General features: G+C 64.2%; 58 protein-coding genes (1 of these 58 only partly in view). 39 read left to right on the top strand and 19 right to left on the bottom strand.

Translation table 11 applies throughout. The annotated features are described in order from the left end of the window. Together AC6H0R_RS13450 and AC6H0R_RS13445 are read right to left on the bottom strand one after the other, a co-directional pair. Positions 1–291, bottom strand: partial view of a flagellar brake protein gene (locus tag AC6H0R_RS13450; RefSeq protein WP_497581871.1) — the 5' portion only. It extends 339 nt beyond the left edge of the window; 291 of the gene's 630 nt are visible here — the first part of the coding sequence; it begins with the start codon at positions 289–291; its stop codon lies beyond the left edge, outside the window. Between the two features lie 152 nt (positions 292–443). Next, complete coding sequence (locus AC6H0R_RS13445; RefSeq protein ID WP_497581870.1) at positions 444–626, bottom strand: PLDc N-terminal domain-containing protein; 183 nt, start codon at positions 624–626, stop codon at positions 444–446. Positions 627–749: 123 nt separating this feature from the next. Between AC6H0R_RS13445 and AC6H0R_RS13440 the strand changes: the two genes are divergently transcribed. The 19 genes from AC6H0R_RS13440 (at position 750) to AC6H0R_RS13350 (ending at position 15,416) form a co-directional block, all read left to right on the top strand. Next, positions 750–1,085, top strand: coding sequence for a hypothetical protein (locus AC6H0R_RS13440; RefSeq protein ID WP_497581869.1), 336 nt, complete (start codon positions 750–752; stop codon positions 1,083–1,085). Beyond that, entirely contained in the window at positions 1,078–2,586 is a 1,509-nt protein-coding gene (locus AC6H0R_RS13435) for a DUF1538 domain-containing protein (protein WP_497581868.1), read from the top strand. Before AC6H0R_RS13440 ends, AC6H0R_RS13435 begins: the two co-directional genes overlap by 8 nt. Continuing rightward, entirely contained in the window at positions 2,583–2,930 is a 348-nt protein-coding gene (locus tag AC6H0R_RS13430) for a P-II family nitrogen regulator (protein WP_497581867.1), read from the top strand. Before AC6H0R_RS13435 ends, AC6H0R_RS13430 begins: the two co-directional genes overlap by 4 nt. Before the next feature lie 26 nt (positions 2,931–2,956). Next, the gene (locus AC6H0R_RS13425; RefSeq protein WP_497581866.1) at positions 2,957–3,352 is read left to right on the top strand and encodes a CBS domain-containing protein; all 396 of its coding nucleotides are present in this window, start codon (positions 2,957–2,959) and stop codon (positions 3,350–3,352) included. A gap of 175 nt (positions 3,353–3,527) precedes the next feature. Then, the gene (gene napF, locus AC6H0R_RS13420) at positions 3,528–4,013 is read left to right on the top strand and encodes a ferredoxin-type protein NapF (RefSeq protein ID WP_497581865.1); all 486 of its coding nucleotides are present in this window, start codon (positions 3,528–3,530) and stop codon (positions 4,011–4,013) included. Then, complete coding sequence (locus tag AC6H0R_RS13415) at positions 4,010–4,276, top strand: chaperone NapD (RefSeq protein WP_497581864.1); 267 nt, start codon at positions 4,010–4,012, stop codon at positions 4,274–4,276. Before napF ends, AC6H0R_RS13415 begins: the two co-directional genes overlap by 4 nt. Then, complete coding sequence (gene napA, locus AC6H0R_RS13410) at positions 4,273–6,819, top strand: nitrate reductase catalytic subunit NapA (RefSeq protein WP_497581863.1); 2,547 nt, start codon at positions 4,273–4,275, stop codon at positions 6,817–6,819. The genes AC6H0R_RS13415 and napA overlap by 4 nt, the downstream gene beginning before the upstream one ends. Positions 6,820–6,853: 34 nt before the next feature. Next, complete coding sequence (locus AC6H0R_RS13405; protein ID WP_497581862.1) at positions 6,854–7,306, top strand: nitrate reductase cytochrome c-type subunit; 453 nt, start codon at positions 6,854–6,856, stop codon at positions 7,304–7,306. A 25-nt stretch (positions 7,307–7,331) separates the two neighbouring features. Next, on the top strand, positions 7,332–7,955 hold the full coding sequence (locus tag AC6H0R_RS13400; RefSeq protein ID WP_497581861.1) for a NapC/NirT family cytochrome c: 624 nt from the start codon (positions 7,332–7,334) through the stop codon (positions 7,953–7,955). 95 nt (positions 7,956–8,050) lie between these two features. Then, entirely contained in the window at positions 8,051–8,677 is a 627-nt protein-coding gene (gene ccmA / locus AC6H0R_RS13395) for a cytochrome c biogenesis heme-transporting ATPase CcmA (protein WP_497581860.1), read from the top strand. Next, positions 8,671–9,351, top strand: coding sequence for a heme exporter protein CcmB (gene ccmB, locus AC6H0R_RS13390; protein WP_497575004.1), 681 nt, complete (start codon positions 8,671–8,673; stop codon positions 9,349–9,351). Before ccmA ends, ccmB begins: the two co-directional genes overlap by 7 nt. Positions 9,352–9,361: 10 nt before the next feature. Then, on the top strand, positions 9,362–10,135 hold the full coding sequence (ccmC, locus tag AC6H0R_RS13385; protein WP_497581859.1) for a heme ABC transporter permease CcmC: 774 nt from the start codon (positions 9,362–9,364) through the stop codon (positions 10,133–10,135). Next, a complete protein-coding gene (gene ccmD / locus AC6H0R_RS13380) occupies positions 10,135–10,347 on the top strand; it encodes a heme exporter protein CcmD (RefSeq protein ID WP_497575006.1) in 213 nt (70 codons plus the stop codon). The genes ccmC and ccmD overlap by 1 nt, the downstream gene beginning before the upstream one ends. Then, the gene (ccmE, locus tag AC6H0R_RS13375) at positions 10,344–10,796 is read left to right on the top strand and encodes a cytochrome c maturation protein CcmE (protein WP_497575007.1); all 453 of its coding nucleotides are present in this window, start codon (positions 10,344–10,346) and stop codon (positions 10,794–10,796) included. The genes ccmD and ccmE overlap by 4 nt, the downstream gene beginning before the upstream one ends. Continuing rightward, the gene (locus AC6H0R_RS13370; RefSeq protein WP_497581858.1) at positions 10,793–12,775 is read left to right on the top strand and encodes a heme lyase CcmF/NrfE family subunit; all 1,983 of its coding nucleotides are present in this window, start codon (positions 10,793–10,795) and stop codon (positions 12,773–12,775) included. Before ccmE ends, AC6H0R_RS13370 begins: the two co-directional genes overlap by 4 nt. A gap of 8 nt (positions 12,776–12,783) precedes the next feature. Then, positions 12,784–13,317: a DsbE family thiol:disulfide interchange protein gene (locus AC6H0R_RS13365; protein ID WP_497581856.1), complete on the top strand. Its 534-nt coding sequence runs from the start codon at positions 12,784–12,786 to the stop codon at positions 13,315–13,317. Further along, on the top strand, positions 13,307–13,807 hold the full coding sequence (locus AC6H0R_RS13360) for a cytochrome c-type biogenesis protein (protein WP_497581855.1): 501 nt from the start codon (positions 13,307–13,309) through the stop codon (positions 13,805–13,807). Before AC6H0R_RS13365 ends, AC6H0R_RS13360 begins: the two co-directional genes overlap by 11 nt. After that, positions 13,804–15,021 (top strand): c-type cytochrome biogenesis protein CcmI, encoded by a 1,218-nt coding sequence (ccmI, locus tag AC6H0R_RS13355; RefSeq protein WP_497581854.1) that lies wholly within the window; start codon positions 13,804–13,806, stop codon positions 15,019–15,021. Before AC6H0R_RS13360 ends, ccmI begins: the two co-directional genes overlap by 4 nt. Positions 15,022–15,026: 5 nt before the next feature. After that, positions 15,027–15,416, top strand: a complete 390-nt coding sequence (locus tag AC6H0R_RS13350; protein WP_497581853.1) for a hypothetical protein — start codon at positions 15,027–15,029, stop codon at positions 15,414–15,416. A 6-nt stretch (positions 15,417–15,422) separates the two neighbouring features. Here AC6H0R_RS13350 and alr read toward each other — a convergent pair whose 3' ends face one another. From alr to AC6H0R_RS13330, 4 genes are all read right to left on the bottom strand, one after another. Beyond that, complete coding sequence (gene alr, locus AC6H0R_RS13345; RefSeq protein WP_497581950.1) at positions 15,423–16,481, bottom strand: alanine racemase; 1,059 nt, start codon at positions 16,479–16,481, stop codon at positions 15,423–15,425. Between the two features lie 42 nt (positions 16,482–16,523). Further along, a complete protein-coding gene (locus AC6H0R_RS13340) occupies positions 16,524–18,029 on the bottom strand; it encodes a methyl-accepting chemotaxis protein (protein WP_497581852.1) in 1,506 nt (501 codons plus the stop codon). A 26-nt stretch (positions 18,030–18,055) separates the two neighbouring features. After that, complete coding sequence (locus AC6H0R_RS13335; protein WP_497581851.1) at positions 18,056–18,184, bottom strand: hypothetical protein; 129 nt, start codon at positions 18,182–18,184, stop codon at positions 18,056–18,058. A 136-nt stretch (positions 18,185–18,320) separates the two neighbouring features. Then, positions 18,321–19,130 carry an alpha/beta fold hydrolase gene (locus tag AC6H0R_RS13330; RefSeq protein WP_497581850.1) on the bottom strand — a complete coding sequence of 270 codons (810 nt, stop codon included), beginning with the start codon at positions 19,128–19,130 and terminating at the stop codon, positions 18,321–18,323. Between the two features lie 345 nt (positions 19,131–19,475). On the opposite strand from AC6H0R_RS13330, the gene AC6H0R_RS13325 reads away from it, so the two are divergent. Next, positions 19,476–19,754, top strand: a complete 279-nt coding sequence (locus AC6H0R_RS13325; RefSeq protein WP_497575017.1) for an HU family DNA-binding protein — start codon at positions 19,476–19,478, stop codon at positions 19,752–19,754. Positions 19,755–19,830: 76 nt separating this feature from the next. Here the strand turns inward: AC6H0R_RS13325 and nusB are convergent, their stop codons facing one another. Genes nusB through AC6H0R_RS13305 form a run of 4 tightly spaced genes read right to left on the bottom strand, consistent with a single transcriptional unit; the run spans position 19,831 to position 22,460 of the window. Further along, complete coding sequence (gene nusB, locus AC6H0R_RS13320; RefSeq protein ID WP_497581849.1) at positions 19,831–20,280, bottom strand: transcription antitermination factor NusB; 450 nt, start codon at positions 20,278–20,280, stop codon at positions 19,831–19,833. Further along, positions 20,277–20,747 carry a 6,7-dimethyl-8-ribityllumazine synthase gene (gene ribH, locus AC6H0R_RS13315; protein WP_497581848.1) on the bottom strand — a complete coding sequence of 157 codons (471 nt, stop codon included), beginning with the start codon at positions 20,745–20,747 and terminating at the stop codon, positions 20,277–20,279. Before ribH ends, nusB begins: the two co-directional genes overlap by 4 nt. Positions 20,748–20,769: 22 nt before the next feature. Further along, on the bottom strand, positions 20,770–21,858 hold the full coding sequence (ribBA, locus tag AC6H0R_RS13310; protein WP_497581847.1) for a bifunctional 3,4-dihydroxy-2-butanone-4-phosphate synthase/GTP cyclohydrolase II: 1,089 nt from the start codon (positions 21,856–21,858) through the stop codon (positions 20,770–20,772). Further along, on the bottom strand, positions 21,855–22,460 hold the full coding sequence (locus AC6H0R_RS13305; RefSeq protein WP_497581846.1) for a riboflavin synthase: 606 nt from the start codon (positions 22,458–22,460) through the stop codon (positions 21,855–21,857). The genes ribBA and AC6H0R_RS13305 overlap by 4 nt, the downstream gene beginning before the upstream one ends. Positions 22,461–22,783: 323 nt before the next feature. Between AC6H0R_RS13305 and AC6H0R_RS13300 the strand changes: the two genes are divergently transcribed. The 10 genes from AC6H0R_RS13300 (at position 22,784) to AC6H0R_RS13255 (ending at position 37,994) form a co-directional block, all read left to right on the top strand. Further along, positions 22,784–24,496, top strand: coding sequence for a ShlB/FhaC/HecB family hemolysin secretion/activation protein (locus AC6H0R_RS13300; RefSeq protein ID WP_497581845.1), 1,713 nt, complete (start codon positions 22,784–22,786; stop codon positions 24,494–24,496). Between the two features lie 39 nt (positions 24,497–24,535). Next, positions 24,536–31,408, top strand: coding sequence for a two-partner secretion domain-containing protein (locus AC6H0R_RS13295; protein WP_497581844.1), 6,873 nt, complete (start codon positions 24,536–24,538; stop codon positions 31,406–31,408). Then, positions 31,405–31,971, top strand: a complete 567-nt coding sequence (locus tag AC6H0R_RS13290; protein ID WP_497581843.1) for a hypothetical protein — start codon at positions 31,405–31,407, stop codon at positions 31,969–31,971. The genes AC6H0R_RS13295 and AC6H0R_RS13290 overlap by 4 nt, the downstream gene beginning before the upstream one ends. A 123-nt stretch (positions 31,972–32,094) precedes the next feature. Further along, complete coding sequence (locus tag AC6H0R_RS13285; protein ID WP_497581842.1) at positions 32,095–32,808, top strand: transposase; 714 nt, start codon at positions 32,095–32,097, stop codon at positions 32,806–32,808. Continuing rightward, the gene (locus AC6H0R_RS13280) at positions 32,805–33,035 is read left to right on the top strand and encodes a hypothetical protein (protein ID WP_497581841.1); all 231 of its coding nucleotides are present in this window, start codon (positions 32,805–32,807) and stop codon (positions 33,033–33,035) included. Before AC6H0R_RS13285 ends, AC6H0R_RS13280 begins: the two co-directional genes overlap by 4 nt. Then, positions 33,032–33,979 carry a PoNe immunity protein domain-containing protein gene (locus tag AC6H0R_RS13275; RefSeq protein WP_497581840.1) on the top strand — a complete coding sequence of 316 codons (948 nt, stop codon included), beginning with the start codon at positions 33,032–33,034 and terminating at the stop codon, positions 33,977–33,979. The genes AC6H0R_RS13280 and AC6H0R_RS13275 overlap by 4 nt, the downstream gene beginning before the upstream one ends. Then, entirely contained in the window at positions 33,955–35,961 is a 2,007-nt protein-coding gene (locus AC6H0R_RS13270; RefSeq protein ID WP_497581949.1) for a hemagglutinin repeat-containing protein, read from the top strand. The genes AC6H0R_RS13275 and AC6H0R_RS13270 overlap by 25 nt, the downstream gene beginning before the upstream one ends. A 483-nt stretch (positions 35,962–36,444) precedes the next feature. After that, complete coding sequence (locus AC6H0R_RS13265) at positions 36,445–37,155, top strand: transposase (RefSeq protein ID WP_497581839.1); 711 nt, start codon at positions 36,445–36,447, stop codon at positions 37,153–37,155. A 75-nt stretch (positions 37,156–37,230) separates the two neighbouring features. Beyond that, positions 37,231–37,575 carry a hypothetical protein gene (locus AC6H0R_RS13260; RefSeq protein WP_497581838.1) on the top strand — a complete coding sequence of 115 codons (345 nt, stop codon included), beginning with the start codon at positions 37,231–37,233 and terminating at the stop codon, positions 37,573–37,575. Beyond that, complete coding sequence (locus AC6H0R_RS13255) at positions 37,545–37,994, top strand: hypothetical protein (RefSeq protein ID WP_497581837.1); 450 nt, start codon at positions 37,545–37,547, stop codon at positions 37,992–37,994. The genes AC6H0R_RS13260 and AC6H0R_RS13255 overlap by 31 nt, the downstream gene beginning before the upstream one ends. A gap of 115 nt (positions 37,995–38,109) precedes the next feature. Here AC6H0R_RS13255 and AC6H0R_RS13250 read toward each other — a convergent pair whose 3' ends face one another. The 9 genes from AC6H0R_RS13250 to AC6H0R_RS13210 form a co-directional block, all read right to left on the bottom strand. Beyond that, a complete protein-coding gene (locus AC6H0R_RS13250; RefSeq protein WP_497581836.1) occupies positions 38,110–38,688 on the bottom strand; it encodes a HupE/UreJ family protein in 579 nt (192 codons plus the stop codon). A gap of 26 nt (positions 38,689–38,714) precedes the next feature. Beyond that, positions 38,715–39,344: an urease accessory protein UreG gene (ureG, locus tag AC6H0R_RS13245; RefSeq protein ID WP_497581835.1), complete on the bottom strand. Its 630-nt coding sequence runs from the start codon at positions 39,342–39,344 to the stop codon at positions 38,715–38,717. Next, entirely contained in the window at positions 39,341–40,021 is a 681-nt protein-coding gene (locus AC6H0R_RS13240) for an urease accessory protein UreF (RefSeq protein ID WP_497581834.1), read from the bottom strand. Before AC6H0R_RS13240 ends, ureG begins: the two co-directional genes overlap by 4 nt. A 640-nt stretch (positions 40,022–40,661) precedes the next feature. Continuing rightward, positions 40,662–41,138, bottom strand: a complete 477-nt coding sequence (gene ureE, locus AC6H0R_RS13235) for an urease accessory protein UreE (protein ID WP_497581833.1) — start codon at positions 41,136–41,138, stop codon at positions 40,662–40,664. Positions 41,139–41,153: 15 nt separating this feature from the next. Continuing rightward, positions 41,154–43,199 (bottom strand): urease subunit alpha, encoded by a 2,046-nt coding sequence (gene ureC / locus AC6H0R_RS13230; RefSeq protein WP_497581832.1) that lies wholly within the window; start codon positions 43,197–43,199, stop codon positions 41,154–41,156. Between the two features lie 12 nt (positions 43,200–43,211). Then, positions 43,212–43,514, bottom strand: a complete 303-nt coding sequence (locus AC6H0R_RS13225; protein WP_497581831.1) for an urease subunit gamma — start codon at positions 43,512–43,514, stop codon at positions 43,212–43,214. A 30-nt stretch (positions 43,515–43,544) separates the two neighbouring features. After that, positions 43,545–44,396, bottom strand: a complete 852-nt coding sequence (locus AC6H0R_RS13220) for an urease accessory protein UreD (RefSeq protein ID WP_497581830.1) — start codon at positions 44,394–44,396, stop codon at positions 43,545–43,547. 90 nt (positions 44,397–44,486) lie between these two features. Then, positions 44,487–45,206, bottom strand: a complete 720-nt coding sequence (locus AC6H0R_RS13215) for a polyamine aminopropyltransferase (protein WP_497581829.1) — start codon at positions 45,204–45,206, stop codon at positions 44,487–44,489. A 126-nt stretch (positions 45,207–45,332) separates the two neighbouring features. Further along, complete coding sequence (locus AC6H0R_RS13210) at positions 45,333–45,596, bottom strand: hypothetical protein (RefSeq protein WP_497581828.1); 264 nt, start codon at positions 45,594–45,596, stop codon at positions 45,333–45,335. Between the two features lie 274 nt (positions 45,597–45,870). Here AC6H0R_RS13210 and AC6H0R_RS13205 point away from each other — a divergent pair, with 274 nt between their 5' ends. The 9 genes from AC6H0R_RS13205 (at position 45,871) to AC6H0R_RS13165 (ending at position 55,792) form a co-directional block, all read left to right on the top strand. Beyond that, complete coding sequence (locus AC6H0R_RS13205) at positions 45,871–47,355, top strand: SulP family inorganic anion transporter (RefSeq protein ID WP_497581827.1); 1,485 nt, start codon at positions 45,871–45,873, stop codon at positions 47,353–47,355. Between the two features lie 122 nt (positions 47,356–47,477). Then, on the top strand, positions 47,478–50,255 hold the full coding sequence (locus AC6H0R_RS13200) for a bifunctional diguanylate cyclase/phosphodiesterase (RefSeq protein ID WP_497581826.1): 2,778 nt from the start codon (positions 47,478–47,480) through the stop codon (positions 50,253–50,255). Between the two features lie 95 nt (positions 50,256–50,350). Further along, positions 50,351–51,187: a DNA ligase gene (locus AC6H0R_RS13195; RefSeq protein WP_497581825.1), complete on the top strand. Its 837-nt coding sequence runs from the start codon at positions 50,351–50,353 to the stop codon at positions 51,185–51,187. A 139-nt stretch (positions 51,188–51,326) separates the two neighbouring features. Continuing rightward, complete coding sequence (locus tag AC6H0R_RS13190; RefSeq protein WP_497581824.1) at positions 51,327–52,403, top strand: type IV toxin-antitoxin system AbiEi family antitoxin; 1,077 nt, start codon at positions 51,327–51,329, stop codon at positions 52,401–52,403. Then, positions 52,366–53,250 carry a nucleotidyl transferase AbiEii/AbiGii toxin family protein gene (locus AC6H0R_RS13185; protein ID WP_497581823.1) on the top strand — a complete coding sequence of 295 codons (885 nt, stop codon included), beginning with the start codon at positions 52,366–52,368 and terminating at the stop codon, positions 53,248–53,250. The genes AC6H0R_RS13190 and AC6H0R_RS13185 overlap by 38 nt, the downstream gene beginning before the upstream one ends. Continuing rightward, on the top strand, positions 53,198–53,659 hold the full coding sequence (locus AC6H0R_RS13180; RefSeq protein WP_497581822.1) for a virulence RhuM family protein: 462 nt from the start codon (positions 53,198–53,200) through the stop codon (positions 53,657–53,659). Before AC6H0R_RS13185 ends, AC6H0R_RS13180 begins: the two co-directional genes overlap by 53 nt. Before the next feature lie 13 nt (positions 53,660–53,672). Then, a complete protein-coding gene (locus AC6H0R_RS13175; protein ID WP_497581821.1) occupies positions 53,673–53,945 on the top strand; it encodes a CopG family ribbon-helix-helix protein in 273 nt (90 codons plus the stop codon). Next, positions 53,933–54,226 carry a type II toxin-antitoxin system RelE/ParE family toxin gene (locus tag AC6H0R_RS13170; protein WP_497581820.1) on the top strand — a complete coding sequence of 98 codons (294 nt, stop codon included), beginning with the start codon at positions 53,933–53,935 and terminating at the stop codon, positions 54,224–54,226. The genes AC6H0R_RS13175 and AC6H0R_RS13170 overlap by 13 nt, the downstream gene beginning before the upstream one ends. A 108-nt stretch (positions 54,227–54,334) precedes the next feature. Then, positions 54,335–55,792, top strand: a complete 1,458-nt coding sequence (locus AC6H0R_RS13165; protein ID WP_497581819.1) for a P-loop ATPase, Sll1717 family — start codon at positions 54,335–54,337, stop codon at positions 55,790–55,792. The last annotated feature ends 107 nt before the right edge of the window (positions 55,793–55,899 follow it).

Genomic DNA, 55,899 nt, shown 5'->3' with positions numbered 1-55,899 from the left:
GCGAATGACGCTGCCCTGGATCCGATCGGGAAAGCTCAGGTGCATGTAGTCAAACGGACGGCGGCACACGTTGAGCACCGTGCATTTGAATGCGAATGCACTGTTGCGCGAGAAGGCCTGCACCACGACGACCTCGCTCTCGATGAATTCGGCGCGCACGCCGCGCGGCGAAGGCACGGTAACGATCAGGCTGACATCGTCGACAAAACCGACCACGCGCGAAATGTGTCGCGCACGGTCCGGATGCGCCGGGCAGTGAATCTGCAGACGGTCTCCCGGTTGCAGATGCATGTCGCTGAAACGTAACTGCGGGGACGATTCAGTGCTGTCGGGTGGTGGCGTTTGCGTCATGAGCGGCGGAACTCTTCTCGGGGCAGTGACATGTCACGCCCCGATTATCCATGAATCGCCGCTATTCCGCCTCCATGGCGGGTCTAGCGCAACTACCTGCCTTTTGGCCCAAGCAGGAACCAGGCGATCAAGCCGACGAAGGGCAGGAACAACAGGATCAGGATCCACAGCAGCTTGGGCACCGGGCCGGCGCTGCTCTTGGCAACCTTGACGATGGCCCAGATGACGATGACCAGCCAGATGAGGCCCAGAATGCCTCCGACTTCCATACCCATGGCGTACTCCAGGTGCGTTCGTGAAGGGCCATGGTACCTGCGGCGGGGCCATTGATGCAGGTCAATGGGGCGTCATCTGACGCATGTATTATCTCCAGGTGTGTTGGCACCGGAACGACCTGCATGAAGATTCGCCTGCTGATCGCGGCCGTTGCCGACGAACTCGAAGAGCGTGCATTTGCCATCGCGCGCAGTGAGGGCGCGCTCGGAGTCACCGTGGCCGACGCGCGCGGATTGGGCTTCCCCGAACACATGAGCTTCTTCGGGCTGACCTATGTCGGCCGCGAGAAGCTACTGATGGTGCTGGCCGAGGCGGACCGGGTGGAGCACATTGCCGAACGCATGAACGTGGAGCTGGGCCTGCTTGCCCCCTTCCAGGGACTGGCCTTCTGCATTGACGTGGAGCACCACGCGGGACTGAACCCACAAGACATCGGAGATGACGCCTCCGATGCGTGAGTTTCTCGAACATCTGAAGCACTCCTTCCGCAATCTGCTGCCGATCATCGCGGTCGTCAGTTTCTTTCAGCTCGTCGTCATGCAGGAGCTGCCCGACGGGCTGGCCAGCATGAGCCTGGGCCTGCTGGTGGTGGTGTTCGGCGTGGCGCTGTTCCTGCAAGGTCTGGAGCTGGGCATCTTCCCGGTCGGCAAAGGGCTCTCGAACGACTTCGCGCGGCGCGGCTCGCTGCCGTTGCTGATGGTCTTCGGCTTCTGCCTGGGCTTCTCGGCCGTGGTCGCCGAACCGGCGCTGATCGCGGTGGCGACCCAGGCCGAAACCATCTCCGAGGGGCGTATAGACGGACTCACGCTGCGTCTGCTGGTGGCGCTGTCGGTCGGCTGCGTGGTGGCCGTCGGCGTGCTGCGCACCATCCTCGGCCAGTCGCTGCACTGGTACATGATCGTGGGCTACGTGCTGGTGGTCTCGGTGACCTTCTTCGCACCGGAGGAAATCGTCGGGCTGGCCTACGATTCGGGCGGGGTCACCACCAACATCGTCACCGTGCCGCTGATCGCGGCGCTCGGCATCGGACTGGCGGCATCGCTGCGCGGGCGCAATCCGCTGATGCACGGCTTCGGGCTGGTGGCGCTGGCGGTGATGGTGCCGATGATCTCGGTGCAGCTCTACGGCATCTGGGTCTACAACTTCGCCGAAGTGACCGACGCAGCGGGGGCCGCCGCCGGCGCTGCGGCCTTTGTCGACGACCAGATCGTGGAGAAGACAGCCGGCAGCGTGGTGCTGGGGATGATCACCGATCTGGCGGGCATGTTCCGCGATGTGGCACCGATCATCATGGTGATTCTGTTCTTCCAGTACATGGTGCTGCAGAAGTCCATTCCGCACCTGCCGCGGGTGATGGTGGGATTCGTGCTGGTCATCATCGGGCTGTATGCCTTCGTCGTCGGCCTCAAGCTGGGCCTGTTCCCGATCGGCACGAGCATGGCCACGCAGCTGGTGGCACTCGATACCTTCCTGTGGGTCTATCTGTTCGCGTTCTCGATCGGCTTTGCCACCACCATGGCCGAGCCGGCGCTGATCGCCATCGGCAGCCAGGCCGAGGAAGCGGCCAAAGGCAAACTCAGCGGCAACCGCATCCGGCTGCTGGTAGCGCTCGGTGTGGCGGTGGGCATCACCATCGGCGTGCATCGCATCATTACCGGTGATTCCATCCACTACTACATCATGGGCGGCTACGCGCTGGTCATTGCGCTGACCGCCCTCGCGCCGAAGTACATCGTGCCGCTGGCCTTCGACCTGGGCGGTGTGACCACGTCGGAAGTCACGGTACCGCTGGTCACCGCGCTGGGCATTGGCCTGGCAACGAATATCGAGGGACGCAACGTGCTGATCGACGGCTTCGGCCTGATCGCATTCGCGTCGATTTTTCCCATCGTGACCGTCATGCTCTACGCGATCATCGCCGAGCGGGTCATGCGTACTGAAGAAGGAGCGACATCGTGAAGTTTTCCGTACTCGTTGCGATCCTCGCCGACGACCTGGAGGACAAGGCCATCGACGTGGCCAAGGAATCCGGCGCGGGCGGCGTCACCATTCTCGATGCACGCGGCATCGGGGCGAACGAAAAGAAGACCTTTTTCGGTCTGACCTACGAGGGCAGCCAGTCGGTGCTGGTATTCGTGCTGGAGAAGAAGCTGTCGCTGGCGGTGATGAAGAACCTCACGCGCGAGCTGGATCTGAAGACCAACAGTCGAGGCGTAGTGTTCACGATCCCGCTCGAACACATCGCCGGCATCGACATGGGCCAGATCACGCTGTTCGAGGAAAAACTCAAGGACGACATCTGAGGCTGAAACAGCCCGAGGAGGAAAACATGCTGGTCAAGGACATCATGGTGCGCGAAGTGGCCACCATCTCGCCGCTTGCAACCATCCGCCAGGCCATGCGGGTGATGAAGGAAAAGAAGGTCAAGGCACTCGCCGTGGAGAAGCGCCACCCGCACGACGCTTTCGGCCTGATCACCTACAACAACATCCTCAAGGCCATCGTCGCCGAGGAAGGCGACATCGACCTGCTCAACGTGTACGACATCTGCGCCAAACCGGCGCTGACCGTCTCACGCGAGCTGGAGGTCAAGCACGCCGCCAAACTGATGACCAACTTCGATATCCGCCGCGTGCTGGTCACCGCCGACAACGAGCTGGTGGGTATCGTGACCATGAGCGACATCGTCGGCGCCCTGGTCAACATCGCCGACGAAATGGGCTGAGTCCGACCTTCACGAAAAGCTCCATGGAAACAAGTGGCTTGGCGATCCTCCCGCGCAGGCGGCGCTCAGCCGGTTGCACCAAAACCGTGCATCTGAATTGATCCAGCGCAAAGCGTGACCTACGGTGAAGGGGTCCAATTGGACCTCATCAACCGCAAGGCTGTGCCGCGCTGACATGACGGTTTCAAGACGAGGATTCCTGCGCGGGCAACTCCACCCCGCCCGTAGTGACACCCGCCCGCCCTGGGCGATTGGTGCCCTTGCGTTTGAGCAGGCCTGTACGCGCTGCGGCGCCTGTATCGAAGCCTGTCCCCAATCCATTCTCAAACCCGGCGACGGCGGCTTTCCGCGTGTCGATTTCGGCGTGGCCGGCTGCAGCTTCTGCGGCGACTGTGTGACGGCCTGTGAGCCGCAGGCGTTGCGCCGCCTCAAGCTCAGCGCAGCGTGGTTTCTGCGCCCGCAGATTTCAGCAGCCTGTCTGCCGCACAACGGCGTCGAATGCCGCGTCTGCGGCGAGGCCTGCGAGACCAGTGCCATCCGTTTCCGACCGCGTCTGGGTGGCTCCCCGATTCCCGAAGTGCTGACCGAGGCCTGTACCGGCTGCGGCGGCTGTGTTGCGCCCTGCCCGGTCGGCGCCATCGCCATGGAGAACCCGCAATGAAGATCGTAAGCCTGGTGGTCAAGGCGAAGCCCGAGCACTTCCCCGAGCTGGAAAAAACCCTGCGCGCCATCCCCGGCGTGCAGCTGCATGGCGAATCCACCGAGAGCGGCCAGATCGTCGTCACCGTCGAAGACGGTGAGGGCTATTCAGTGACCGACTCGATCCTCGCGGTGAACCTCGCCCAACACGTGCTGAGCATCACGCTCGCCTACGAATACACCGACGAAGGGCAAGCCGAAGTTCCGGAACCCCAGGAGACATGACCATGGATCGACGCGATTTCATCAAGACGCAGGCCGTAGCGGCCGCTGCGGCCACCGCCGGCATCGGCATTCCGGTGGTCGTGCACGCGCAGCAGGCCGGCTCCCCAGCAACCCGTGTGCGCTGGGACAAAGCCGCCTGTCGCTTCTGCGGCGTGGGCTGTTCGGTGCTGGTCGGCGTGCAGGACAACCGCGTGGTGGGCACCCAGGGCGACCCGGATTCGCCGGTCAACCGCGGCCTGAACTGCATCAAGGGCTACTTCCTGTCCAAGATCATGTACGGCTCGGACCGCCTGACCCAGCCGCTGCTGCGCATGCGCGGCGGGCAGTACGCCAAGGACGGCGAATTCACGCCGATTTCGTGGGATCAGGCCTTCGACATCATGGCCGAGAAGTGGAAGGCCGCGCTCAAGACCCACGGCCCGCGCTCGGTCGGCATGTTCGGCTCCGGCCAATGGACCATCTGGGAAGGCTACGCCGCGTCGAAACTGCACAAGGCGGGCTTCCGCAGCAACAACCTCGACCCCAACGCGCGCCACTGCATGGCCTCGGCCGTGACCGGCTTCATGCGCACTTTCGGCATGGACGAGCCGATGGGCTGCTACGACGACATCGAGAACGCCGATGCCTTCGTGCTATGGGGCAGCAACATGGCCGAGATGCACCCGATCCTGTGGAGCCGCATCACCGATCGCCGTCTGAGCCATCCGGGCTGCGAGGTGCATGTGCTGTCGACCTTCGAGCACCGCTCCTTCGAACTGGCCGACAACGGCATGATCTTCGCGCCGCACACCGATCTGGCGCTGCTCAACTTCATCTGTCACCACATCATCTCGACCGGCAAGGTGAATAAGGAATTCGTCGCCAGGCACGTCAAGTTCCGCCGCGGCGAAACCGACATCGGCTTCGGCCTGCGCCCGGATCACCCGCTGGAAGCCAAGGCGACCAACAACGGTTACGCCGGCGCCGACGGCAAGCCCAAGGGCAACCCGAGCGCATCCGAAGAGATGAGCTTCGAGGAGTTCGCCAAATACGTCTCCGACTACACGGTGGACAAGGTCTCGAAGCTTTCCGGCGTGCCGCGCGCCAACCTGATCCGCATGGCCGAGGCCTATGCCGACCCGAAGAAAAAGGTGACCTCGTTCTGGACCATGGGCTTCAACCAGCACACCCGCGGCACCTGGGTGAACAACATGATCTACAACGTGCATCTGCTGGTCGGCAAGATCGCCGAGCCCGGCAACAGCCCGTTCTCGCTGACCGGCCAGCCCTCGGCCTGCGGCACCGCGCGCGAAGTGGGCACCTTTGCCCACCGCCTGCCGGCCGACATGGTCGTGACCAACCCCAAGCACCGCGAATTTGCCGAGAACGTCTGGAATCTGCCGGCCGGCACCATCCCCGACCAGGTCGGCTTTCACGCCGTGGCACAGAGCCGCGCGCTCAAGGACGGCGTGCTCAAGTGCTACTGGACCAGCACCACCAACAACATGCAGGCCGGCCCGAACATCAACGAAGAGGTCTATCCCGGCTGGCGCAACCCGGACACTTTCATTGTGGTGTCCGACGTCTACCCCACCGTCTCCGCGCTGTCGGCGGATCTGATCCTGCCCTCGGCGATGTGGACCGAAAAGGAAGGCGCCTACGGCAACGCAGAGCGTCGCACCCAGTTCTGGCGCCAGCAGGTGCGGGCGCCGGGCGAGTCGCGCAGCGACCTTTGGCAGTACATGGAGTTCTCCAAGCGCTTCAAGGTCGAGGACGTGTGGCCCGCCGACCTCATCGCCAAGAAACCCGAGGTGCGCGGCAAGACGCTGTACGACGTGCTGTTCGCCAACGGTCAGGTCAACAAATTCCCGCTGTCGGACGTGGCCAAGGTCAATGCCCACGCTTGGGCCGGCTACATGAACGACGAATCAAAAGCCTACGGCTACTACGTGCAGAAAGGCCTGTTCGAGGAGTACGCCCGCTTCACGCGCGGCAAGGCCCACGACCTCGCTGACTTCGACGCCTACCACGTCGAACACGGCATGCGCTGGCCGGTGGTCGACGGCAAGGAAACGCTGTGGCGCTACCGCGAAGGCTACGACCCCTACGTCAAGGCCGGGGAAGGCGTGCGCTTCTATGGCCACCCGGACGGCCGCGCCATTGTCTTTGCGCTGCCCTACCAGGAGCCGCACGAAAAGCCGGACGCCGAGTACGACCTGTGGCTGTGCACCGGCCGCGTGCTGGAGCACTGGCACACCGGCTCGATGACACGCCGCGTGCCGGAACTGCACCGCGCCGTGCCTCAGGCGCAGATCTTCATGCACCCCGAGGACGCCCAGAAGCGCGGGCTGCAGCGCGGCATGGCGATCAAGGTGCAATCCAGGCGCGGCGAGATCGTCGCCCAGCTCGAAACCCGGGGTCGCAACAAGCCGCCGAAGGGGCTGATCTTCATCCCGTTCTTCGACGAAGGCCGGCTGGTGAACAAGCTGATCCAGGACGCGACCTGCCCGATCTCCAAGGAAACCGACTTCAAGAAATGTCCTGTGCGGGTGGAGCGGGCCTGAGCCCCCACGCGACACCGAATTCACGGAGCACACCATGAAAAAGAACACCCGAATCCTGCTGGCAACGCTGGGGGCCGCGCTGGCGCTCACCCTGATCGGCATTCCGCAGGCCATCGCGCAGGCTGTGAGCAGCGTGCGCGGCGCCGACGTATCCGCGCCGGAACTGGCACCGGGGCAATACCGGGTGATGCCGGACGGCCCGCCGCTGCCGCGCGACTACATTCAGCAACCGCCGCTGGTGCCGCACAAGGTCGAGGGCTACGAGGTCTCGCTGAACTTCAACAAGTGCATGGATTGCCACTCCTGGACGCGCTACCGCGCGTCCGGTGCGACCAAGGTCAGCGTCACGCACTTCAAGGACCGCGACGCCAACGAGCTCTCGAACATCTCGCCGCGCCGCTACTTCTGCCTGCAGTGCCACGTGCCGCAGACCGATGCCCGTCCGCTGGTCGAAAACACCTTCAAGCCCGCCACCGGCGTGCGCTGAACGGCCACGTCAGGGAGACAAGCAAATGTCTGACAACAGCGTGAAGCGCCTGTGGCGCTGGCTCAAGGGACTCGGGCTGGGTGTTCTGGCGGCCGGCTTCATCGGCGGCATCGTGTTCTGGGGCGGCTTCAACTGGGCGGTCGAAGCAACCAACACCGAGCGTTTCTGCCTGTCGTGCCACGAGATGGAGAACTTCGTCTATCAGGAATACCGCCAGACCATCCATTACCAGAACCGCACCGGCGTGCGCGCGATCTGCTCGGACTGCCATGTGCCGCAGGACTGGGGCGCCAAGATGATCCGCAAGGTGCAGGCCAGCCGCGAGCTCTACGGCAAAGTCGTGGGCAGCATCAACACGCCGGAGAAGTTCGAGGCCAACCGCCTGCGGCTGGCGCAGCGTGAATGGCGCCGCATGAAGGCCAACGACTCGCAGGAGTGCCGCAATTGCCATGCCTTCGAGTACTTCGACTATTCGGTGCAGGGTCGTCGCTCGAATGTCGCACACCAGGCGGGTCTGGACGCCGGTCAGACCTGCATCGACTGCCACAAGGGCATCGCGCACCAGTTGCCGGCCGTGCATCAGAACATCGGTCTGGAGCGAGAGGCGGTATCCGACGACGTGTTCCGGCCACCGCCGCCGGCACATTGAGGCCGGTCGGCCGGCCCGCCGCAGCGTCTGATCTGGCGCTGCGGCGAACCATAAGATTTCCCTGAAACTGGGCGTGTATGGTTCAATTGCGCCCCATGCTTGACGCCTCCGAACTCGCCTGTCTGAAGGGTGATCGCCTGTTGTTCCGCGGCCTCGACCTCGGTCTCGGGCCGGGGCGCATGCTCCGCATCGCAGGCCCCAACGGCGTCGGCAAGACCAGTCTGTTGCGCATCCTGTGCGGGCTGTCACAGCCCGAGTACGGCACGGTGCGCTGGCGCGGAGAAGACATCCGCCGCTGCCGCGACGACTTCCACGCCGAACTGCTGTATCTGGGCCATGCGCCCGCGCTGAACGATCTGCTGACTCCGCTCGAGAACCTGCGCTTCGCCATCCATGCCGGAGGCGAGGCGGCGGATGACGCGCGCTGCATCGCCGCGCTGGAACGCATCGGACTCGGCGCGCAGATCGACCTGCCGGCCAAGGTGCTGTCGCAGGGCCAGCGCCGCCGCGTCGGGCTGGCGCGGCTGTTCGTGTCCGGCGAGCGCCCGCTGTGGGTGCTCGACGAGCCTTTCACCGCACTCGATGTAGCCGCCGTGGCCGACCTGGCAGACACGCTCGAAGCACATTGCGAAGCGGGCGGCGCGGTGGTGATGACGACCCATCAGGACGCACCATTCAAGCGCGCACCCGACGTCCTCGATCTGGCCGAGGTCGCATGTTGAGCGGCGCCGGCGGCGCCTTCGCGGCGGTACTTCGTCGCGATCTGATGCTCGCGTGGCGCGGGCGGGCCGATGTGCTTGTTACACTTGCGTTCTTTGTCGTCGTGGTGTGCCTGTTTCCGTTCGGCGTCGGCGCCGAAACCAACCAGTTGCGCGCCATCGGGCCGGGCGTGTTGTGGGTCGCGGCGCTGCTGTCGACCCTGCTGTCGCTGCACCGGCTGTTCGCGCAGGACCACGCCGACGGCACGCTGGAGCAGTTGTTGCTTACCCCTGAACCAGCCGCGCTGTGGGTAACCGCCAAGATCGCCGCGCACTGGATCGTGACCGGCCTGCCGCTGGTGCTGGCCGCCCCGCTGCTGGCGCTGTTGTTTGATGTAGAGCAGGAAGCGCTGGGCGTGCTGACCTTATCGTTGGCGCTGGGGACACCCATCCTGGCGCTGATCGGTGCGATCGGCGCGGCGCTGACACTGGGCCTGCGCGGCGGCGGCGTGCTGCTGGCACTGCTGGTGCTGCCGCTGTACGTGCCGGTGCTCATATTTGGTGCGGGCGCGGTCGATGCGCTGCTCGGCGGCGTGGGCGCAACGGCACACCTGCTGCTGCTCGGCGGCGGCCTGCTCGGCGCGCTGGCGCTGGCGCCGTTCGCGTGTGCGGCGGCCCTGAGAATTGCTGTGGAATGAGAAGCCCTGCATGAGAGATCTCGACAACAAGGACCTGCGCGGACGGAGCCTGCTGCGCTTTGCCTCGCCACAGGTGTTCTACCCGGTGGCGGGCATGCTCGCGCCGTGGTTCGCGGGCATCGCGCTGGTACTCACCGTGATCGGGCTATACATCGGCTTCTTCGTGGCCCCCACCGACGCCACGCAGGGCGACGTCTACCGCGTGATCTTCATCCACGTGCCGGCAGCCTGGATGTCGATGCTGGTGTATCTGGTGATGGCCTTCTGGTCGGCCGTCGGGCTGGTCATGAACACCCGGCTGTCGTTCATGATGGCGCGCGCACTGGCGCCAACCGGGGCGATCTTCTGTTTCATCGCCCTGTGGTCCGGCGCCCTGTGGGGCAAGCCGACCTGGGGCACCTACTGGGTATGGGACGCACGCCTGACCTCGCAACTGCTGCTGCTGTTCCTCTACCTGGGCTACATGGCGCTGACCGAGGCCATTGAGGATTCGCGTCGCTCGGATCGCGCAGGCGCCATCATTGCGCTGGTCGGCGCGGTGAACGTGCCGATCATCTATTTCTCGGTGCAGTGGTGGAACACCCTGCACCAGGGCGCCTCGGTGAGCCTGAACAAGGCGCCGTCGATGGCCACCACCATGCTGATGGGCATGCTCATCATGGCCATCGCAGCCTGGGCCTACACGATTGCCGTGGCCTTCTGGCGCGTGCGCAGCGTCATTCTCGAGCGCGAGCGCCATACCGACTGGGTCGGCGCCGAGCTTGAACGCGTGGGGAGCAAGTGATGCAGTGGGAATCGTGGAGCGCGTTCTGGGACATGGGCGGATCAGCAATGTTCGTATGGGGCAGCTACGGCGTGACTGCAGCGTGCGTCGCGGTGGAACTGTTCTTGCTGTTTCGCCGTCGTAACGACACCGCGCGCCGGCTGCTCAGGCTGCGCCGCGCGGCACCCAAGGGCCATCCGGCGCCCGGCGGGAACGAGGAGATTGTTCGATGAAACCGCGTAGCAAGCGCCTGCTGTTGTTGGGCGGCGCCGTATCCCTTCTGGTCGGGGCGGTTGCGCTCGTGCTGACCGCCTTCCAGGAAAACCTGGTGTTCTTCCACACCCCGAGCGAAGTCGTGGCCGGCAAGGCGCCGCAGGGCCGCACTTTCCGCGTCGGCGGCATGGTCGAGGCCGGCTCGATCCAGCGCCAGCCCGACGGCCTGACCGTGGCCTTCGTCATCACCGACATGGCGCAGACCGTGCCGGTGACCTACCGCGGCACGCTGCCCGACCTGTTCCAGGAGGGCAAGGGCGCGGTGGTTCAGGGTCAGCTCGGAACGGACGGCCGCTTCACGGCCACCGAAGTGCTGGCCAAGCACGATGAAAACTACATGCCGGTGGAGGCGCAGTACGCGCTCGACGCGGCGCAGATGAAGAAGGCCGCGGAGAGCGTGCAGCAATGATTGCCGAACTGGGACATTTCGCCCTCATCCTCGCACTGGTGCTGTCGCTGGTGCAGGCCATCGTTCCGATGATCGGCGCACACGGCAATCGCATGGCCCTGATGGCGATAGGCCGCCCGGCCGCCCACGGCCAATTCCTGTTCCTGGTCTTTGCCTACGCCTGTCTGACCTGGGCCTTCATCCAGAGCGACTTTTCGGTGCGTCTGGCGGCCGCCAACTCGCACAGCGACACGCCGCTGATCTACAAGATCACCGGTGTATGGGGCAACCACGAAGGTTCGCTGCTGCTGTGGGCGCTGGCGCTGTCGGGCTGGACAGTGGCCGTAACGGTGTTCAGCCGTCACCTGCCGGAAGCCTTCATGGCACGCGTGGTCGGGGTGCTGGGCTGGATCAGCGCTGGCTTCGTGTCCTTCACGCTGTTCACGTCCAACCCCTTCGAGCGCCTGCTGCCGGCCGCGGCGCAGGGCCGTGACCTGAATCCGCTGCTGCAGGATCCGGGCATGATCATCCACCCGCCACTGCTCTACATGGGCTACGTGGGCTTCTCGGTGGCCTTTGCCTTCGCCATCGCGGCGCTGCTCACGGGCCGGCTGGATGCGGCCTGGGCACGCTGGTCGCGCCCCTGGACGACGGTGGCCTGGGTCTTCCTCACCGCCGGTATCACCCTCGGCTCTGGCTGGGCGTATTACGAACTGGGCTGGGGCGGCTGGTGGTTCTGGGATCCGGTCGAAAATGCCTCCTTCATGCCGTGGCTGCTCGGCACCGCACTGATCCACTCGCTGGCGGTCACCGAAAAACGCGGCGCCTTCCGCAGCTGGACCGTACTGCTGGCGATCAGCGCCTTTTCGCTGTCGCTGCTCGGCACCTTCCTCGTGCGCTCGGGCGTGATCACCTCGGTGCACGCCTTCGCCACCGATCCGGCGCGCGGCCTGTACATCCTGGCCCTGCTGGTACTGGTGATCGGTATCTCGCTGGTGCTCTTCGCGTGGCGTGCGCCCAAGCTCTCGGGCGGCGGCAGCTTTGATCTGGTGTCGCGCGAAACCGCCCTGCTCGGCAACAACGTGTTGCTGGTCGTGGCCTGTAGCGCGGTGCTGCTCGGCACGCTGTACCCGCTGTTCCTCGACGCGCTGAACATGGGCAAGATCTCGGTCGGCCCGCCGTACTTCGAGATGACCTTCGTGCCGCTGATGACGCCGGTCGTGATCCTGATGATGATCGGCCCCTTCGTGCGCTGGAAGGGCGACGACTCCGCCCGCATCGGCCGCATGCTGTGGCTCTCCGCACTGGCCAGCGTCATCATCGGCGGCGGCGCGGCACTGGCCATCGACCATGTGACATGGCGCACCGTACTGGGTCTGTCGCTGGCGGCCTGGGTATTGCTGGCCAGCGTGCAGTTGCTGCGGCGTCGCCTCGGCGAGCGACCGGGCACGCCCGTCACCACCCGCCTGCGCGGCATTCCGGCGGCGTGGTGGGGCATGTGGACTGCGCACCTGGGCATCGGCATCTTCGTCATCGGCGTGACCATGGTCGGCAGTCTCGACGCCGATCTGGACGTGAAGATGCGCAAGGACCAGACCGCCGAACTGGCGGGCTACACCTTCACCTTCCGCGGCGCCATCGAACGTGACGGCCCGAACTACGACGCCAATCAGGCCATCGTGGAAGTGACGCGCGACGGGCGCGCCATCGCCACGCTGACGCCGGAAAAGCGCGTGTATCGCGCCCAGAGCATGCCGATGACCGAAGCCTCGCTGGACGTCGGCCCGCTGCGCGACATCTATGTCTCGCTCGGTGATCAGGTCGAGCCCGGCGCCTGGATTGTCAGCCTGCACTACCGCCCCTTCATCAGCTGGATCTGGCTGGGCTGCATCCTGATGATCCTGGGCGGCCTCTTCGCGGCCATGGACCGGCGCTACCGCAAACTCGCCGAGCGTGACGCGGCGCACCCGGCCTCCGTGGCCGCCGTACAGGCAGGATAAAGATCAAGATGAAAGCCAAGTTCCTCATCCCGCTGGCGCTGTTCATCGCGCTGGCCGGTTTTCTGGCCTACGGGCTGACGCTGAACCCGCGCGAAGTCCCCTCGCCGCTGGTCGGCAAGCCGGCACCGGCGTTCAGCGCGCCGCGACTGGACGCGCCGGAGCAGCAGTTCAATCTGGCCGACATGCGCGGGCAGGTCTTCCTGCTCAATGTGTGGGCCTCGTGGTGCGTGTCGTGCCGGCAGGAACACCCGCTGCTGGTACAGCTCAAGCGTGAAGGCGTGATCCCGGTGATCGGGCTGAACTACAAGGACGAACGCAACGCAGCCATCAACTGGCTGCGCGACGGCGGCAACCCCTACGCGATGAACGTGGTCGATGCCGACGGCCGCATCGGTATCGAGTACGGCGTGTATGGCACGCCCGAAACCTTCCTGATCGACAAGCAGGGCGTCATCCGCTACAAGCACATCGGCCCGCTGCACGCCGGCGTGCTGCGCGATGTGCTGCTGCCCAAGATTGCGGAGCTGTCCGGTGAGAGTTGATTCCCTGCGTCCTCTGCTGGCCGCTGCAGCGCTCGCACTGTCGGTCGGCAGTTTCGCCGCCGGCGAAGCCACCCCGGTGGCCGACGACCCCGAACTCGAAGCGCGCGTGATCGAGCTGTCGCAAAAGCTGCGCTGTCTGGTGTGCCAGAACGAGACCATTGCCGCTTCGCGTGCGCCGCTGGCCGTCGATCTGCGCAATCAGGTGCGCGAGCAGCTGGCTGACGGCAAGACCGAACAGGATGTCGTCGATTTCCTCGTCACCCGCTACGGTGACTTCGTGCTGTACACCCCGCCGTTTCGCGCCAACACGCTGCTGCTGTGGCTCGGGCCGGCCGCGCTGGGCGTATTCGGCATTGGCTGGCTGAGCCTGCGTCTGCGCCGCCGCGCCGCTGAGGCGAGTACGCCGGAACTGAGCGAGGCGCAGCGTCGGCAGGCGCGCGCCCTGCTCGGCGAACCAGACAACGAAACCCCGCCGGAGTCCCGCACGTGATCGAATTCGTCCTCTTTTCCGCCCTGCTGGTCGCCTGCGCGCTGCTGCTGCTGGTGCCGCCGCTGCTGGGGCGTGGCGCGCGCCGCCGGGTTCACGCGGCCAAGCGTGCGCAGGCCGAGGTCACGATCGGGGTCATGCGTGAGCAGTTGGCCGACCTCAAGGCCGAGCACACCGCCGGCAAGATTGATGACGCAGCCTTCGAGCGCAGTCGCGCCGAGATCGAACAGCGCGTGCTCGAAGAAGGCATGGTGGTTGAAGACGGCGCCGATCAGCGACCAGCCGCCGGCTGGGCGATCACGCTGGTCCTGGTCGTGCCGCTGTCGGCACTGCTGGTGTATGGCTTCATCGGCGAGCCGGACGCGCTCGATCCGGAAACCCACGTTGCGCAGACCAATCCCGCCGACGTCACGCCGGAGCAGTTCGCCGGGCTGGTCACGCAGCTGGCCGAACGGCTGGAGAATGGCGAAGGAGACGAGACCGGCTGGATCATGCTGGCCCGCTCCTACATGATGCTCGGCCAGTTCGAGGAAGCCTCCAAGACCTGGATGCGCCTGCGCGAACGCGCCCCGGATTCACCCGAAGTGCTGACCGAATGGGCCGATCTGCTGGTGGCCGCACGCCAGGGCGATTTCGAGGGCGAGCCACGCCGCCTGATCGAACGCGCACTGGAAGTCTCACCGACGCACTTCAAGGCCCTCGCGCTGGCCGGTGCTGCGGCTTTCGAACGTCAGGACTACAAGGGCGCTTCGACCTACTGGGAACGCATCCTGAAGGAAGTGCCGGAAGACGACCCGGCCTACGCCTCGGTCATCGCCAGCATCAACGAGGCGCGCTCGCGCGGCGGCATGGAGCTGTTCGATGTGCCGCCGTCGGCGCGCCTGCTCGGCGTCGACGGCAGCATCAGCCTGGGCGAACGCCTTGCCGACAGCCGCATGCCGGCCGACGCCGTGGTGTACATCTTTGCCCGCCCGCCTGAAGGCGGCATGCCGTATGCGGCCATCCGCTTCCCCGCTGCGGCGCTGCCGACACGCTTCGACTTCCGTAACGCGCAACGCATCAGCAACGCCCCCTTGCCCGACGAGATCGTGGTGGCGGCGCGCATCTCGATGAACGGTGATGCCGCGCCGCGCGCGGGCGATCTGGAAAGCGCCACGCTGCGGGTGTCGCCGGGCGCAACCAATATCGAACTGGTCATTGATCGGGTAGTGGAATGAACACCATGACATCCCCCCTGCGCTCCGCCCTGTTTGCCTCGCTGCTCGCAACGAGCCTGCCGCTCGCTGCGCAGGAGCCCGAGATCGTCCTGACCTGCGGGGGCGTCAGCCTCGAGGAATCGCTGCCGATGCGTCAGGCGCAACAGGCGCATGCGCTCACCGTGCTGTTCGCAACGGCCGAGGGCGGCTATGTCACCGATGTGCGCACACGCGTCGACACCCCGCTGTCCGGCGCGGTTGCCGAGCATGAACGCTGCGGCCCGGTCGCGCAGATCGACGTGGCACGCGCCGGGAGCTATCGCATCCGCGCCCAGCTGGACGGCGTCACGCTTCAGGAAACCGTGGAGCTTGCCCCGCGGGGCGGCGCACGCATCGTGCTGCGCTGGAAAGACTGAACACCGTCAGCCGGAATACTCGAAGCGCACCCGCTTGACGTTGCACAGCACCTCGTAGGCAATCGTCCCGGCACCTTCGGCAACACGGTTGACCGAAACCTGCGGCCCCCATAGCTCGACCCGGCTGCCCGGCCCGGCTTGTGGCACATCCGTCAGATCCACCGTCATCATGTCCATCGAGACGCGCCCGATCAGGCGCGTCATCACGCCGTCGACCGCCACCGGCGTACCGTCTGGCGCACTGCGCGGGTAGCCGTCGGCATAGCCCATGGCGACCAGCCCGACCCGCGTCGGCCGCTCGGTGCGAAAACGCGCGCCATAGCCCAGCGGCGCGCCGGCAGGAAGATCACGCACCGAAAGCACCTCGCTTTCCATCGTCATCACCGCGCGCAGCCCGCTGCCTTCGCCCGGCATGGGATCGGCGCCGTACAGCAGGATGCCAGCCCGCCCCCAATCCGCATGCGCCGCCGGCCAGCCGAAAATGCCGGCCGAGTTGCACAGGCTGCGCGCGCCAGGCAGGTCCGCAATGGCGGCCTCGAAGCTGCTGACCTGTTCGGGCGTGACCATCACTTGCGGTTCGTCGGCACGTGCCAGATGCGTCATGAAGGTAATCGCGCCGACCTTGCCGCTGTCGTGCAGGCGTTGCCAGGCCGCGCGCGCGTCGCTCGGCTCGAAACCGGCGCGGTTCATGCCGCTGTTGATCTTGAGCCAGACATCCACCGGATGCGGCAGATCGGCCGCCTCGATCATCTCCAGCTGACCGGCGTGATGCACCACCGGCCACAGATCAAAGGCTGCCGCGCGCAACAGTTCGTCGGCGGAGAACACGCCTTCGAGCAGCAGGATGGGCTGGGTGATGCCGGCATCGCGCAAGACCATGGCCTCGTCGATGAAAGCCACCGCAAAACCGTCCGCCTCGGCCAGCGCCCGCGCGCATTGCACGGCGCCGTGCCCATAGGCGTTGGCCTTGATGACGGCGAGCGAACGCGCGCCGTGGCGCGCTCGGGCAAGGCGGTAGTTGTGACGCAGGGCGTCGAGATCGATAAGGGCGCGGGCAGGTCGCATGGCGGACATTACTGTGCCACAAGCCGCCCCGCTGGAGACGAATCAACCGATACGAAAGCGTGACACCACGTCTTCGAGCGAACCCGAGGCGCTGCCCAGCGCCGTGGCTTCGCCATTGACGCTGCGGGCGGCGGCGTTGCACCGCTCGGCAATCTCGGCCACCGCCGTAACGCTCTGGGCCAGTCGGCGCGAGGCAGCAAGCTGCTGCCGCAAGGTCGCGGCAATTTCCTCGATGGCGTGTTCGACCTCGCCGGATTCAGCCGTGATGCGGTTGATGCTGGTTTCGGCTTCGCCTGCGTTGGCCGCTCCGGAAGTGGCACGCGCGACCGCCTCGCCGATGGAGTCGAGTGCCCGCTTGCGCGAAACGTCGATGTCCTCGATCAGGCGGGTGATGTCCACCGTGGCCGTAGACGTGCGCTCAGCAAGCTTGCGCACTTCGTCCGCCACGACCGCAAAACCGCGGCCCTGCTCGCCGGCGCGCGCGGCCTCGATGGCGGCATTGAGCGCCAGCAGATTGGTCTGAGCCGCAATGTCGCCGATGAGCTGCACCATCTCGGCGATACGCACGCTGCGCGAACCGAGTTCCTCCACGCTCACCGAGGACTCGCGGATGCTGCGCTCGATGTCGATCATGCTGTCGATGGAGGCACGCACCACGGCGCCGCCATCACGTGCCAAAGTCCCGGACCGCACGGCGATGCCGCGGGCGCGATCAGCCTCCTCCGCATGGCTCTCCATGGCGGACTCCATCTCTGCGATGGCGCCCGCCAGACTGCTGGTCTCATCCCGCTGGCGCGAGCTCATGTGGTCGACTTCGTCGGCCAGCGTCTTGAGTGAAGAGACGATGCGGGCAACGGTGTCGGAGTCGGCATGCACTTCGGCCATGGAGCGCGCGAGTTCGGCGCGCATGGTCTCAACCGCGCCAAGCAGTGAGGTCGCATCGTCCACCTCGATACGCGTGGCGAGATCACCACTGCCGATGGCACGCGAGGCAGCCGCCACATGAGCGGCCTCCATGCTGTCCGCCTGCAGTCGCACCGCCATGTACATCAGCATGCCGGCCTCGACCACGACATAGGCGGCATGCACCAGCACGCGCCCCAGCGAAGGGCCGGAATCGAAGATGTAGATGCCCAGGTTTGCCGCCTGCAGATAGTTGAAGCTCAGGTGATGTACGGCAATCAGTGCGGCTGCAGCCAAAATCGGCCGCCAGTCGCGGTAGTACAGCAAGAACGCCAGCAGCACGAAGATGCCGAAGTGGGCCTCGATGGCACCCCCGGTCTGCTGGATGGTCAGCGCCGAGAAGATCATCAGCGCACAGGCAAAGACGATGCGGCTGATCACGCTGCCGGGCGCCATGCGATAGATCAGACCGGGCACCACCACGGCCGGCACGCCGATGGCCAGTGCCACCCACCAGGAGGCGGTGGCACTGGCCACGCCAAGGCTGATCAGCAGCAACACTCCCAGACTGACCAGCATGATGCGGTCGGCCGACAGCCGCTGTTCGTGCAGCAGCTCTTCAGTAGTCAATTTCCTGTCATGCATGGTTTCGCGCTCCGCAGTACGTCGTGTCAGCGGGTGATACAGACGTCAGCAGCAGGCGAAGTCCAGGCGTGCCACCCCAGCACCGCTGCGCTGTAGCTCAACCACAGCGCAAGCAATGCAAAGATCAGCAGCCTCTTTCCGGGATGCGAAGTCATGTCCAGCCGTCCATCAGAAAATCTTGAATTACTGAAGGGATATCGGCCGGACGCGTATCGATCTTGAGCGCCTGCCACACCCGCCGCAGGAAGCGGCGGGAAACTGACATGGCAGAAAAGGGAAGGTTCCGCGCGTTCAGTTCGCGGCGAGGAACTCCAGCATGGCCTCGTAGGCGTGCGGACTGCCTCCGAGCAGGGTGTGATGCGCGCCCGGCACGACCACCAACCGGGCTCCGGCAATACCGGCAACCAGATTGCGCGCCAGCTCAACCGGCGCCTGGCCGTCCCGCTCACCGGCAATGACCAGCGTCGGCGCGACAATCTGCTGCAGACGGTCAAAGCAATCGTGCTGCGCGCGTGCCATGAGCTGACGGCGCTTTCCGGCTTCCAGCGCCGCATCGTCCGCCCGACGTGCCGCGAGGATCATGCGCTCACGGATCAGGCGCGCCGCCTCCTTGGGATTGGCCGCCTGCCACTGCGGCGTAAAGCTGTTGTCCATCACCTCCAGCCCGCGCCGGGCACGGGTCTCGGCATCGAGATCGAGAAACTCATGGATGGGATACGACGAGCCGCCCGCACCGCCCGAAGTGGTGCCGGCCAGCACCAGCCTTCGCACCTTGTCGGGATGACGGATGGCCAGCTCCTGCGCCACCATGCCCCCGAAGGAAAAGCCCACCACATGCGCCGACTCAACACCCAACGCGCCGAGGATGCCGGCCGCGTCCTCGGCATAATCGGCCATGCTGTAGTCGCACGCAGGCTTGTCGCTCTGGCCCATGCCGCGCTGATCAAACAGGATCACTTCGAACTGCTTTGCCAGCGGCCCGTCGAGCGGGTTCGGGCGGTCACGCAGATCCCATCCCGTGCCTCCGAGAAACAGCAGCGGCTCCCCGTCGCCGCGACGCTCGACGGCAAATTCGAGCTGATTGGACTGGACGATCTGCATGCACTACTCCGTTCGCATTTTGTAACGTGTGACATGGTAGCAAGCCGACTGCCCACCCCGAAATCCGGAATCGATCTCCGGAATGTGGCAAACGGGCCGCAAACCCGCGCTGTTACGAAAAAAGGTCTTGTGTGATCGATTCGCCTTGTGCAGACTGTCCCTGCCTGAATTTCAGTCGCGATAGGGTATTCGCGCTGGGTTCGCAGGGAGGCGCGCGGGGCGCCAGATCGGGATTACGGGAGAGATCTCCCAAGACATCCGAAAGTCGCTGAACACTCACCGCGCATTGCCGGAATCCCGGCGGGATAACGGTTTTAAACACTCACACTCTGATCGAGGAAAAGCATGAATAAAGGTGAATTTGTCGAAGCCCTGGCTGACCGCATGGAAGTTTCGCGCGCTCAGGCCGATCGTGCCCTGTCCGCCGTGCTGGATCTGATCACCGAGCGCATGGCCAAGGGCGAGAAAGTGGCCTTCACGGGCTTCGGTTCCTTCGAGGTTTCCGCTCGCGCTGCGCGCACCGGCCGCAACCCGCAGACCGGCGCCACCATCAAGATCGCTGCCTCCAAGGTGCCCAAGTTCTCCGCTGGCGCCTCGCTGAAGTCCGCTGTAAACGGCAAGTAAGCACGCCTCACCGATCAGCAAAAAGGCCCTGCCAACCGGCAGGGCCTTTTTGTTTGTGGCGCGCGCCGCTTGAAGCTCAGCTCTCGCGGGCCTTGCGGGCGGCATCCACCTCGATCTTGCGCAGCTCGGCTGCCAGACGGTCGAGCACGCCATTGACGAAACGATGGCCGTCGGTGCCGCCATATTCCTTGGCCAGTTCGATGGCTTCGTTGATGACCACGCGATACGGCGTCTCGATGTCGTTCTTCAACTCATAAGTGGCGATCAGCAAAATGCCGTGCTCAACCGGAGAGAGCTCCTCGACACCACGGTGAATGAACGGCGCAAAAGCCTCGCGCAACTCAACAGCGTGGTTGACCGTGCCACGCAGCACGCGCGTGAAGAAGGCCAGATCAGCCTTGTCGAAACCGCTGACCTCGGACACATGGTCTTCGATCATGGATACCGAGTTGCCCGACAAGAGCCACTGATAGACGCCCTGCAGCGCGAACTCGCGCGCGCGTCGGCGTGCCGCCTTGCCGCTCATTTCAGCCCCTTCAGCAGACGCGCCATCTCGACTGCAGCACGGGCGCAGTCCTCGCCCTTCTCTCGCATGCGCGCCAGCGCCTGATCGTCGTCCTCGGTGGTCAGCACGCCATTGGCAATCATCATGCCGGTGTCCAGACCAACGCGGTTGATGCCGGCCGCCATCTCGTTGGAAACGATCTCGAAGTGGTAGGTCTCGCCGCGGATGACCGCGCCGAGCGCGACCAGCACATCGAAACGGCCACTTTTGGCCATGGTCTGCAGCACCAGCGGAATCTCCAGCGCGCCCGGCACGGTAACGATCTGCATCGCCTCCGGCGCGACGCCGAGCTTGACCAGCTCACCGCTGCAGGCCGACAGCAGGCCCTCGCACACGTCCTGGTTGAAGCGGCTCATGACGATGCCGACACGCAGGCCGCGGCCGTCCAGGTTGATCTCGGTTTCGGGAATGTTATGGAAGCGGGACATTGGTTTTCCGGGTTGTACGGCTTCAGTCGTGGTCGACGAAACCGGTAATTTCGAGGCCGAAGCCGGCCATGCTCGGGATTTTCTGCGGATTGGCCATCAAGCGCATGCGGCCCACGCCCAGATCGCGCAGGATCTGCGCGCCGACGCCGAACAGGCGCGGATCCCAACGCGCAGCGGTACGCTGCTGACCCTGCAGGCCGGCCAGCAGATCACGACCCGTTTGGGAGCGATACAACATCACCACCACGCCGGCCGGCTCGGCCGCGATACGCGCCAGCGCGTCGTTGATCGGGAAACTGTGGGCGCCGCTTTCGGAGTCGAGGAAGTCGACCACCGAAATCGGCTCGTGCACGCGCACCAACGTGTCGCGGTCGGCGCGAATCTCGCCATGCGTCATCGCAAAATGCACGTCGCCCGAAGTACGGTCTTCGAAGGCGGCCAGGCGGAAGGTGCCCTGCGGCGTCACCACTTCCTTCTCGGTCACACGCTTCACCAGCGATTCATTGGCGGCACGGTACTCGATTAGATCGCGGATGGTCCCGATCTTCAGGCCATGTTCCTGCGCGAACGGAATGAGGTCCGGCAAGCGGGCCATGGTGCCGTCGTCCTTCAGGATCTCGCAGATCACCGCGGCCGGCTCCAGTCCGGCCAACTGCGCCAGATCACAACCCGCCTCGGTGTGACCGGCGCGGATCAGCACACCGCCAGGCTGCGCGCGCAGCGGGAAGATGTGGCCGGGCTGCACGATGTCGTCGGGGCGCGCGGCACGCGCCACGGCGGCCTGCACGGTGCGGGCGCGGTCGTGCGCCGAAATGCCGGTTGTCACGCCGGTGGCCGCTTCGATGGAAGCGGTGAAAGCCGTACCGTGCGGGGTGCGGTTGTTGCGCACCATCTGTTCCAGCCCGAGCTGGCGGCAGCGCTCATCGGTGAGCGTGAGGCACACCAGACCACGGCAGTGCTTGACCATGAAGTTCATGGTCTCGGGCGTGATGAACTCCGCCGCAATGACCACGTCGCCTTCGTTCTCGCGGTCTTCCTCGTCCACGAGGATGACCATGCGACCGAGACGGATGTCTTCGATGATGTCCTTGATGGGAGACAGCTCGCTCATGCTGCGGTCTCCTCACGCCAGGCCTGCATGCGCTCCACGTAGCGCGCGATGAGGTCGATTTCCAGATTCACTTGGCTAGTCGCCTTCAGATGCTTGAGGTTGGTCACCGCCACCGTGTGCGGGATCAGATTGATCGAGAAGTCCGGGCCCTCGACACGGTTCACCGTCAGGCTCACGCCATTCACGGTGATCGAGCCCTTGCGTGCGATGTAGCCGGCAATTGCCTGCGGCGCGCGGATCACCAGCTCGTGGCTCTCGCCCACCGGCGCAAAGCGCAACACTTCACCCACGCCGTCCACATGGCCCGTCACCAGATGCCCGCCAAGGCGGTCGGCCAGACGCAGCGCCTTCTCCAGATTCACCTCGTTGCCGACGGCATCGAGGCCAATCGTGCAGTTCAGCGTCTCGCGCGATACGTCGAAGCTCATGCGGCTGCCGTCCAGTGCGACCACGGTCAGGCACACGCCACTGTTGGCAATGCTGTCGCCAATGATCACATCGGACAGGTCCAGCTCGGGGGCATCGACCACCAGACGCACACCATCGGCCAGCGGAGAAAGTTCGACGATACGGCCTTGGGCGGCCACGATTCCGGAAAACATGGGAGGGGTTCGGTCAGGACGAAGGCGCGATTGTAAGCGAAAACAGGGCGTTGGCCGAGTGCCGGCGCACGCCCGCACAGATGCCGACCCGACACCACGCACCACCGCTCACGCCCTTTCTGCCCGGCTCACGCACACCAACACCCCTGTCGCCCGCACTTCGCCCTGCCCCCCCGGCCCGCGCTGCACGGATACCACTTTGGCAACATTCCACTTGTCATCAATATTCGTTACGAATATTCTTTTTGCATTTACAGAACCCGCCTTGATTCCGCAAACCGTTCCCGGTGGCGCTCACAGGCTTCACCACGGATGTTTGACGGATGCAGGCAGCACAGCGCGTTCCCCGCACTTTTCGCAGCACCCCCGCCGCACTCCCCATTGTTCTTGTTACTGCTCTGCTCGCCGCCGCTTCCGGCGCCCAGGCCCAGACCGCTGCCGAAATCGAGGCACGTCAGTTGCAGCGTCAGCAGGAGCGTGACGAGGCCCTGCGCGAACGGCTCGACCCCTCCACCGACGTGCGGCTGCAGGCCCCTGTGGCCGCCCCCGATGGCCGCATTCCCGACAACGAAACGCCGTGCTTTGCGATCGCGCGCGTTGAACTCGCCGGCAGCCCGGTCCACCCCGAGCGTCTGCTTGCCGAGGTCACCGGCGGTGCCGACCCCGCCATCGGCCGTTGCCTGGGCACGCAGGGCATCAACGAAGTCATGCGGCGCGTGCAGAACGCCCTGGTGGCCGAGGGCCTGATCACCACCCGCGTGCTCGCTCAGCCGCAGGATCTGACCACCGGCACGCTGGCGCTCACCGTGGTGCCCGGCCGCGTGCGCAGCGTGCGCTACGCCGATGACAGCAGCAGCCGCATCCACCCGGCCGCCGCCATGCCGGCGCGGCCCGGTGAGCTGCTCAACCTGCGTGACATCGAACAAGGGCTGGAGAACCTGCGCCGCCTGCCTAGCGGGGATGCCGACATCCGCATCGAACCGGGCGAAGCACCGGGCGAGAGCGACATCGTGATCGAGCGCCAGCAGAACTTCCCGCTGCGCCTGAGCCTCGCGCTGGATGACTCCGGCTCGCGCAGCACCGGCAAATACATGGGCGCGCTGAGCCTCGCCTGGGACAACCCGCTGGGGCTGGGCGACCTCTTCCACGCCAGCCTGATCCAGGATCTGGGCGGTGGCGAGCGCGGGCGGCGCGGCACCGAAGGGCATTCTCTGCACTACTCGGTGCCCTTCGGCTACTGGCTGTTCGGCCTCAACGCCAGTGCCCATGACTACCACCAGACGGTGGCCGGCGTGGTGCAGGACTATCGCTACAGCGGGCGCAGCGAGCGCTTTGACCTGCGCGCCTCGCGCGTCGTGCAGCGCAACGCCACCGGCAAGACCACGCTCTCGCTTGGCGCCTACCTGCGCAAGTCGCGCAACTACATCGACGACGCCGAAATCCTCGTCCAGCGGCGCCGCAGCGCAGGCTGGGAGGCGGGCATTGCGCACCGCGCCTACCTTGGCGCGGCCACGCTGGACCTGGAAGCAAACTGGCGCCACGGCACCGGCGCGTTCCGTGCGCAGTACGGCGAGGGCGTTGAGCGTCCGCGCATCCTCACCGCCCGCGCCAGCTTCGGCGTGCCTTTCCAGCTTGGCGGCGCGCGCCTGCGCTATCACGCCGACCTGCGCGGCCAGCGCGAATACAGCCGGCTGCTGCAGCAAGACCAGTTCTCCATCGGCGGGCGCCACACCGTGCGCGGCTTCGATGGCGAGCAGGTGCTCTCCGGCGAGCGCGGCTGGCTGCTGCGCAACGAGCTGTCGGTGGCGCTGGGCAACAGCGGGCAATCGGCCTTCATCGGCCTCGACCATGGCCGTACCGGCGGTGACGCCACCGCCAGCCAGCCCGGTCGACGCCTCACCGGCGCCGTCATCGGCCTGCGCGGCAGCTGGCAAGGACTTCAGTACGAAGTCTTCACCGGCCGGCCGATCAGCAAGCCCGGCGGTTTCCGCACCGGCTCCACCGCTTCCGGTTTCAACCTCGTCTGGACCTTCTGACGGCGCCGCTGCGCCCGGACTTCACGCACAGGCAAGAACATGAACGCAAACCTTCACCGCATCGTCTTCAACCGCAGCCGTGGCCTCTTCATGGCCGTTGCCGAGTGCGCCCGCAGTTGTGCAGGCGGCCTCTCGCGCAAACGCCGCGCGGGCACAGCGCGCCCCGCCACGGCCGCTTTGCGTCGGCTCACGCTGGCCTCACTGCTGGCATTGGCCTGGCCCGCACACGCCCAGATTGTGGCCGACCCCACCGCCCCGACCGGGCAGCAGCCACATGTGCATGCCGCCACCAACGGCGTGCCGCTGGTCAACATCACGCGTCCTACTTCGGCCGGCGTATCGCGCAACACCTATTCGCAGTTCGACGTGCAGCAGCAGGGCGCCATCCTCAACAACGCCCGTACCAACGCGCAGACGCAGCTCGGTGGCTGGGTGGAAGGCAACGCCAACCTCAGTGCAGGCTCGGCGCGCGTCATCCTCAACGAGGTCAATTCGGCCAATCCCAGCCGGTTGCTGGGCTATATCGAGATCGCCGGCAGCCGCGCCGAAGTGGTCGTGGCCAACCCCTCGGGCATTACCTGCAACGGTTGCGGCTTCATCAACGCCGACCGCGCCACGCTCACCACCGGTCAGGCCGTGATGCTCGACGGCCGCCTCAATGGCTACCGTGTGGAAGGTGGCCGCATCCTCATCGAAGGCGCCGGCATGGACGCGCTGGTCGCCGACCACGCCAGCATCATTGCCCGCGCGGTCGAGATCAACGCCGGCATCTGGGCCAGGGATCTTGCCGTCACCGCCGGGGCCGGCCTGCGCGCACCCGACGGCACACCGGGCGCGGACGTCGCCGCAACCGACGCCACGCCCGCCTTTGCCATCGACGTGGCCGCGCTGGGCGGCATGTATGCCGGCAAGATCACCCTGATCGGCACCGAGGCCGGTGTCGGCGTGCGCAACGCCGGGGAAATCGGCGCCAGCGCGGGCGAGATCGTCGTCACCGCCAACGGCCTGCTCACCAACACCGGCAGCATGGCTGCCGTCGGCGACATCCGGCTGACCACGGCCGATGCCACCAACCGCGGTCTGATCTCGTCGGCGCAGACGCTGGACATCACCACCACAACGCTCGACAACGCCAACACCCACGCCGACACCCTCGGCCTCGAAGGGCGCAACGTACGCATCGCCGCCAAGACCATCGACAACCAGCATGGCGCCATGCGCGCCGACCGCAACATCGAGATCACCAGCAGCGGCAACCTCGACAACCGCAACGGGCTGATCAGCGCGCTCGACGAACTCACCATTGAGGACACACACGGCACGCTCGCCATTGCCAACACCGGCGGCGTGCTGATTGCCGGCAACCAGCTTGATGTGGCCGCCGCCAGCCTCGGCGGCGACGGGGCGCTGCTGTCACACGGTGACCTGAGCCTGCAGCTGAGCGGCAACTTCAATAACCAGGGCGACGTTGCCGCCAACGGCAATGTCACGCTGGAAGTCGCCAACACCCTGACCAACCAGGGCCGCCTCGAGTCCGGCAACACGCTGCAGCTCACCGCCGACAGCGTCGCCAACCAGAGCGCCGGCAGCATCGCTGGCCACGCCGTAGAGCTCACCGCCGACACGCTCACCAACCGCGGGCTGATCGACGGCGACACGGTGCGCATCATCACCACCCGCAGCGACAACCTCGGCGGCGGGCGCATCTACGGCGGCGATCTGGCCATCGCCAGCGATGTGCTCCATCAGGACGAAGAAGGCGATGTCGCGCCCGTCATTGCCGCGCGCAACCGGCTCGACATCGGCGTAGGCACGCTCACCAACCGCAACGACGCGCTGCTGTTCTCGGCCGGCGATCTGTCCATCGGCGGGCAGCTCGACGAGAACGGCCGCGCCACCGGCAGCGCCACGCTGGTCAGCAACCACGGCGGCACCATCGAGGCGCTGGGCGCACTCGACATCACCGCCGCCGACATCCACAACAGCAACGCCGGCCTCGTCACCAGCGAAGAAGTGCTGGAAAGCCGCCTCATTCAGGAAGTGCAGCCCGAGGGCTGGTCGCAGCGGCTGGATGTCTCGTTCTTCCCGAGCATCTTCAACCACCGCGTCGAGAAGCAACCCTATGTGGTCGATGGCGTGGTCGTGGCCCGTTTCGAGGACTACACCTTCTACGAGTACACCGAGACCAAGTCCATCACCCGCGTCGAATCCTCCCGCCCCGGCGACATCGTGGCCGGCGGCAACCTCACCCTCACCGGCAACGTCGACAACCACGACAGCCGCATTCTCGCCGGTGGGGTACTGAGCCATACCGGCGGAGACCTGACCAACCGCTCCAGCGAAGGCGCGCGCACCACCTCCTACGACGGCTGGCGCCAGTTCCGCGACTGGGACGGCAATGACGAGAGACTGGAGTTCGGCGGCAAGCACACCTTCAGCCCCGCCCCCATCCTCGAGAGCTTCAACCTCGACATCGCGCGCCTCGAAGACGGACAGAGCGTTTCCGGCAGCGGCACCACGCTGGCGCCGCTCACCATCGGCACTGCCGGCGGCGCGGCCTACGGGCGCAACACCCTCTTCCGCCCGGCCATCGACCCCACCGCCAGCTACCTCATCGAGACCGACCCGCGCTTTGCCGACTTCGGGCAATGGATCTCCAGCGACTACATGCTGGGCCAGCTCGGCTTCGACCCCGCCGGCACGCACAAGCGCCTCGGCGACGGCTTTGTCGAACAGCAACTGCTGCGCGAACAGATCGCCGGCCTCACCGGACACCGCTTTCTCGACGGCTACACCAGCGACGAGGCGCAGTACATGGCGCTGATGAACGCCGGCATCACCTTCGCCCAGCAATGGGATCTGGTGCCCGGCGTGGCACTCACCGCCGAGCAGATGGCGGCGCTGACCACCGACATGGTTTGGCTGGTCGAACGCGACGTCACCCTGCCCGACGGCCAGACCACCCGGGCGCTGGTGCCGCAGCTCTACGCCCGCCCCACATCCGGCGACCTGCGCCCCGACGGCGCCCTGCTGGCCGGTGACATCCTCAACGTCCAGACCACCGGCCAGATCGCCAACCTCGGCACGCTGGCCGGGCGCAAGCTGGTCGTGCTCGACGCCGACCGCATCACCCACAGCGGCGGGCAGATCCACGGCGACGTGGTGCATCTCGAAACCACCAACGACCTGCACGTGATCGGCGGCAACGTCACCGCCGGGCAGTCCATGAGCCTGCAAGCCGGCACCGACCTGGAAGTGGCCAGCACCACGCGCGACACCGACAACTTCGCCGCGGGTGACTTCACCCGCACGCACGTCGACCGCCTCGCCACGCTGCACGTGCAGCAACCCGGCGGCACCCTGCAGCTCGCCGCAGCCGGCGACATCTCGCTGATCGCCGCGCAATTGCTCAACAACGCCCCCGCCGCCAGCGGCGAAGGCGGCACGGATGCCGGCACCACACGCATCCTGGCCGGTGGAAACCTCAGGCTCGGCACCGTCACCGAGGCCACCCGCAACCACACCGGCGCCGGCCGCGACATCAACAACAGCGGATCGCGCACCGACGTGGGCACGCGCATCGGCACCACCGGCGACATCGTGCTCTCGGCCAACATGGAGGCCGGCCGCATCGACATGACCGCCGCCCACCTCTCCAGCGCCGAGGGCAGCATCGCCGCACAGGCGGCGGACATCACCATCGACGCGGGCAGCGACCACCGCTACAGCGACATCTCCTTCGAGAAGTCCAAAAGCGGCTTCCTGTCGTCGTCCAGGAAGTATCAACGCGACAGCTTCGAGAGCACCACCGCAGTCGGCAGCACCCTGTCGGCCGAAACCGTCACCCTCGTCGCCGGTCAGGATCTGTCGGTGCGCGGCAGCGACGTGGTGTCCACCGCCGGCACCACCCTCGTGGCCGGGCGCGACCTGACCATTGAAGCGGCCGCGGAAACCCACCTCGAAACCCACATCCTGCAAGAGAAGACCTCCGGCATGTTCAGCAGCGGCGGCGTGGGCGTGACCATCGGCTCGCGCGCCTCCAGCAACGAGGCCGACACCACCACCGTGCTCGCCCGCGGCAGCACCGTCGGCAGCGTCGAAGGCGACGTGCTGCTGCTCGCCGGCCAGAACTACCGCCAGGTCGGCTCCGACGTACTCGCTCCGCAAGGCAACATCGACATCGCCGCCGAGCGCGTCGACATCCTCGAAGCGCGCGAGAGCAGCCTGCACACGCAGGAGACCAAGACGAAGCAAAGCGGCCTGACCATTGCATTCACTGCGCCGGTCATCACTGCGGTGCAAACTGCGCAGCAGATGCAGCAGGCGTCGAAGGACACCAGCGATTCGCGCATGAAGGCGCTGGCGGGAGCCACCACAGCGTTGGCCGCAACTGAGGCCTATCAAGCGGTGCAGGCCGATCCCGCATCCGGCGGCGGTGTGGGTATTGCGATCAGCATCGGCGGCAGCAAGAGCAGCAACACATCCACCTACACCACTGACACCGCGGCCGCTTCGAGCGTGATCGCGGGAGGCGACATCACCGTTCGGGCCAGCGGCGCGGGCGAGCAAAGCGACATCACCGTGCAAGGCAGCCACATCAGCGCTGGGCGCGACCTCACGCTGATCGCCGAGGACGACATCAATCTGCTCGCCGCCGCCAACATCGCCACGCAGCGCAGCGACAACAAGAACAGCAGCGCCAGTGTGGGCATCGGCTTCATGGTCGGTGGCCAACAAACCGGCTTCACCATCCAACTCGGCGCGAACATGGGGCGAGGCCATGCCGATGGCGACGACCTGGCATGGAGCAACACGCAACTATCCGCGGGTGAGACCCTCACGCTGCGCTCGGGCGACGACACCACGCTGCGTGGTGCGGTGGCTTCAGGCGAGCGGGTGGTGGCGGACGTAGGCGGGGACCTGGTGATAGAGAGCCTGCAGGACCTCAGCACCTACGAGAGCGAACAGAAAAGCGGGGGCTTTGGCCTGAGCCTGTGTATCCCGCCCTTCTGCTACGGCGCAACGACCACCGGCAACATCAGCGCCAGCAAGAGCGAAGTCGAAAGCAACTACGCCAGCGTCACCGAGCAGTCCGCCCTGCGTGCGGGGGACGGGGGCTTTGATGTGCGGGTGGGCGGCGATACCACGCTCACGGGCGGGGCCATCACCAGCACCGATGCAGCAGTGGAGGGCGGGCTCAACCACTTCGAAACGGGCGGTGAACTGGCGCTGGCAGACGTTCAGAACCTCGCCAGCTATGAGGGCAAATCAGTTGGCGTGAGCATCGGCACGGGCGTGAGCACCGACGGCAAGCTCGCCCCCCAAGGGTCGTCAGCCGGCGTTGGAGAAGATTCGGACAAGACCAGCAGCACCACGGTGGCGGCCATCTCGGGCATCGCGGGCAACACGGACGCACGCACCGGCGACGCGGAGACGGGCCTCAAACCCATCTTCGACGCTGACAAGGTGCAGCGCGAGATTGACGCGCAAGTGGTCATCACGCAGGCCTTCGGGCAGCACGCCAGCAAGGCCATCGGGGACTACGCCAAGGCGCGGCTAACCGAGGCTAAAGAAAAACAGATTGAAGGCCTCTTGCTCCAGCAACAGGCTGACAATGCCCGTTCGGAGGGACGCAGTGCGGACGCCGACTTCCTGCAAGCTCAAGCCGATTCCGCACTGAATACGGCAGAAGACCTGCGTAGCCAATGGGGCGAGAGCGGCTCTGCTCGTCTTGCGCTACACACCTTGGTCGGGGCGCTCACTGGAGGCGTTGAAGGCGCGACTGGGGCAGCCATAGGCACCCTCGCCACCCCCCATATCGCCCGGCTTGTCGAGCAATCCGGCCTGCCCGAACCGTTACAGCAGATTCTTGTGCTTGGCGCTGCCGCAACCGCCGGCGGAGCGGCCGGAGGCACTGCTGGAGCCGCTTCCTCGTTCAACGAAGCCGCCAACAACTACCTGACCAGTGTCCAGGCGCTCGCCTACGACAAGGAACTGGCCGCATGCGCCAACATCCTGTGCATCGCGGGAGCTACCCTCAAGTACGAAGGCATCAGCGCCATGCAGGACGCTGGACTTCTCATCGGCATCGGCGGGGGCATCGGCTATCAGGCCATCGAACAAGCCGAAGCGATCATCGATCTGATCACCCACCTGCCCGAGACCCTCGCTGCGCTGCAAGCCATCGTGACCGATCCAGAGTTTCGTGCAAAGGTCGGTGAGTCCATCGCGAACGATTACGAGCAGCGCATTGAAATGCAAACCCGTGCATACAATGACGGCGGATGGGATGGGTCAGTAGCGTCGGGTGTAGAGGCCGGACGCCTTGCCGTGGATATCGTCGGGGTCGCTACCGTCGCGCTAGGGACGGGCAAGTTGGCTGTGGTCACTGCCAAGGCGGGAGCGAGCGTAGCCACGGATGGCATCACCACGATGGCCTCGAAGATGTCGCAGCTCGGCGTCAGCGGGTTCAAGAACGCAGACGAGTTGAACGCGCTGATGAAGGCCAATGAATGGGCGCCGGCTTGGAAGTCTGGCACGCAGGTCGCCGAAACGACCTTGCCGGCGGGAACAAGGGTGAAAATGGTGGTGGATGAAGCCGCCTTCAAAGCACTTACTGATCCAACAGGCAAAGCAGACACGAGTAGAGCCTTCGGCGGCTGGGCGACATTTGATGATGTACCAAACCAAGCTTATGCCCGGAACCAGCTCGCTCTCACTCCCGAATTCAAGTCCAACGTAGGTTATGTCATCGAGATAGAGATCACTCAGCCCATTACAGCCCAAGTTGGGGTAGTAGGCGCCCAAGGATCAGCCACAGGCGGAGGTTCTCAACTGCAATTTATATTGCACGGCTCCGAACGGAGCGCAGTATTGCAGTATGTAGCTGGCAGCGGGAGGGTTTTGCCGTGAAAAATGGAAAGGTCCAAAACTTCACTATGCATGGAAGCACAGGAATTTCTGTCCTACATGAAGGCTGGATAGATTGGGTTCTTGAGCATCAGAACACGCCGGGCTTTACACATGAAAACAGATATGGGTTAGGGGAAATAACCCATCACTCTTGGTATGTCAACGACGAACGGATCGAAGTCCCGAACGATGAATGGATCTATTCACTGGTCTTACCGGATGATTCTGGCTTCATCTGCTTCGAAGACACCTTCACCCCCGACAACTGCCTCCTTCTCGATGCTTGGGGCAAGGAGCGCATGCGCCTGACGGTGCCGTGGGAGATGACCGGCTACGAAGGCGTGCCACCCGACATGCGCACGCAGGGCAAACCCATGCCCCGCAAGATGTGGTTCCGCAACGTCAGCACGCCCCATACCCATCCCGATACCGGGGAGCCCGGCCAGTTCGGTGTGAGCGCCAATCTCGAATACGGGGAGGGCGAGTACGACTACTGCGACTACTACTTCGAACTGGACTGGCGCACAGGCGAATTCCTCTGGGGTAGGCCGATCCGCTTCTGATTTCGGGTGGGCACGCGGGGTCGGATCAATGGGGTCAGGATCAATGGCGGGTGATCAATGGGGTCAGTGTCATTGATCCTTTTTTGAACCGCGCCACTCTGACCTGAATCGAGAGGAATCGCCGTGGCCCGTTTGCCCAGACTCAATCTGCCCGGTTGCGCCCAGCACGTGATTCAGCGCGGCAATAACCGCGAGGCCTGTTTTTACGCGGAGGCAGACTACAAGGCCTACCTGACTTTTCTCAAAGATGCGGCCGCCACACACCAAGCATCCATTCACGCCTTCGTGCTGATGACCAATCACGTCCACCTGCTCCTGACGCCTCACGACAAGCAAAGCGTCTGCCGCATGATGCAGAGCTTGGGGCGCAAGTACGTCCAGTACTTCAACTACACCTATGGCCGTACTGGCACCTTGTGGGAAGGGCGCTACAAATCGACCGTGGTGGATGCAGACAATTACCTGCTGACGGTGTATCGCTACATCGAGCTGAATCCGGTGCGGGCAAGCATGGCGGATCATGCCTCGGACTACCCTTGGTCCAGCTACCAAGGCAATGCCGTGGGCAAGCCTATCGAACTGCTGACCCCACACCCGCTATATCAACAACTGGGCAGAACGGACGAAGAGCGACAAAGTGCCTATCGTGCGTTGTTTCAAGGCCGAATGGCGGAGCGAGACGTGGCCGCGATCCGGGACGCAACGAACAAGGCATGGGTGCTGGGTGACGAGCGGTTCAAGGCCCAAATAGAAGCCAGAAACGGGAGGCGACCAATGCCGCTAGGGCGAGGCGGCGACCGCAAGTCGGTCGAGTTCCGCAAGGGAAAGGATCAATGACACTGACCCCATTGATCCTGCCATTGATCGAGAAGGCTGTCGGGCGCGAGGCCGCACCTGATGTGACACGATCAATTGAGGCTGGCCGTTACGAGACGTGGGTCGTCACCACGCGACCAGATGGCTCAACCCTGGTTGAAGTTCTTGATGCCGCAGGTAGGTCAAAGCCGGTCGATACGTCCAGAATACTGAATACTGGAACAAGTTTATCGGGAGCAAAATTGTGATTCGGGCGGCGTGGGGTGATAAGGATTATTGGGACAAGTGGATTGAATTTGACAAAGAAAATACTCGAAAGAACTTCGACCAGCTCGAAAGACCGTCTCGCAACCCTGCGTATAGACCGCAATTCGTTTGGGACATTGCGAAGGGCGACATTCTTCGGATCATCCTCCGCCGCTACTCCCGCGGCGACCCCATCCGCGAACTCAGCCAACACTTTCCCAGTCTGCTCGACGCATGGAAGCTGTCGAACAAGCTAGCCGGCGAATTGAACGCCCAGCTCAATCCCGGCGAGGGCTGGGATCACCGGCACCTGCTGAGTAGCCCCTTGGTCTGCGACGATCCTCGGGCCCACAACGACCCGCGCGCCTGGATTTTCCGGCTTTCGAACCTGAACCACTACAACTGGTGCTTCTGGCTGGTCGGGTTGGCGCTTGCCCTCGAAATCCCCGACGAGCAGTGGCTACGCCTGCTCGCGCTCATCGGCGGCGAAGGCGAGGATGTGCTGCTCGACCGGATCATCGCCAGCCGTCAGCCCGGTCGGCCGATTGGCTCCGCCCTGCTCCATCCGAAGCCCTATGCTCGTCTCCTGAAAACCGTCGATGCGCCGCACGACCAGCAGGCCGTTTTGCTACGTGACTTTGTCACACACTGGTATGCCGAACTCGCTCGCAAAGGGAATGAGGAACTGTGGTGGTACATCTACGGCGACCCAGTCAAGCATCCGCTGGAAAAGGGCAGCTACTTCGGTCGCTGGTGCATCGAAGCAGTGGCGGCAGTCAAGGCGTTCGACCTTGACGACAGCCTTTGCCTGGGCCACGAGCATTACCCCGGTGACCTGCTGCGCCCGGACGCTCCTACCACGCATCCGCATCCGCATCCGCATCACCCTCACTCGGCAACGGACGCAGGCTTACTGAGGCGATTGTTCAGCAAACTGCGCCGCTGATCGCCGAGGACGATATCCATCTGCTCGCCGCCGCCAACACCGCCAGCGTGGAACGCTCCAGCCAGAGCAGCAGCAGCGGAGTGGGCGTGGCCATCACCTACGGCTCGGACGGCTTTGCCTTCGGCATCACCGCCAACGCCAGCGCCGCACGCGGCAACGCCGAGGGCGACGATCTGATCTGGAGCAACACACACCTGTCCGCGGGCGACACCCTCACGCTGCGCTCGGGCGACGACACCACGCTCAAGGGGGCGGTGGCTTCGGGCGAGCGGGTGGTGGCGGACGTGGGCGGCGATCTGACTATCGAGAGCCTGCAGGACGTCAGCACCTACCAGAGCCGCGACAAGAGCGCGGGTGGCTCGGTCACCATCGGCTACGGCTTTGCCGGCAGCGTGCAGGTGGGCCAGGCCAAGGTCGACAGTGACTTTGCGAGCGTGGCCGAGCAGTCGGCCCTGCGCGCAGGTGACGGCGGCTTTGATGTGCGGGTCGGTGGTGACACCACCCTCACCGGCGGGGCCATCACCAGCACCGATGCGGCGGTGGATGGCGGGCTCAACCACTTCGAGACGGGTGGTGAGCTTGCGCTGGTCGATATCGACAACCGCGCCGAGTACAAGGCCAGCAGCTATTCGGTGGGCTTTGGCGGGGGCGTGGCCGGCAGCGGCGCGGACACGCTGGGCGGCACCAATCTGATGGCGGTCAACGCCTCCCCCACCGGCAGCGCGGGTGTGGCGAGCGATTCGGACAAGGCGAGCAGCACCACCGTGGCCGCCATCTCGGGCATCGCGGGCAATGTGGATGCGCGCACCGGGGACGCGGAGACGGGGCTCAAGCCCATCTTCGACGCCGACAAGGTCGAGCGCGAGATGAAGGCGCAGGTGGCGATTACGCAGGCCTTCGGGCAGCACGCCAGCAAGGCCATCGGGGACTATGCCGAACAGCGCATGAGGGAGGCTGACGCATTGCGCTCTGCCGCTGCACAAGAAGGCGACCCGACCCGCAAAGCAGAACTCGAAGCGCAGGCAACAAGCATTGAAGGCCAGTGGGGCGAAAACGGTGCGCTGCGCTTGATCGCGCATACGGTCGTCGGCGGGCTGACTGGGGGAGCCGAAGGTGCGCTGGGCGCGGCTGTAGGCACCCTGACGGCACCGGCCGTTTCGGATGCGCTGCGCGAGGCCGGTATCGACGGACCGCTTGCAAACGTCATCACCGGACTCGCCAGCACCACTGCAGGAGCATTGGCAGGGGGAGGCGCAGGAGGGGCTGCGGCGTTTAACGAGGTGGTGAACAACTACCTCAATCATCAGCGTCCGCGCATGCTCGAACTGTCCGAGAAGGAGCAGTACGATGCTGCAAGCAAAGCTTGTCAGCAAGGCAACGATCAGGCGTGCTCCAGACAACAGGAACTCGCACTGCTCTCAAGGCAGCGTCACGCAGCGCTTCAGGAAGCATGCATGACCGGACCGACCCTCTGCCACGCTCTGGTGCTTCAGGCGCGTGAAATGGGCAACATAGTATTCGGACAGTATGGCGAACTTGTTTGGGCTAACAGCCCGCAGGTAGGATTTCCGCTGAACGTGGCAACCATTGGGGCTCCGACACCGAACCAAGCGTATGCGAATGCATATCACTTTCGCCAGTCCAGCAGTCTTTCTGACGGACTACTGCTTACCGGAGCCGCTTTAGCTCCAGGCGCGGGCATACAGTTGCTCGGACGCGCGGGGCCTGTATTCGGTCAGGCAATTCGAACGGAAGCTCAGTTGCTTTCATTCACTTATCAGCAATATGTTGTCCCTAGCGCGTTGACAGTTTGGACATCACCAGCCGCCATATGGGTGGCCAACCCAGCGAACGTTCAGAATGCGGCCGACTTTTCGCTAGGACTGTTCAACCTTGATCCAAATGCATCCTCAACCCCCGGCGGAATGCTTGCAACTGGACTTAACAGGATTTACAGCCTGATCAATGAAAACAAAGACTAAAGACATTATAAAAAGCTCACTCCTTATAGTGTTTATGCTCCTTTTGTCATTAGTTGCATACAGCAGCAACTCGATTTGCAAAGGCGGCATATGCATCAACCCCGGAGAGTATCGATATCTTCCATCGTGGATAATATTTACCTTTTCAACGCACGTCTTAATCGACTTTAGTAAAACCTACTTCATAACCTCGAATGGAATAACGCAACGACTCCTCACGACAATAACACTATCAACACTTCCTTTTTTGTTTTTGCTATTCATATATGCGACTGTGGACAAATCCGTTTATGCCATTTATGTTCAGATTTTATTAGCGAAACTGCTTTTTTTAATTTGGGTTTGCTGGGAGGTCAAAGCTGCGTTGGCGAGAAGATGAGAATGGGATCAATGGGGTCAGGGATCAATGGGGTCAGCAATTAAATAGGGGACAGACCACGATTCACGGGAGATTCCGCCTTTGAAACCGCTTGAGAATCGCTCATGCCACGCCGCCCACGCCTGACACTACCCAACATTCCGCTGCACATCATTCAGCGCGGAAACAATCGTCAGGCGTGTTTCTTCGCGGACGAGGATTACCAGTTCTATCTGCAATGGCTGCAGGAGTATGCGGAGAAGGCCGAATGCCAGGTGCACGCCTATGTGCTGATGACCAACCATGTACACCTGTTGCTCTCCTCGACAAAGTCTGACGGAGCAGGAGCGCTCATGAAGGCCCTGGGACAGCGTTACGTGCAATACGTCAACCGCACATACCGTCGCTCCGGAACGTTGTGGGAGGGACGCTTCCGCTCCTGCATCACACAGCAAGAGCGCTATCTGCTCACTTGCCAGCGCTACATCGAACTCAATCCTGTTCGGGCAGGCATGGTTGGACATCCCGCCGAGTACCGCTGGTCAAGTTACCGTGTCAATGCGCAAGGCGAGGACAGCAACCTGATTAATGCACACTCCCTTTACTTTGCCCTCGGAGCATCGGCAACGGAGCGCCAGGCCGCATATCGTGAATTGTTCCGCTATCAGCTTGATCCTGGCGTCGCAGATGAAATCCGCAATGCCACAAACGGAAATTACGCTCTGGGAGATGAGCGCTTTACGCAACAGATTGCACAAGCGCTCGGACAGCGCACAACAAGAGGATCGGCAGGAAGGCCAGCCCGCAAAGAGACGCCTTCACTCGGACTGCTATGAGCCTGAGAAATTGTGGTCTGTCCCCTATTATTATGAGCCTGAGAAATTGTGGTCTGTCCCCTATTATTATGGACCATGACTATCCAGACCGTAGAACCAACCCACTTCGTACGCGTGTATAACAACGGCCAAGACGGATCACCACAGGCTGCCGGCTGGATGTTCCGCGCCGAAGACGTCGTCGGCCTGAGCCCCGAACAGATCGCCAGCAAATACGCATTGCCTCAGATCCCAAACATGCGCACCGACGTCACCGTGCCAGCCGGACAACAACTGCGCGTCTCCGTCGCCAACGACATCCAGATCAAGCAAGGGATCGGGGGCAATGGCGGCGGGGGCGGGGTGCAGTTTGAGGTGCTGCTACCCAAGGGAGTGGAAGCACCCACGGAATGGTTCAGCAATCCGAGATCGCTGAAATGAAAGGCGAGCGCTTCCTGGGTCTGCCGTTCCAGGCATTGATGCTGCCTGAAGGACATTCGATTCTCCGGTTGAAGAACGTTTATGGAACGGGTGACGAATGGCCCGACCTCCACACCGCCAACCACAACGTCTTCCGCCTCGACGCAGCCGGCAACGTGGTGTGGCAGGTCACGCGGGAAGAGGGGCCGCACGTGGATTGGGCTGTCCGACATGCCCATGCAAAAGCCGAGGATCCCACTGCCGAAGGCTACTTCGACCCGTTCTGGAGCATGGGGATGGATGAGCGCGGAGCGCTCAACCCCGAACCGGCCGGCGTCTTCCGGCCCGGCTGCAAGGTGTATCTGACCACCCGCTGGTGGTCCTACGAACTGGACGTGGAAACCGGCGTCGCCGCATGTACGGGCAATCAGGTCAAATAGCCCACCAAGGCTGCATTACCAGCACCTACGGCTCGGACGGCTTTGTCTTCGGTATCCCGGTCAACGCACAAGGCCTCGGCAGGACATCGCCGAGGCCTTGTGCGTTTGAAATCGCTCAGGCGGCGAGGAAGAGCGCGCCGGCCAGGGCGATCAGGCCGCCGAGTACGCGCTTGCCCCACATGGCGGCGGGCGTTTCGGGCAGGCTGCGGGCCAACACGTAGCCCGCTGCATGCAGCGCGGCGGTGGCCAGCGCAAAGCCGGCGGCGTACAGCCACACCGAGCCATGGCCCATCTCGGTGAAGTGGGCGTGACCATGGAACAGCGCGAACACGGCGACCATCGGCACGGCTGCCGTCAGCGGCAACTTCACCACCAGCGCGATGAGCAGGCCCAGCACCAGCACCGACAGCGCGATGCCGGTTTCGACTGCCGGCAGCGCTACGCCGATTGCGCCCAGGCCTGCGCCCGCGAGCATGGCCAGCACGAAGGCCACCGGCAGCGCCCAGCGCGCGCGGCCGGACTGACGGGCAGCGAGCAGGCCGACGGCGAGCATGGCCAGCAGGTGGTCGGCGCCGCCGATGGGGTGGCCGAAGCCGGAGAAGAAGCTGGCGGATTCATGGCCGCCATGGCCGGGGTGGGCAAGCGCGGCACCGGCGAAGAGCGCCAGCGGCAGGGCGGAGATGAGTCGTTTCATGGTCGGGTTCCTCGTGATGGATTCGGTCAGACGGGCTCGGGCGCGACGAGCAGGCCCTGGCGTTCGATGAAGTCGATGATTTCGGCCAGACCCTGGCCGGTTTTCTGGTTGGAGAAGATGAACGGGCGTTCGCCTCGCATCTTTTTGGCGTCGCGGTCCATCACCTCCAGCGACGCGCCTACCAGCGGCGCGAGGTCGATCTTGTTGATGACCAGCAGGTCGCTCTTGGTGATGCCGGGGCCGCCCTTGCGCGGGATCTTGTCGCCGGCCGAGACGTCGATGACGTAAATCGTGAGGTCTGACAGCTCGGGCGAGAAGGTGGCCGCGAGGTTGTCACCGCCGGACTCGACGAAGATGATCTCCAACCCCGGGAAGCGCCGGTTGAGCCGGTCCACCGCTTCGAGGTTGATCGACGCGTCCTCACGGATCGCCGTGTGCGGGCAGCCGCCGGTCTCGACGCCGATGATGCGATCCGCCGCCAGCGCCTCGTTGCGCACCAGAAACTGGGCGTCCTCGGCGGTGTAGATGTCGTTGGTGACGACGGCGATGTTGTACTTGTCGCGCAGCGCGCAGCACAGCGCCAGCGTGAGGGCGGTCTTGCCCGAGCCGACCGGGCCGCCGATGCCGATTCGCAGTGCCTGGGTGGGTGTAGTCATGATCTGAACAGCCTCGTGTATTGCGTTTCATGCCGGCTACTCGCAAGCGCGAGGCCGGGGTTGAAGTTGCTCCATTGCTCTTCCGGCAGCGCGACGGCCGCGGCCGCCAGTGCGGGAATCGTCTCGCCCAGCTCGCTCAGCAGACGCTGGCCCGCGCTCTGGCCCAGCGGCACGGCCTTCACCGCCGCCATCACCTGATTTTCCAGCCACGCCCACAGATATGCGGCGATGGCCTGCTCGCGGTCGACATGCCACGCCGCAGCCGCAGCCGTCCACGCCGTCGGAAAGGCCGGCTCATCCACCGCCAGCAATCGGTCACGCCAGCCCGGCAGGCGCGCGAACGCATCCAGATCGCCCAGCAGGCGCACCAGCGAATAGCCCATCTGCACGGTCTCGGCGCGCAGCTCCATGGTCTCGCGGCTGGCGTTGAAGTCGGAGTTCAGCTCGGCCACGCGCGCATCGTCACCTTCCGCCCAGGCCTGCATCAGCGCAGCCGCCAGCGGCGCTTCGAAGCGCGCCAGATTATGCGTCAGCGCGTCACCGATCCAGCGCGCAGCGCCGGCTTCGTTCTTCACCGTGCCGTTTTCCGCGGCCCATTCGAGGCCTTGCGAGTAGGTGTAGGCGCCGACCGGGAGGGTCGGGCTGGTGAGTTGCAGGAGGCGGATGAGGGGGAGCATCAGAGCACTCCCTGGTTTGCGTCAGCGCCAGTGAACGGTGGGCGGCTTGCGGCTGGCCTCGACCGGCCGGGTCTCGCCCCGGCGGGCGACCTACTTTCTTGGCGCACGCCAAAAAAGTAGGCAAAGAAACGTGCCCCACCGTCTCGGCCCTTCGGGCTTCCCTCGCTCCGGGCGGTTTCACCGGCCGGTCCTGAACTCGCTTCGCTCAGACAGCAGGACCGGACTGCCCCGGCGAAACCACCCTGCACTCGGCGAGCCAGAGGGGACTGGGTGCGCAGTGAACCGCCAAGGCGGTGACTGCTCATCACGGTAAAGCACGTCGTGTTTACCCCTCCCTTCTGAGCCGCTGAGCGAAGAGTGCTCACGGCGGGGCTTTCCGGCCTTGCTGTTTGAGCGACAGCGAGTTCGCAAGGCCGGCCGCCGGGGGTGCTCGCAGCGAAGGGAGCCCGAAGGGCCGGCGAGGAGGGCACGCTTCTTTGCTTCCTTTCTTGGCGTGCACCAAGAAAGGAAGTCGCCCGCCGGGGCGAAATCCCGGTCGGTCGAGGCATGAATGACCGACTCCGTCCGCACAAGCCAATGCGGCGCAATGCGCTGCGCTTATTGCGCCCTACGCTCGGAGTAGGCGGGCAGGCGTACCGCATCACGCACTCATCATGTGAATCCGCGCCCCGCTGCCATCGCCGGGGTGCTGATGCCCATGCGCATACGCCCCGGCCTCCGGCTCGAACGGCGCCGAAACGGCCTGCACCTCGGCGCCGAGGCCCACCAGCATGCCTTCGAGCACGTGATCCGCCTGAATGCGCAGCCAGCCGTCGCCGATCTGCACAGCCACGTGGCGGTTGCCAAGGTGGTAGGCGGCGCGGGCCAGCGCGACGGCCCCGTCGCAGCGCGCTTCGAGCAGGTCTTCAGGAGCGGACACGACTTCAACGATGCGGCCGTCCTTGGCGCGCAGCTTCTGCCCGCCGCGCAGCACGGTACCGCGCTCCAGGAACAGGCCGACATCCTCGCCGTTGGCGAGCTTGGCGCGCAGGCGGCTCTTGGTGCGGTAGCCGAAGTCGAGCTCCAGCTTTTCGGTAGCGGGTTCAGGACCATCGTAGATGGATTCAAGTAGCAGCATGGCCGTCTCGGATTCTCAGAACAGGTAGTAACGCTGCGCCATCGGCAGCACTTCGGCGGGCTCGCAGGTGAGCAGCTCACCGTCCGCGCGCACGACGTAGGTTTCGGGGTCGACGTCGATCGTCGGTGTGGCGCCGTTGTGCACCATGTCGCTCTTCTGCACGCTGCGGCAACCGCTGGCGGCGATCAGGGGCTTCTGCAGACCCAGCGCGGCAACTTCGGGGTTGTTCAGCGCGGCCTGCGAGACGAAGGTGACCGAGGTTTTCAGCGCCTTGCCGTAGCTGCCGAACATCGGGCGGTAGTGCACCGGCTGCGGCGTGGGGATGGAAGCGTTCGGGTCGCCCATCGCCGCTGCAGCGATCATGCCGCCCTTGAGGATGATGCTCGGCTTGGTACCGAAGAAGGCCGGGCGCCACAGCACCAGGTCGGCCAGCTTGCCGACCTCGATGGAGCCCACGGTGTGGGCAATGCCGTGCGTGATGGCGGGGTTGATGGTGTATTTGGCGATGTAGCGTTTGGCGCGGAAATTGTCCGCCCCCGGCGTAGCGGCATCCTCGGGCAGCGCGCCGCGCTGCACCTTCATCTTGTGCGCGGTCTGCCAGGTGCGGGTCACGACCTCACCCACGCGGCCCATGGCCTGCGAGTCGGACGACATCATCGAGAACACGCCGGTGTCGTGCAGGATGTCTTCGGCGGCGATGGTTTCGCGGCGGATGCGGCTCTCGGCAAAGGCCACGTCTTCGGCAATGGCGGGGTCGAGGTGGTGGCACACCATCAGCATGTCCAGATGCTCGTCGATGGTGTTCACGGTGTAGGGCCGCGTCGGGTTGGTGGACGACGGCAGCACGTTGGGCAGGCTCACCGCCTTGATGATGTCGGGCGCGTGCCCGCCGCCCGCGCCTTCGGTGTGGAAGGTGTGGATGGTGCGGCCCTTGAAGGCGTCGATGGTGGTCTCGACAAAGCCGGATTCGTTGAGCGTGTCGGTGTGGATGGCCACCTGGATGTCGTATTCCTCGGCCACCGTAAGGCAGTTGTCGATGGCCGCCGGCGTGGTGCCCCAGTCTTCGTGCAGCTTGAGGCCGATGACGCCGGCCTCGACCTGCTCGCGCAGCGGTTCCGGCAGGCTGGCGTTGCCTTTGCCGAAGAAGCCCAGGTTCATCGGAAAGGCCTCAGCCGCTTCCAGCATGCGGTGGATGTGCCAAGGCCCCGGCGTGCAGGTGGTGGCCAGCGTGCCGGTGGCGGGGCCGGTGCCGCCGCCCAGCATGGTGGTGACGCCGCTCATCAGCGCCTCTTCGATCTGCTGCGGGCAGATCCAGTGGATATGGCTGTCGATGCCGCCGGCGGTGAGGATCATGCCCTCGCCCGCGATCACTTCGGTGCCGGCACCCACGGCAATCGTCACGCTTGGCTGGATGTCGGGGTTGCCGGCCTTGCCGATGGCGGAAATGCGCCCGCCCTTGATACCGACGTCAGCCTTCACGATGCCGGCCACGGCGTCGACGATCAACGCATTGGTGATGACGGTGTCGGCTACGTCTGCGGACACGCGCTGGCTCTGCCCCATGCCGTCGCGGATGACCTTGCCGCCGCCGAACTTCACCTCGTCGCCATAGATGGTGAAATCCTTCTCCACCTCGATCCACAGTTCGGAATCACCCAGACGCAGGCGGTCGCCGGTGGTCGGGCCGAACATCTCGGCGTAGGCGCGGCGCGAGATGCGTGCGGAGGAGGTCTTCGCGGGCGAAGCATTGGCCGTACCCAGCGGCCCCATCACGTCACCGGCGAAGCCGTACACCTTGCGGTCGCCCGCCAGCGCGACCAGCTCCACCGTACGCGACTGACCCGGCTCGAAGCGCACCGCCGTGCCGGCCGCGATGTTCAGGCGAAAGCCCTTGGCCGCAGCGCGGTCGAAGTCCAGCGCGCCGTTGGTTTCGGCAAAGTGGTAGTGCGAACCGACCTGCACCGGGCGGTCGCCGGTGTTGGTGACCTTGAGCGTGATCGTCTCGCGGCCGGCGTTGAGCTCGATGTCGCCGTCCAGGGTTTTCATTTCACCGGGGATCATGTCTCGCGCCCTTTAAATAATCGGGTTGTGCACGGTGACCAGTTTGGTCCCGTCCGGAAAGGTCGCCTCGACCTGGATCTCCGGAATCATCTCCGCCACGCCGTCCATGACCTGATCGCGCGTGAGGATGGTGGTGCCGAAGTGCATCAGGTCGGCCACCGTGCGGCCGTCGCGCGCGCCCTCAAAGATGGCGCAGGTGATCAGCGCCACCGCCTCCGGGTAGTTCAGCTTCACGCCGCGCGAAAGACGGCGTTCGGCCACCAGGCCAGCGGTGAAGATCAGCAGCTTGTCCTTCTCGCGGGGGGTCAGTTCCATTCGGTTCTCCAGCGGGGGCAGCGCCCCGGTTCAGGTGTTCCAGATACGCGGCGTGGCGGGGGGCTGGCCGGTCAGCACCGGCCGCACCTGCGCCCACAAGCGCGCAAACCATTCACGCCCCGGCTCACAGGCCGGGCCCAGCCAGCGCGCCACAAGCACGCCCGGCAGCAAGCTCACGGCGCCTTCGCCAGCCTCGGGGGCAATCTCGCGCAGGGCGTCCCGCAGGGTCTCGTCGACTTCCGGGCCGATCAGCCACAGCGTGCCGCTCACCGGCTGGCCGGCCAGCCCCACCGGGGAATCCAGCAGCGCGCCGCCGCCGTCGATGCGCCCGCGCTCCAGCCACAGCGGCTTGCCGGCCAGCTGGATGCGCGTGTGCGTGGAAAAACGACCCTGCGTGAAACGCTCGCCGGAGCCGGTGCGGCCGAAGCAGCTCATCTCGGCACCGATGAAACGTGCGCCGGCTTCGAGTTCGATGGAAGTGGTCAGCGTGCCTTCTGCGCCATCGAACACGATGGATTCCTGCGGCAGCCATTCGCAAATGCCGCCGGCCGCAACCTGCAGCGTCTGACGCATCGAGGCCGGCCGGCCACCGCTGCGGTACCACTTGCCCGCACCGGGCGTGGTCAGCAGCGCATGCGCGCCCTCCCCCACGTGCACGGTGATTTCCAGCGAATCGCCACCGACGATGCCGGCCGGCGGATGCAGCACGATGGCGTGGCAGACCGACGGGCCTTCCGGGTACAGCGCTTTCTGGATACGCAGCGGTCCGAAATGACGATTCCCGGCCAACACCGTGCGCTCGCCGCGGCGGGCGAATTCGAGCGCAAGCGTCGCCTTCCAGCCCGTGGCACGCACGGCGGCGGGGGTGTCGTCGAGTTTCATGCGCGTACTGTAGCGAATGACGTGCCGGACCACACTACGCAGGATTTCGTATGGCGCGCCTCCGGCTGGCTGAGCAGCCGGCCTCACCGTTCAACGCGCTCGCTGCGCGACGTACACGGTGCAGGACGATTCACCGCCGGTGTAGGGGTTCGGGAACGGCACGACGTGCGCCGCCACCGACTCGAACACCTCGCCCAGCAGTGCCTCGAAACCGGCATGCGGCGGGTCATCCGACCACAGCGCGAACACGCCGTCGGGCTTGAGTTGCCGCGTCATCGCCCGCAGGGATTCGGCGGTGTAGAACCCCGAGTGGGAGTCGGCAAGTACATGCTGCGGGGTGTGATCGATGTCGAGCAGGATGGCGTCAAAGCGCCGGCCCGGTTCGGCCAGAAAGCCGTCATCGGCCACCGCCAAGCGGAAGAAATCGCCATGCACGAAGCGGCAGCGCGCATCGGCCGTCAGCGTTGGCCCGAGCGGGCAGATGCCGGTCTCGTGCCACTCGATCACCGGCGCGAGCCAATCGACCACATGCAGTGATCGCACCGCCGGGTTCTCCAGCACGGTCGCGGCGGTATAGCCCAGGCCGAGCCCGCCCACGATCACGTCCAGCTCTCCCCGCGTGAACGACGCCAGCCCGAGCCGCGCCAGCGCTTCCTCGCTGGCCGTGAACAGGCTGGACATCAGGAATTCGTCGTTGAGCTTGATCTCGTACACGGTCACGCCGCCCAGACGCACCTCGCTGCGGCGGCGAATGCTGACCGCGCCGATGGGGGTTTCGCGGTAGTCGAGTTCTACAAAATCGATGTTCATGTCTGTGCAGGCCGAGCGGCCTCTCCGGCACGGGGTTGGAATCAGCCGCTGGAAAGTCAATGAACCGCGCGCGCCGCACAACGCCGCGACGGAGTGCGCAGCGCTGAATCCGGTGCGCGCCTGTTCCTAGCGTTCAGCCAGGCAGTCGGCGCAGAACACCACGGTCACGTCGCGTTCCAGACGGTCGGGCTCCAACGCCACGCCACATTCGCAGCAGGTGCCGAAGCGGCCGCTGTTGATGCGGTCGCGGGTGGCCAGCAGACGGCGGCGGCGCAACTGCATGCGTTCAACACTGGAGGGGTCTTGCGGCACGGCACCGCCAAGGGCGGCTTCAATGCTGGAAACTTCGCTATCGATTCGTGCATGAAACGGGTGGGCTTGTTGTGTCATTGCTGCTCCCGCGGGCTGGCCGCGTCAATAAAGCCTGGTTATGCACTTCGTTGTGCTGCACTGCAGCGGCAGTTATCATGCCGGCCTTCCGCCGCACACCATCCTGCCGGAGCAGTCCCTTGTAACACGTTCGCCCGCTCGTCTTCTGCCGGCCCCGAAATACTTCGGCAGATATCTCCAGCCGTACCGCAAGCCATCGCGCCAGCTCCCGCGCCGCGAGCTGCCTGTGCCCGCATCCGGCACGCCCCCGGCGTGCACCCGAGCGAAGACTGCCATGTATCTGCACTCCATCCGTAAAGACTGGTTCTCCAATATCCGTGGCGACGTGCTCGCCGGCCTCGTCGTCGCCCTGGCGCTGATTCCCGAGGCCATCGCCTTCTCGATCATCGCCGGTGTCGACCCCAAGGTCGGTCTCTACGCGTCTTTCAGTATGGCCGTTGTAATCGCCTTTGCCGGCGGGCGTCCCGGCATGATCTCGGCCGCCACCGGCGCCATGGCGCTGCTGATGGTCACGCTGGTCAAGGAACACGGCCTGCAATACCTGCTCGCCGCCACGGTCCTGACCGGCGTGCTGCAGATTGCCGCCGGCATGCTGCGGCTGGATCTGCTGATGCGCTTCGTGTCGCGCTCGGTGGTCACCGGCTTCGTCAATGCGCTGGCCATCCTGATCTTCATGGCGCAACTGCCTGAGCTGATCAACGTCACCTGGGTGGTCTACGCCATGACCGCCGCCGGCCTGGCCATCATCTATCTGCTGCCGCTGGTGACCCGCGCCGTGCCGTCACCGCTGGTGACCATCGTGGTGCTCACTGCGGTTGCCATGTGGCTCAACCTGGACGTGCGAACGGTGGGCGACATGGGCGAACTGCCCGACAGCCTGCCGATGTTCCTGATCCCCGACATTCCGCTGAACTTCGAGACGCTGGCCATCATCTTTCCGTACTCGATGACGCTGATGGTGGTCGGCCTGCTCGAATCGATGATGACCGCCACCATCGTCGACGACATGACCGACACGCCCAGCGACAAGCGCCGCGAATGCATCGGCCAGGGCACGGCCAACATCGCCACCGGCTTCATCGGCGGCATGGCCGGCTGCGCGATGATCGGCCAGTCGGTGATCAACGTGAAATCCGGCGGCCGCGGGCGGCTGTCGACGCTGATTGCCGGCGTCGTGCTGCTGCTCATGGTGGTGTTCCTGGGTGATCTCGTGGCGCAGATCCCGATGGCCGCACTGGTGGCGGTGATGATCATGGTCTCCATCGGCACCTTCAACTGGGCCTCCGTCCGCAACCTCGCCAGCAATCCCCCCAGCTCCAGCATCGTCATGCTCGCCACCGTCGCGGTAGTGGTCTCCACCCACGACCTGGCCAAGGGCGTGCTGGTGGGCGTGCTGCTGTCGGGCATCTTCTTTGCGCACAAGATCGGCCGCGTGCTGAACATCCACAGCCAGCTCGACGAAGCCGGCACAACGCGCCACTACACCGTTGCCGGCCAGGTGTTCTTCGCCTCCGCAGAGCGCTTCGTGTCCAGCTTCGACTTTCACGAGGCGGTCGAGCGCGTGTGCATCGACGTGTCACCCACCCACTTCTGGGACATCACCGCAATCGAGGCGCTCGACCGCGTGGTCATGAAGTTTCGCCGCCACGGTGTGCAGGTGCAGGTGATCGGCCTCAACGAAGCCAGCCGCACGCTGGTGGACCGCTTCGGGGTGCATGACAAGGCAGGGGCTGCCGAACGGGTCTCGGGCGGGCATTGAGCGGCGTAGGTATTCGTACACACGCCAGCACCAACAAGATCTTTTTGCCTTGCGGGCGCGCGTGGAAAGGAACACGATGATTTGCCCGATCTGCGAACCCTACGCCGGGAGGAATCTTCGCGATGCGCTCCCTCAGACGTTGGACCCTGCGCAGTCTGCTCTATGCACTGAGCGCGGCGATCCTGATTCCGCTGACCCTGCTCGTGGGCTACAACATCCTCCGTCTGTACGAGACGGGACGAGACGCTGCCCAGGAGAAGGCTCAGAGCCTCGCGCACCTTACCGCCGACACCACCGAAACCTTCATTCACGATGCACATGAAGTGCTCAAGCTGCTGGCCCGTCGCCCGCAGATGGCGGCGGCAATCCGCAGCGGGGAGTGCGACCCGATCTTCAACTCCTTCAAGGAGTTTTATCCGCAGCTGACCAATATCAGCCTGTCCATTCCGGCTGGCTACCTCATCTGCTCGGCGCGAGCGCAACCTGACGACAAACCGCTTCCGGTTGCCGATCACGATTGGTTCAAACAGGTCTATGCCCGCGAGGAGTTCGTGGTCGGACCGATTCTCTTCGGGCCGATCAACCGCGGCTGGATCTCCGTGCTCGCCGAGCCAGTCCGCGACGCCAATGGGCGCATGATCGGTGCCGTCCAGACGCCGATCGACCTGCTGCGTTTTCGTCTCGTACCTGCGGCAGACAAACTGCCCGATCACGTCCTGATCACCATCCTCGACCGCGAAGGCCGCATCGTGGCCCGCTCCCGCGACGCCGAGGCCTCGATCGGACGCAGCGTGCCGCCCGACTTTCCGCTGCTCGCGCACATGAACTCAGAGCCCGGAAGCGTCACAGAGGGTGTGGACGAAAACGGCATACGCCGCTTTTACGGCTTCTCTCCGATTCTCGGCACGGAATGGACTGCGGTTGCCGGCATCGACGCAGATCACGCATTGGCAGGTGCGCGCCAGAGTGCCTTTACAAGTGCCGTGCTGGGTCTGCCGATCATTCTGCTGGTGTGGCTCTTCGCGCTGTGGCTCACACGCCGCATCCAGTCCCCCATCGAACGCGTCACGGCCGCCGCACGTGCAGGCGCTCAAGGACAACTGGATGCTCGCGTGCCCGCTCAGGGCCCGCTGGAGATCTTCGAGGTCGCCAGGCATTTCAACACCATGCTCGACGCCATCCAGCGCTCACAGGCACTCGTCCGGCGCAGCGAAGAGCGCCTGAAGCTGGCGCTGGAGAGTTCGCGCACCGCCATCTGGGACCTTGATCTGGTGAGCAAGCGCATTTACCTGTCGGAAACCTGGTCGCGCCTGATGGCGGACGGTGCCAGCGCGTGCGAAATTCCGCTGCGCGATCTGCTGCACCGCATCCCGCGCGAGGACCGGCGCGCCCTGCTCGACGCCTATCGCAACGCACTGCGCGAACACCACGAGACCTTCTCCGTCGAATATCGCATGCTCGACAGCGCCGGCCGGCCGGTGTGGATTGCCATCGAAGGCCGCATCAGCGAGCGCGACGATCATGCACATCCCCTGCGCATGATCGGTGTGGCGCAGGACGTTTCCGAACGCAAGGCGCGCGAGGAGCAGATCGAGCGGCTCGCCTACTTCGACACCCTCACCGCGCTGCCCAACCGCCGCATGCTGCAGCAGGAACTGCCCAAGGCGCTGGCACGCGCGCGGCGTTCTGGTCTGCATGGCGCACTGATGTTCATCGACCTCGACCGCTTCAAGAGCATCAACGACGCACGCGGACACGACGTGGGCGATGCGCTGCTCGAAGAAGTTGCCCGCCGGCTGGTGCGCAGCGTGCGCGAAGGCGACACCGTCGCGCGCATGGGCGGTGACGAGTTCGTCGTGCTGGTCACCGGCGTGTCATCCGACGCTGCTGCAGCGGCCCGCCAGGCCCACGCACTGGCAGAAAAACTTCGGGCCAACCTTGGAAAACCTTACGAACTCGAAGGGCAGTTGTTCAGCTCTTCAGCCAGCATCGGCGTGGCCTTGCTGCCGCAACCCGAGCAGACCGCGGAAGATCTGCTGCGCGCAGCAGACATCGCGATGTATCGCGCAAAAATGTCCGGTCGCAACCAGGTGGCGTTCTTCGAAACCACCATGCAGATCGATGTCGAACGCCGTCTTGCGCTGGAAAGCGATCTTGCGCTGGCCATCGAACGCGGTGAAATGTCGATCTATGTACAGACCCAGGTTGATGTCTCGGGGCAGGCCGTAGGCGCCGAGATCCTCGCGCGCTGGCATCACCCCACGCACGGCTTCGTCTCGCCGGCCTATTTCATCTCCATCGCTGAAGAGAGCGGACTCATCCTGCGCATCGGCGATTGGGTGCTGGAGCGCGCGTGCGAACTTGCCGTGGCACTGGAAGCCCGCTCACAGCCCGGAACGCTGTCGGTAAATGTGAGCCCGCGCCAGTTCCATCAGCCCGACTTTGTCGAACATGTGCGCAGCATCCTCCGCCGTCACGGCTGTCCCGGCCACCGGCTGATATTCGAAGTCACCGAGGGTCTGCTGCTCGACCACCTGGAATTGACCATCGGCAAGATGACCGAACTGAGCACGCTCGGCATCCATTTCTCGATCGACGACTTCGGCACCGGCTACTCCAGCCTCGGCTACCTCAAACGCCTGCCACTGTATGAATTGAAGATCGACAAGAGCTTTGTCGACGGCCTTCCCACCGACCGCAACGACAGCGAGATCGTGCAGATGGTCATCTCGCTCGCTCGCCAGTTGCACCTGCGTATTGTCGCGGAAGGCGTCGAAACCACCGCGCAACGTGACTTCCTCGCCGGACGGGGCTGCGACGTCCTGCAGGGCTATCTCTACGGCCACCCCCAACCCGCCGAGGACTGGCTCGCCCGTCTCGGACGGGTCACGCAGGACTGACGGGAACGCTGAACCCTCGGCAGCGCACTCGCCACCCCGAATACCCGTTATGCATTTATCGTGCAGACTTCCGCGCATCACTTACGGAGGCCCGCATGGTCCGTATCCTCTGCCTGCTCTGGCTCATCCTCGCACCCACACTCGCGCTGGCGGAACAGACTTCGCTACCGCCCATGCTCGCCGACCGCTATCACGACGGCATCGACCCCGCGCCCTACTGGGTGAGCGAGAAGTACGACGGCGTGCGCGCCCGTTGGGACGGCCGCACCCTCACGCTGCGTGGCGGCGGCGCCATTGTCGCGCCGGAGTGGTTCATCGCTGCCCTGCCACCCGAAACCCTGGATGGCGAACTGTGGATGGGTCGGCGCACTTTCGACCGCCTCTCCGGCCTCGTCCGCCGCAACGCCCCCGACGACCCCGCCTGGCGCGACGTGCGCTACATGGCCTTCGACCTGCCCGGCGCACCCGGCACCTTCACCACCCGCGTCGAGCGCATGCGCCAACTCGCCGCCACCGCCAACGTGCCCTGGCTGCAAGCCGCCCCGCAACGCCGCGTCGCCAATCGCGCCGATCTGCAGCAGTGGTTCGATGAAGTCGTGCAGGCCGGCGGCGAAGGCCTGATGCTCCACCACGCCGACGCCCACTGGACCCCCGGCCGCAACACTGCCCTGCTCAAACACACCCCTTGGCTCGACGACGAAGCCCGTGTGCTCGCCCACCTGCCCGGCAAGGGCCGGCTTCAGGGCAGGACCGGCTCGTTGCTGGTCGAAACCCCCGACGGCCGCCAGTTCCGACTTGGCAGTGGGCTTACCGACGCACAACGCCGCGATCCACCTGCGGTAGGAAGTCTGGTGACCTATCGATATCGCGAGCTGACGTCGAAGGGAATGCCGCGGTTTCCGGTGTTTTTGCGGGTGCGGGAATTGCCGTGAGTACTTCATGGCCCACGTCGTTCAGCATTTCTATACGTTCACGTAACGTGAACAGAGGAAGAGCCCGAACTTCTCATTGACATCCGCGTTCGATAAATACTAACGTTCACGTCACGTGAACATTTTTAATAAATGAACAATGCCTCCCGCCGGTGACAAGGAACTTCAGATATTAGATCGCGCGCTCGAAGCCCTGAATAGGGCAACGGGCGTGCGCGGTCGCGTGCTCAAGCGCGAACTGCGTGACGGGCAAGGCTATCGGGCGGACGCCACGGTCGAGATAGACGCAAACGGGCAACTTCACCCTTACGCAGCACAGATCAAGCGTGTGGATCGTTTCGCAGTCCTGCGGGAGTTCGCCCAACAGGGCGCCGTGTACGGACAAAACGCCCCACCTCTGCTGGTCACACCACGCATCACCGCCGAAGCCGCCGAACAATGCCGCGAACTCGGTCTGCAGTTCATCGACGCGGCGGGCAATGCCTACCTGCGCGGGCCGGGTCTGTACGTTTTCGTGAAGGGGCAACGCCCAACCGAAAACGACGGTCTGTTGCTTGTGGGGCAGGAAGCCCGGCGCGCAGGAACACCCGCGCATTTACGGGTCATCTTCGTGCTGCTGTGCAGGCCGGAACTGCTGAACGCGCCTTACCGCAACATCGCCCAGGCCGCCGGCGTAGCGCTGGGCACCATCGGGCAGGTGTTCGATGACCTCGCCGACCGAGGCTTCATCACCGGCGGCAAGCGCACGGGCAACCGGGTCTTGCTTGAGCGCACCAAACTCATCGACGAGTGGGCCACCAACTACCCGATCAAGCTGCGGCCCAAACTGAACCCACGCCGTTTCACAGCTGGGAACCCCAACTGGTGGAAGGAACTGGATGTCGCTCAGTACGGCGCCCAATGGGGCGCCGAGGTCGCCGCTGCCAAACTGACGGGCCACCTACGGCCGAACACCGTCACCCTCTACCTCGACACAGAAAAGGGCCAACAGAATCTGACCAGACTCGTAGCCGCAAACCGTCTACGGCCTGACCCCGCAGGCGACATCGAAATCCTCGACGCCTTCTGGGCCTTTGACGACGAACAGAACACCGCCCAAACCGTGCCGCCCTTGCTCGCCTGCGCCGACCTCATCGCCACGCTCGACCCCCGCAACCTCGAAGCGGCCAAGCTGATCCATGACCAGTACCTCGCCCCCACTGAAACCAAGGCCTGACCGCCCGATTGACCCCGTCACGCTCAAGCTGATCGGCGCAATCCAGCAGGCCGCCGACACACTGGGGGTGCCGGTGTTCGTGGTCGGCGCGGTGGCACGAATCATCCTTCTCGAAAACATCCACGGCCTGTATGCCGGCCGCGCCACCACCGATGTGGACCTTGCCCTCGCGGTCGATCACTGGGAGCAGTTCCAGCAGCTCAAAGAAACCTTGCTACAGAACCCGGCCTTCAACGCTGCAGAACACGTTGCCCACCGCCTGACCTTTCGTACTCCCGAATCAGAGCACCCGTACCGAATCGACCTGATCCCATTCGGCGGCGTGGAGACAAGCCCGAGCACCATTGCCTGGCCGCCCGACATGGTCACCTTGATGAACGTGGCCGGCTTCGCCGATGCCTCTGTCGCGGCCGTCCGCGTACAAGCCACCCCGCAGCTTGGGTTCGCAGTCGCCTCGCTTCCCGGCATCGCCGTACTGAAGCTGTTCGCATGGGCCGACCGCCGGCACACAAACATCAAAGACGCACTGGATCTTCTGGCCCTGCTCCGCGGATACCACGAGGCCGACAACCAACACCGGATCTACGAAAACACCGGCGCTCTCGCGGCGCTCGAAGCCGCCGCGTATAACCCGGAACTCGCCGGCGCATGGCTGCTTGGCAGCGACGTCTCAAACATGGTGTCCGCAACAACCCGTGCAGGCCTTCAAACGCTTCTGGCGAACAACACGATCAGACGCCAACTCACCGAAGACATGTCGCGCGCCCTGAAAGGCGGGGAAGACCCAATCGATCATGCGGCTCGTCTGCTGGAGCAATTCATCACCAGCTTCACCAACGCCGGCTGAAAACCGATCTCACGCCAAAAAAAAGACTGAACTCATCCTGAACACCACCGAAGACGGGCGCAGCCAGATCAAGCTGAGGGCCGAGCAGCAAACGGTCTGGCTGACTCAGCTTGAAATGGCGGAACTGTTCGATGCCGCCAAGCAGAACATTTCGCTGCACCTGAAGAACATCTTCGAGGACAGGGAGCTAGACCCTGCGGCAACTGTCAAGGAATCCTTGACAGTTCAAACCGAGGGCAGCCGGGAGGTGCAACGCACCGTGTCCCTCTACAACCTCGACGCGATCCTGGCCGTCGGCTACCGGGTGCGCTCGCCGCGCGGGGGCAGGTCAAACAACGCCGTCCCCTTTACTGCCGGATGGACTCCGGACCGGGAAAGGGCTAAATTTACCTTAGGTATCACCACGTAATACAAGGCTCATCATGGCAACCTCAATCAAGATCGACGACGCGCTGAAAGGCCGGGTGCAGCACCTGGCAAAGAAGCGAGACCGCTCACCGCACGGGATGATGCTCGAAGCCATCCAGCAGTACGTCGAGCGCGAGGAAGCCCGCGAGCGCTTCACGCAGGAAGCCCTGGCATCCTGGACGGCCTACAAGGAAACGGGCCGCCACCTGAGCGGTGAGGAAGTTCGAAGCTGGTTGAACACCTGGGGCACCGACGACGAAAAGGCAGCACCGGATTGCCACGAGTAATCGTCACCGCAGGCGCCGTCGAGGGCCTGGAGCGCTGTCGGCGCTTCCTGGCCGCCAAGGCCCCGGAAGCCGCCAAGCGAGCCGGTCAAACCATCCAGCGGCAACTCATGCTGCTGGAGACAAACCCCGACATTGGCCGACCGCTTGCCGATCTGCCTGAACTGCGCGAGCTGGTGATTGCCTTTGGGGACTCAGGATATGTGGCGCTGTACCATCACGATGCGCCCGAAGACGCCGTAGTTGTCCTCGCCTTCCGGCATCAGAAAGAAGCAGGCTACTGACTCCCCGATCCTCCGCATGATGCTGGATTACAAGACCTGACCCCGGTGCGCGATCCCGACTGACTGCTCGCGTACTATTGATCAATACTTTTATATGACGAGGATACGATGAACGCTACGCCTGATGGAGTCGACAAAGCCTTTGTTGCTTACTCATCCAGCGATTCGGACTTGGTCCGCGTGATTGCAAATGGCGTAGCGAAGGCGAACAGAATGCTTGGTAGGCGTTTGCGGCTAATGCCTTGGGAATTTAACGATATCGCTGGAAATCCCCTTATCTCTCCCATTCTCGATGGGATTGATTCATCAAAATTTGTTGTCGCGGACATTACCTATTTAAATCCGAACGTTGTTTATGAAGTCGGCTTCGCCATAGGTAGATCCCGTCGGTGCTTCCTTATTAGACACGCAAACACCGAGGGTGACAGACGCATCGCTAGAGAGATCGGAATATTTGACACATTGGGCTATGACACATATGAAGACGAAGATGCACTTGCCAACTCCCTCAGCGCTTACGTAGACCCGCAGCCCTTACCATTTTCTACCGCGCTCGACAGACTTGCGCCTGTATATGTTGTAGAGCCTCCCACGAAAGGCGGCGTCGGGACGGTAATGACCTCTCGACTGAAGAAGGCGAGATATAAGTACCGAAGTTTCAATCCGGCTGAGGACGCAAGACTGTCCGCCGCAGACGCCGTTAGACAGGTTGCCCGCTCTGCAGGAGTGCTCCTCTACCTTCTGGACGGCGCTCAAGACACCAACCGCGTCCACGATGTCCGAACACTTTTTGTTGCCGGCCTTGCCCACGGCATGGGGAAGCCGACACTTCTACTTGCTCACGGGAGTGCCGACGTCCCGCTGGACGTGCGAGATGCAGTAAAGCGTTATACGCGGCCAGAAGACATCGTTGATCACATTGCGAGCCTCTCTTTGGAGATCACGGAACATCTACAACAAGCAGATCCAACACCGCTCAGAGATTTAACACCGTTGCAGTCGTTGCAGATCGGCGACCCAACCGCCGAGAATGAGATGACAACACTAGGGAGCTATTTCCTTAACACGGATCAATACAGCAAAGCTGTGCGAGGAGAAGTTAATCTAGTCGTCGGAAGAAAAGGTGCGGGGAAAACAGCGCTTTTCATTCAAGTTCGCGACAAGACACGTGCGGACAAGCGGAATGTGGTTTTAGATCTTAAGCCAGAAGGCTACCAACTTCTAAAACTGAAAGAGGACATCCTTGCCCACCTAACGCAAGGGGCAAGTCATCATCTGGTAACAGCATTTTGGGAATATCTGATCTTGCTCGAGATCACGTACAAGCTTCTCGAGAAGGATCAGAACGCGCACAAATTCAATCATGAGATTCGAGACTTGTACCTTGAGTTAGAACAAACATACAAGACAGAGGGGTATTCGGTAGAAGGCGATTTCTCAGAGCGTCTCTTAGCACTCTCCCAAAGGATTGCTCAAGATTACGGCCAACGATTTGGGGATGCTGACAGCACAAAGCTAACGACAGATCAAGTCACACAGCTCGTTTATTCTCATGACGTTCGGTGACCTGCTCCCCGTTTTCAGTACCACGCTGAACTTAGTAGAGTCCGTTGTCCGAACAGGAGACGGCAGTGAAGAAGCGTTTTACGGAAGAGCAGATTCTGGATTTTCTG

Source organism: Pseudazoarcus sp. NS36 (assembly GCF_059703705.1).
Note: the sequence above shows the minus strand (reverse complement) of the source record. Positions and strands in the feature narration are given on the sequence as shown.

Excerpts from the sequence above, each read along its gene's own strand:
- napF (WP_497581865.1), top strand. The coding sequence starts at position 3,528 with ATGACGGTTTCAAGACGAGGATTCCTGCGCGGGCAACTCCACCCCGCC.
- AC6H0R_RS13280 (WP_497581841.1), top strand. The coding sequence starts at position 32,805 with ATGACACTGACCCCATTGATCCTGCCATTGATCGAGAAGGCTGTCGGG.
- AC6H0R_RS13175 (WP_497581821.1), top strand. The coding sequence starts at position 53,673 with ATGGCAACCTCAATCAAGATCGACGACGCGCTGAAAGGCCGGGTGCAG.
- AC6H0R_RS13325 (WP_497575017.1), top strand. The coding sequence starts at position 19,476 with ATGAATAAAGGTGAATTTGTCGAAGCCCTGGCTGACCGCATGGAAGTT.
- AC6H0R_RS13400 (WP_497581861.1), top strand. The coding sequence starts at position 7,332 with ATGTCTGACAACAGCGTGAAGCGCCTGTGGCGCTGGCTCAAGGGACTC.
- AC6H0R_RS13250 (WP_497581836.1), bottom strand. The coding sequence starts at position 38,688 with ATGAAACGACTCATCTCCGCCCTGCCGCTGGCGCTCTTCGCCGGTGCC.
- AC6H0R_RS13180 (WP_497581822.1), top strand. The coding sequence starts at position 53,198 with ATGCGGCTCGTCTGCTGGAGCAATTCATCACCAGCTTCACCAACGCCG.
- ureC (WP_497581832.1), bottom strand. The coding sequence starts at position 43,199 with ATGATCCCCGGTGAAATGAAAACCCTGGACGGCGACATCGAGCTCAAC.
- AC6H0R_RS13185 (WP_497581823.1), top strand. The coding sequence starts at position 52,366 with ATGACCAGTACCTCGCCCCCACTGAAACCAAGGCCTGACCGCCCGATT.
- AC6H0R_RS13435 (WP_497581868.1), top strand. The coding sequence starts at position 1,078 with ATGCGTGAGTTTCTCGAACATCTGAAGCACTCCTTCCGCAATCTGCTG.
- ccmD (WP_497575006.1), top strand. The coding sequence starts at position 10,135 with ATGCAGTGGGAATCGTGGAGCGCGTTCTGGGACATGGGCGGATCAGCA.
- AC6H0R_RS13265 (WP_497581839.1), top strand. The coding sequence starts at position 36,445 with ATGCCACGCCGCCCACGCCTGACACTACCCAACATTCCGCTGCACATC.
- AC6H0R_RS13300 (WP_497581845.1), top strand. The coding sequence starts at position 22,784 with ATGCAGGCAGCACAGCGCGTTCCCCGCACTTTTCGCAGCACCCCCGCC.
- ribH (WP_497581848.1), bottom strand. The coding sequence starts at position 20,747 with ATGTCCCGCTTCCATAACATTCCCGAAACCGAGATCAACCTGGACGGC.
- AC6H0R_RS13255 (WP_497581837.1), top strand. The coding sequence starts at position 37,545 with ATGGTTCAGCAATCCGAGATCGCTGAAATGAAAGGCGAGCGCTTCCTG.
- AC6H0R_RS13405 (WP_497581862.1), top strand. The coding sequence starts at position 6,854 with ATGAAAAAGAACACCCGAATCCTGCTGGCAACGCTGGGGGCCGCGCTG.
- ccmC (WP_497581859.1), top strand. The coding sequence starts at position 9,362 with ATGAGAGATCTCGACAACAAGGACCTGCGCGGACGGAGCCTGCTGCGC.
- AC6H0R_RS13220 (WP_497581830.1), bottom strand. The coding sequence starts at position 44,396 with ATGAAACTCGACGACACCCCCGCCGCCGTGCGTGCCACGGGCTGGAAG.
- AC6H0R_RS13415 (WP_497581864.1), top strand. The coding sequence starts at position 4,010 with ATGAAGATCGTAAGCCTGGTGGTCAAGGCGAAGCCCGAGCACTTCCCC.
- AC6H0R_RS13330 (WP_497581850.1), bottom strand. The coding sequence starts at position 19,130 with ATGCAGATCGTCCAGTCCAATCAGCTCGAATTTGCCGTCGAGCGTCGC.
- AC6H0R_RS13440 (WP_497581869.1), top strand. The coding sequence starts at position 750 with ATGAAGATTCGCCTGCTGATCGCGGCCGTTGCCGACGAACTCGAAGAG.
- alr (WP_497581950.1), bottom strand. The coding sequence starts at position 16,481 with ATGCGACCTGCCCGCGCCCTTATCGATCTCGACGCCCTGCGTCACAAC.
- AC6H0R_RS13165 (WP_497581819.1), top strand. The coding sequence starts at position 54,335 with ATGAACGCTACGCCTGATGGAGTCGACAAAGCCTTTGTTGCTTACTCA.
- ribBA (WP_497581847.1), bottom strand. The coding sequence starts at position 21,858 with ATGAGCGAGCTGTCTCCCATCAAGGACATCATCGAAGACATCCGTCTC.
- ureG (WP_497581835.1), bottom strand. The coding sequence starts at position 39,344 with ATGACTACACCCACCCAGGCACTGCGAATCGGCATCGGCGGCCCGGTC.
- AC6H0R_RS13445 (WP_497581870.1), bottom strand. The coding sequence starts at position 626 with ATGGGTATGGAAGTCGGAGGCATTCTGGGCCTCATCTGGCTGGTCATC.
- AC6H0R_RS13295 (WP_497581844.1), top strand. The coding sequence starts at position 24,536 with ATGAACGCAAACCTTCACCGCATCGTCTTCAACCGCAGCCGTGGCCTC.
- AC6H0R_RS13335 (WP_497581851.1), bottom strand. The coding sequence starts at position 18,184 with ATGACTTCGCATCCCGGAAAGAGGCTGCTGATCTTTGCATTGCTTGCG.
- AC6H0R_RS13305 (WP_497581846.1), bottom strand. The coding sequence starts at position 22,460 with ATGTTTTCCGGAATCGTGGCCGCCCAAGGCCGTATCGTCGAACTTTCT.
- ccmE (WP_497575007.1), top strand. The coding sequence starts at position 10,344 with ATGAAACCGCGTAGCAAGCGCCTGCTGTTGTTGGGCGGCGCCGTATCC.
- AC6H0R_RS13195 (WP_497581825.1), top strand. The coding sequence starts at position 50,351 with ATGGTCCGTATCCTCTGCCTGCTCTGGCTCATCCTCGCACCCACACTC.
- AC6H0R_RS13425 (WP_497581866.1), top strand. The coding sequence starts at position 2,957 with ATGCTGGTCAAGGACATCATGGTGCGCGAAGTGGCCACCATCTCGCCG.
- AC6H0R_RS13225 (WP_497581831.1), bottom strand. The coding sequence starts at position 43,514 with ATGGAACTGACCCCCCGCGAGAAGGACAAGCTGCTGATCTTCACCGCT.
- ccmA (WP_497581860.1), top strand. The coding sequence starts at position 8,051 with ATGCTTGACGCCTCCGAACTCGCCTGTCTGAAGGGTGATCGCCTGTTG.
- ureE (WP_497581833.1), bottom strand. The coding sequence starts at position 41,138 with ATGCTGCTACTTGAATCCATCTACGATGGTCCTGAACCCGCTACCGAA.
- AC6H0R_RS13260 (WP_497581838.1), top strand. The coding sequence starts at position 37,231 with ATGACTATCCAGACCGTAGAACCAACCCACTTCGTACGCGTGTATAAC.
- AC6H0R_RS13350 (WP_497581853.1), top strand. The coding sequence starts at position 15,027 with ATGACATCCCCCCTGCGCTCCGCCCTGTTTGCCTCGCTGCTCGCAACG.
- AC6H0R_RS13365 (WP_497581856.1), top strand. The coding sequence starts at position 12,784 with ATGAAAGCCAAGTTCCTCATCCCGCTGGCGCTGTTCATCGCGCTGGCC.
- AC6H0R_RS13205 (WP_497581827.1), top strand. The coding sequence starts at position 45,871 with ATGTATCTGCACTCCATCCGTAAAGACTGGTTCTCCAATATCCGTGGC.
- AC6H0R_RS13190 (WP_497581824.1), top strand. The coding sequence starts at position 51,327 with ATGCCTCCCGCCGGTGACAAGGAACTTCAGATATTAGATCGCGCGCTC.
- AC6H0R_RS13200 (WP_497581826.1), top strand. The coding sequence starts at position 47,478 with ATGCGCTCCCTCAGACGTTGGACCCTGCGCAGTCTGCTCTATGCACTG.
- ccmB (WP_497575004.1), top strand. The coding sequence starts at position 8,671 with ATGTTGAGCGGCGCCGGCGGCGCCTTCGCGGCGGTACTTCGTCGCGAT.
- AC6H0R_RS13210 (WP_497581828.1), bottom strand. The coding sequence starts at position 45,596 with ATGACACAACAAGCCCACCCGTTTCATGCACGAATCGATAGCGAAGTT.
- AC6H0R_RS13215 (WP_497581829.1), bottom strand. The coding sequence starts at position 45,206 with ATGAACATCGATTTTGTAGAACTCGACTACCGCGAAACCCCCATCGGC.
- AC6H0R_RS13340 (WP_497581852.1), bottom strand. The coding sequence starts at position 18,029 with ATGCATGACAGGAAATTGACTACTGAAGAGCTGCTGCACGAACAGCGG.
- AC6H0R_RS13240 (WP_497581834.1), bottom strand. The coding sequence starts at position 40,021 with ATGCTCCCCCTCATCCGCCTCCTGCAACTCACCAGCCCGACCCTCCCG.
- AC6H0R_RS13370 (WP_497581858.1), top strand. The coding sequence starts at position 10,793 with ATGATTGCCGAACTGGGACATTTCGCCCTCATCCTCGCACTGGTGCTG.
- nusB (WP_497581849.1), bottom strand. The coding sequence starts at position 20,280 with ATGAGCGGCAAGGCGGCACGCCGACGCGCGCGCGAGTTCGCGCTGCAG.
- napA (WP_497581863.1), top strand. The coding sequence starts at position 4,273 with ATGACCATGGATCGACGCGATTTCATCAAGACGCAGGCCGTAGCGGCC.